Source organism: Paenarthrobacter sp. UW852 (assembly GCF_024608385.1).
Classification (GTDB): domain Bacteria; phylum Actinomycetota; class Actinomycetes; order Actinomycetales; family Micrococcaceae; genus Arthrobacter.
The window spans coordinates 282,388-338,411 of record NZ_JAMSGY010000004.1 but is presented as its reverse complement, the minus strand read 5'-3'; the positions used below and the strand labels follow the sequence as shown (position 1 = coordinate 338,411).

The window sequence follows — 56,024 nt, the reverse complement described above, 5'->3', positions numbered from 1 at the left end:
TGGCCGACGAGCTCTCGGTTCAGGTTGGTCCGCGAACTGCCGTGCATCTTGTCAACGGCCACGGCGGACAGCAGCGATTCGATGCTCGCGATCAGCGCCACAGTGATGACGGCCATCGCTGCGGCGCGCCAGTTGCCGTCGGGCAGGCTGGGCAGCGCGACGGCGTCCAGGATTGAACCGCTGAAGCTGATGCGCTCAACGCTCGGGGCCACTGCTACTGACAGCGCTGTCACGGCGACGACGGCGGCCAGCGGCCCGGGAACTTTCCGCACCATCGCGGGAAGGTACTTCCAGGCCAGGAGAATCACGACGACGGCCAGGCCCAGCAGCGCCGAATGCAGCTCGACGTTGGTGATGGCCGCGGGCAGGCCCGCCAGGTTTTCGACGGCGGACCCCGCGGCTTGGCCACCCAGCAGCACATGGAGTTGTTGCAGGATGATCGTGATGCCGATGCCCGCGAGCATGGCCTTGACCACTACCGGCGACACTGCCAGCGCTGCCCGGCCGATACGGCTCACACCCATCAGCAACTGCACGACGCCGGCCGCAGCGGTGATCGCACAGGTCACCTGCCAGCCGAACTCGGCTACCAGGCCGGCGACGACGACGGTCAGGCCGGCGGCTGGGCCACTCACCTGCAGTGGCGAACCACCCAGGCTGCCGGCGACGATTCCTCCGACCGCGGCTGCGATGAGCCCGGCCATGATGGGAGCCCCTGAGGCTGCGGCGATGCCGAGGGACAGGGGAAGGGCGACCAGGAACACCACCAGTGACGCGGGGAGATCCGCCCCCAGGTTGCTGAGGAAGCTTGGCTTGGTTCGTCCCGGCGGGCTGTGGGAATCGGTGGGGATGGTGGCGGATTCGTTGGACTGCGGCATGGTGTTCCTTTGGCTCGGGAGTACTGACTCCTCCAAGCTACGGAACCTGTCACGCTTAATGACAACAACATGTGACAAGCATGACAAAAGCTGTGAAGATGCGCTTCATCTTGGGACCAAGGGGAACTTTCGCGGGGGTTCAGCGCGTTGGAGGGGTCCGTGGTGCGACGTCCTCGAGGCGAGAACGCGACGGCGGGCAACTCACGCCGTCGTCGTCACTTGCCGGGCGCACCAAAACTAAGGTTCCTTAGAATAGGCTGGGTCCATGAGCAATACAGAAGTGCAGCCCGTACGCATCAGCTCCGCGCCCGTACAGCTGCAAGCACTGGATCCCATACTGGGAAAGGTGAGCGCAGCCGTCGGCGACGTTCCAGCCCTTTTGGCTATCGCCGAGGACATCGGACAGACAGCTCCTACGCCCGGGAGCGGGAACACGGTCAAGCTCTGGGAACTCCTGGCCTCGGTCACGTCCGTGGATGTCGCGGCGGGGCGCGTGCTCGAACCGCACCTTGACGCCGTCGGAATCCTGGCCCAGGCGGAACAGCCTCAACCCGAGGGAGCATGGGGAGTTTTCGCAGCCGAAGGTCCGCGCCTGAAGCTCGAGGCCAAGCAGGAAGCTGACGGCAGCTACGTGCTCAGTGGCTCAAAGCCGTGGTGTTCCCTCGCTGCACAACTGGACGGGGCTGTCGTCACCGCCCATGTCGCTGGGGACAACACCCGGGGCGCCTTCGCGGTGAACCTTAAGCACTCCGGCGTTAAAGCCGAAACACCCGAGTGGACCAGCCGCGGACTCAAGGAAATCCCGAGCGGAACGGTGCACTTCGACCACGTCCCAGCCACAGCCGTCGGCGGCGCGGGCTGGTATTTCGAGCGCCCCGGCTTCGCCTGGGGTGGCATGGGAGTCGCCGCCTGCTGGCTTGGAGGCGCAGTAGCCGTGGCCCGCGACTTCTGCGACTCCCTGGCCAGGGCATCGGACAACGGCCGGGAACCGGACCAGATCGCCCTTGCTTCATTGGGCGAGGTGGACCGGATCATCGCGTCCGTCACCGGATACCTGGCTCAAACGGCTGAGCGCATCGACGCCGGCGACCTCGCAGAACCAGGCGAACCGGGCGAAAGCCCCTGGCCCGAAGCCTTGCGCGTCCGCGGAACTGTTGCCTCCGCCGTCGAACGCGTCCAGACCCTGGTGACGCAAAATCTGGGCCCCGGGCCGTTGGCGTTCAACGAACAGTACGGCAAGCGGATGGCGGATTTGTCCCTCTATGTCCGCCAGCATCACGCCATGCGGGACGACGCCCAGCTGGGGGCGCTGGCGTTGAAGGGGGACCGCCGGTGGTAGCTTTTTCGCACACAGACATAGGCACGACCGAGGCGGAATGGCTGTCCAGCGGCGTGGCTGCGCTGCCCGAGCTCCCTTTGGGCCAGGACGAACTCGCGGACATGGCTTTCGTCGTCCTGGCCGCACACCCGGACGATGAAACCTTGGGCGCGGGCGGGTTCGTGGCCAAACTGCATTCAGCCGGAGCTGCGGTGGAACTCCTGCTGTGTACGGCCGGTGAAGCATCGCACCCGGAATCACCAACCACGACGCCGGAACAGCTTGCCGCCGTCCGGCTCGCTGAGTTCGACGCGGCTGTGTCCGGGCTGGCTCCCAGCGCGACCTGGAAGTTCCTGGGACTGCCCGACGGCAAGTTGGCCGCCAACGCGGGCCGCATTGCCGAGGCCATACGCGACGCCATTTCCGCGCACAACCGGCCACCGGAGAACATCGTCATCGTTGCCCCGTACCGCGAGGACGGCCACACCGACCACGATGTTCTCGGCGCAACAGCAGCCAAGGTTGCTGAAGAGGACGGCCACGGCCTCTTGGAATACCCCATCTGGTACTGGTTGTGGGCGGGCTTGCACGACCCAGCATGGCAATCCTGGGTGCGGGTGCCTTTGTCCGGGCGTGAGCTGGAAACGAAGGGAAAGGCCATGGGCGCCCACACGTCCCAGATCGAACCGTTGTCGGAGGAACCCGGCGACGGAACACTCTTGTCGGGGACGTTCCTGGAGCACTTCGAGAGGCCGTGGGAAACCTTCGCCTGGCAACCGTCGAAGGCAGGCAACAACACCGCGGCCGACGCTGAACGGATCTTTGACGAAGTCCACGCCAAGGGAGACGACCCCTGGGCCTATACAACCAGCTGGTACGAGCGCCGAAAACGCGCACTGACCTTGGCTGCCCTCCCGGAGGAATCGTACGAATCCGGGCTGGAACTCGGTTGCTCCATCGGCACCCTCAGCGAGGAACTCGCTCAACGTTGCCAGGCGTTCCTCGGTGTTGAAGCCAGCGGTATTGCGGCCAAAAAGGCGGCCGAGCGGCTTTCCGCGTACCCCTCCGCCGAAGCGCGGCACCTCACCATCCCCCATGAGTGGCCCGAGGGCTCCTTTGACCTGGTAGTGCTCTCCGAGATGGGCTATTACCTGGCACCGGAAGAGCTGGCTGACGTTTTCGGGCACATCAAGGCCGCCATGAAACCGGGCGGCACGCTGCTCCTGTGCCACTGGCGCCACCCCATCTCAGGCTGGCAGTTGGACGCGGAAGCCGTTCACTCGATGGCCCGGCAGCAACTTGCCTGGCCAACGTTGGGGGTCTACCGCGAGAAGGATTTCGTGCTGGAAACCCTGGTCGCACCGGCCCCGGCCGTCAGTGACGGACCGACATGACCGGGGGCACCAGGCAGCGGATCCAACGCATCGCGGTCACCATGCCCGCCCACGACGAGGAACAGCACATCGGCAGGGCGTTGGCAGCACTGGGTACAGCGTTGGACACCCTGGAGCGGGAGCATCCGGGTATGCCTGCCACTGTCACTGTGGTCCTGGACAGCTGCACCGACAGTTCGGCCGGGATCACCGCCGCCCACGTCGCGGCGGACCCGCGTTTCACCTCCGTCAGCGTGCAACTGCGGAGCGCGGGAGCTTGCCGGGACTACGGCATCCGGACGGCCCTGCTCCCCCATCCGGCGGAAGCAACAGGGAGCTTGTGGCTCGCCAACACCGATGCCGACTCGGTGGTCCCGCCGAACTGGCTGGTACGCCAAGTCGGGTTGGCCAACGGCGGCGCTGACGTCATTCTGGGGTCGGTGGAACCGGATGCCTACGATGTGGACCCGGCCGTGCTTCGTCGATGGCTGGAACTACACCCCTTTCGCGAAAACCATCAGCACATCTACGGCGCCAACCTGGGTATCAGGGCCTCGGCGTACCTCGCCGCAGGGGGTTTCCCGCATCTCCGGGCCCATGAGGACAGGCGCCTGGTGGAGCGCACCCGTCACCAAGGATTCAGGGTGGCTGCCACGGATTCCATCAGGGTTCTCACCTCCGGCCGGACTGAGGCCCGGGCACCCGAGGGATTCGCAGCGTATCTGCTGGCACTGGGCGCGGACGTTCCTGCCGCGACAGGGAGCTAGGCTCCTACGGCCTTATTCGCCAAGGCCCCTTCGATGGCGGCAATCGCGGCCTCAGTAATCGCTTCCCTCTCGCCGGATCCATTCACCGTCAGCAATATCCCACGGTTTGAGTAGGCCTCCAGAACCGGCCTTGTATGCTCACGGTAGAGTTCCAAACGGCGACGAATAACCGCCGCAGTGTCATCGCTGCGTCCCTGTTCCTGGGCGCGGCGGAGCATCCGGTCCAGCAACTCATGATCGTCGACCGTCAACGCGAGGGCTGCGTCAAGCGCCTGTCCCCGATCGGTGAGCATCTCGTCCAGGGCAGCAACCTGGATGACCGTTCGCGGATAGCCGTCCAGGAGGAACCCCTCTCCGGCATCATCTTCGTCCAGGCGTTGCTTCAACATGGCAGTGGTGACATGGTCCGGCACGAACTCGCCGTGATCCATGTACGCACTGGCCTCGGCCCCCAACTCCGTCTTTTGGCGAACGTGGGTGCGGAACAAGTCTCCAGTGGAAATGGCAGGGATCCGGAAGTGCCTGGCGATGTGCTCCGCCTGTGTGCCTTTGCCGGAACCGGGAGGGCCCATGATGATCAGTCGCGCCATGAGTCTGGTCCGTTTCGAGAGGCGGCCGGGACTTAAACCATACGCCCGCGGCAGGTCGGAGCGCCCGGGTCACGCGAATTTGTTGGTTCATCGATCCCAGTATCCAACCAGCCCCTTGCAGCCATTCGCACGCGCGGGTAAGTTATTGAAACGTCTCAAAGAAAGCGTTTTCCCAGACTTTAGGTGGAATGAACATGACTCAGCTCAGGTGGATCGATGCCGAACCGCCCGCCAGGCTCAGCAGTGGCACGACCTGGGGCATGCCGTTCCAGCGCGGCACCGCAGCGGGCGCGGACCACCTCCAGGTGCGCGACATGAATGGAGTTGCCGTCAATGCCCAGGCCTGGCCGCTCGCCACGTGGCCCGACGGTTCCCTCAAATGGGCCGGCATCGCCATTGGAGCAACGGATCAGCCCTCCGACGCCTACCAGGTCACCCACTCAACCGATAGGCACGACGGCGGCCCGGCAGCCGCCGTCGAACACTCACCCGGGGTGACGGTCGCCGAAACGGACGACGCCGTCACCGTCTCCACGGGCGTGCTCGACATGGTCATCCCAAGGCGCGGGGAAACCCTGTTCAGCGAACTCCGTCGCGCCGGCGAGGCCGTAGCCAAGGATGCCCGGCTGGTGAGCCTCCTGCAGAACAACCTGGCCGAGGGAGCAGGCAGCGCTCCACGCGAGGCCTACACCAGCCAGGTTTCAGGCGTCACAGTGGAACAGCGTGGCCCGGTCCGGGCGGTAGTTCGGATCGAGGGGCGGCACAGTGCCAAGGATGGCAGCAGGGAATGGCTCCCCTTCACTGTCCGCTTGTACTTCTACGCGGGCGCCAGCAGCATACGGATGATGCACTCGTTCATTTGGGACGGCAATGCGGAGGAGGACTTCCTTGCGGGTCTCGGTGTTGAATTCACGGTACCGCTTGCCAGTGAATTGCATGACCGCCACGTACGCATCGCCGGTGCTGACGGCGGATTCCTGGTCGAAGCGGTCCGGGGCCTGACTGGTTTGCGCCGGGATCCGGGAGAAGCTGTCCGCGCCGCGCAGATTGCCGGTGAGGCCACCCCGCCGCTCAGTGAGTGGAGCCCGCTGGTTTCGGAGCGCCTCCGCCTCATACCCAGCTGGAACGACTACACCCTCACCCAACTGTCTGCTGACGGCTTCGAGCTGCGCAAACGGACGGCGCCCGGCCACGGCTGGGTGGGCATTTCCGGCGGAACCCGGTCAGCTGGTTGCTGTTCGCTGAGCGATCTACGCGGCGGTTTCGGTATCGGAGTGAGGAACTTTTGGCAGTCGCACCCGGGGCAGCTGGATATCCGCGGCGCCGCAACAAGCAACGCGACAGTGACCGCTTGGCTCTATTCCCCCGAAGCCCAGCCGATGGATCTCCGCTTCTACCACGACGGCCTGGGCCAGGACACGTTCGAGGACCAGCTTGAGGGCCTTGAAATCACCTACGAGGACTACGAGCCGGGCTTCGGAAACCCCACCGGGATCGCCCGGACGCACGAACTCACGCTGTACGCCTACGACTCAACGCCCAGCACGGAGAGCCTCGCCGCCGACGCACGGGCAGCCTCCACTCCCCCGCTGCTGCAGCCCTCCCCGGAGTACCTTCACCAAGCCGGCGTCTTCGGTGACTGGGCTCCCGTGGACCGCAGCACCCCTGTCCGGGCAGAGCTGGAAGACAAGCTGGACTTCCTGTTCGATTTCTACCAGGGCCAGACGGAGCAGCGCCGCTGGTACGGGTTCTGGAACTACGGCGACGTCATGCACACCTACGACACTGACCGGCATGTCTGGCGCTACGACGTGGGCGGCTATGCGTGGGACAACTCCGAGCTCTCACCCGACCTCTGGCTTTGGTACATGTACCTCCGCACGGGCCGCGCAGACGTCTTCCGCTACGCCGAGGCCATGACCCGCCACACCGGTGAGGTGGATGTCTACCACCTTGGCCCCTGGCGGGGCCTGGGATCGCGGCACAACGTCCAGCACTGGGGTTGCAGCGCCAAGCAGCTGCGCATCAGCACCCCGGCCTACCGGCGCTTCTACTACTACCTGACCGCCGACGACCGCACCGGCGACCTCCTCACCGAACTGGTGGACAGCGACCAGAACTTCCTGGGGCTGGACCCTGTCCGCAAAGTAAGGCCCGACGCCGATACGTACCGCCCGGACCGCGGCGCCTTGGGCGTCGGGCTGGGGACCGATTGGGGTTCACTTGCCGCCACGTGGCTCACCGACTGGGAGCGCACGGGCAATCCCCGCTCCCGTGATCGCCTGCTGGGAACCATGGCCGATATCGGCGCACTAAAGTACGGTTTCCTGACCGGCGAAGCGCTTTACGACTTGGACACGGGAAGGTTCGACGCCGGCAGGGAAGTCATCAGTGTCTCCCACCTGAGTGCCGTGTTCGGTTTGGTGGAAATCTGCAGCGAACTGATCCGCCTGGTGCCTGATGCCGCCTTCGAAAGGGCCTGGATGCAGTATTGCCGCCTGTTCCTGGCGACCCCGGAGGAACAGGCCGCTGAAGTCGGCCAACCCCTGGCTGGCATCTACCTCACCCAAGCCCACAGCCGCCTCACGGCATACGCGGCCGCGAAGCTGGCGTCTCCGGAACTGGCCGTCTTGGCGTGGGACAGCTTTGCCGAAGGCGGAGAAAACCTGAACCACGCCGAGGCCTTTACGCTCAGGAAGATCCTGCCGCCGCACGTGCTTCAGCCTGTCGATGAAGCGCCGACGGTATCCACCAATGACACCGCGCAATTTGGGCTCGCGGTCATCCAGAACCTGGCCCTGATCGGCGACCGGCTGCCGGGGTCCACCGAGGCGCCGGAGGAGGAACCGGCGTCGTAAAGTCATGCTGCTTCGGGAGGCGGGCCTAGGACGTTGACCGCGGATGCATGATCCGCATCTGGTCCCAAGTCCGCTCCGACGCGGCGATGTTGAGGTTTGACCGTTCGCGGTCCAGGGATGCCAGCTCGACGGCGATCGCCTGGACCGCGGTCACCGCACCTGTCAGGGAGGGAAAGAACCCGGCACCCTCGGTGGGCACCACGATCCTGTGGTCCGCGTGCACCGCCACCGGTGATCCCGCGCTATCAGTAATGGAAACTATGGGCGTGCCCAGGTTGTGGGCGATGTCGACGGCCCTCATGGTGCTGTCGTAGACCCGCCAAAGGCTGATCGCGATGACCAGATCTTCGGCGCCGAGCCGGGCTATGGCGTTGGTGAGGGCGGCGACGTCGGCATCCAGGAGCCGAACGTTGTAGCCGGCAATGATGGCGTTGTGCTCCAGGGCCTTGCCGGGAATGGCGTAGCTGCCTGCCGCGATGATGAAGGTCTGCCGCGCCCCCGCGATCAACTTCGCAATTTCATGAACAGTGTTGGCATCCAGCGTGCGCTCGAAGTGCGCCAAATTGGCCCGGTCCGTGGAGACCGCAGCCTGTGCAGGACTACTGATGTGGCCGTTGTGTTCGGCCGCGACTTCCACGGCACTAAGTGATGCCAGGAACCGCGACCTGAGCTCGAATTGGAAATCCACCCAACCCTTGAATCCCAATGATTGCGCGGTTCTGGTCACCGTGGAGGCGTTGGAAGCAGCAACCGCGGCGATGTCGCTGACGGAGCCATAAGAGGCGAGCCGCGGCTGGGACCGGAGGATGCCGATGACCTGCATCTGCCGGGCCGCGAGCTTCCGCCCCTGGACACGATCGTCCAGCCACTCGGTCAATGTTGACGAGTCGAAATCTTCTTCCACCTATTGACCTACCTCACACTTTGGCCGTAACTTCGATACATCACTTCTGCACAGATCCGTGCATAATCCTAAAAATGTACAACTTGGCCCACTTTGGCAGGAATCACCATGTCTCTCACAGCACGCCTGGATCGTCTGGCTCTCAGTCGACCACACTACAAGCTTCTCCTCATCGGAGGCCTCGGCTACTCGTTCGACGGCATGGACGGGGCAGTGGTTGCTTTCCTGCTCCCGCGCATCCAGGAACTGTGGGGCCTCAGCACCGCCAGCCTCGGACTGGTAGGTTCGGCAGCCCCCTTCGGCTTCTTCTTCGGCGCGATCCTGTCCGGCTGGATGGGCGACCGCTTCGGCCGCAAGAAGGTCATGTTGTGGGCATTGGCCTTCTACTGCCTCATGTCGATCATTGCGGCGATGGCCCCGAACTTCGAAATCTTCCTGATTGCACGGATCTTTGCAGGACTCGGCGCAGGCGCGGAAAGCGTGATCATCGCACCGTTCCTCTCCGAGTTCATTCCCCCCAAGCGCCGCGGCTGGTTCATTGGAACCCTTGCCGGATTCTTCTCCTTCGGCTTTGTCGCCGCAGCATTGATTGGCCGGTTCGTGGTTCCCATGGGCGAGGACGGCTGGCGCTGGGCCCAGGTCCTTACCGCAATCCCCATCCTCCTCCTGCTCTGGTGGCGCCGGGGACTGCCCGAATCACCCCGCTTCCTGATCAGCCGGGGGCGCGTCGCGGAGGCAACGGCCGTAGTGGAACGCTTCGAGCAGAGCGTTGTGAAAGCCACAGGCAAGGAACTCACACCCTTGGTACCCGGTACCGAAGAGATCACCAAACACGAGCAGAAGATCAGCGTCTGGAATGCCCTGAAATTCATGTGGTCAAAGGCGATGCGTCGCCGGACAGCGGTGATTTGGCTGATCTGGTTCGTGATCACGTTCTCCTACTACGGCTTCTTCTCCTGGATTCCCACCTTGTTGGTCGGCCGCGGGATCACGGTCACCAAGAGCTTCGAGTTCTCCATCCTGATCTACCTTGCGCAGATCCCCGGGTACTTCTCCGCCGCCTGGTTGTGCGACCGGATTGACCGCAAAAACACCATCGCCCTTTATCTGGCAGGATCGGCCATCAGTGCCTTCTGGCTGAGCCAGTCCAACGATTCCGGCATGATCCTGCTGGCCGCCGCAACGTTGTCCTTCTTCCTCAACGGCACCTACGCCGGCGTCTACGCCTACACCCCGGAGCTCTTCCCCACCTGGATGCGCGCTACCGGCGTTGGCCTGGCCAGTGCCGTTGGCCGCATAGGCAGCATCCTGGCACCATCCATCATCGGCATCTTCGCAGCCTCACTCGGCTTCGGCGGCGTGTTCACCATGACCACGGTGGTGCTGACCATCGGCGTCCTGGGCGTCGTGATCTTCGGAGCTTCCACGGCCGGTAAGTCCTTGGAGGACATCAACGCCCGCGCCGAGCATGACGCAGCGCCAGACAACCACGCAGGAACGGTCACCAAATGAGCTTCATGGAATCGGACACTACTTTCCAACAGGCCTTCGATGCGCTGCAGCAGGACCCAGGCGTCGTCCTTTTTACGGCCCTTCAATGGATCCCCCAGCGCTCCAGCCTGAAGCGCCTCTTCACAAGCCACCCCGCAGAGTATCCGGTGGGCGGCGAAAAGACAGTTGAGATCTCCCCCGGGTGGCTCGGAACCGTCATTGAGGACAAGAAGCCGTTCCTCGCGGCAGACCTGGACGCGCTGAAGGAAGTCTTTGCCGACTCCGGGCTCATCCAACAACTCGGCTGCGGTGCCGTGATCAACGTGCCGGTCCTCGATCCGGAAAGCAACGTGGTGGGCGTCCTTGCCCTCCTCGACGCAGAAGGCAAGTACACGCAGCAAAGCGTGGACACCGCCGTCGGCCTCGTCAACGCAAACCAGGCACAACTTATACAGGCCTTCGAAGCCCATCCCACTGAAGTCGAAGTCCCCGAATCCACTGAAGCACCTGCGAAGGACACCGTTTAACATGAGCACCACACCCCTCGTTATACGCAACGCCAGCGTCCTGGACGTCGACGCAGGCACGTACTCCACCGCCGACGTCGTCAGCGTTGACGGAAAGATCAGCAGCGTCGGGCCGAACGCCGACGCTCCTGAAGGTGCGCGGGTCATCGATGGCACCGGCAAGTTCGTGATCCCCGGCCTGATTGATGCCCACGTCCACGTCGTTGCTTCCAGCGCCGACTTCCGCTCCCTCACCTACACACCGGCGTCGTATGTCTATGCGCAAACCGCCCGGATCATGGGCGAGATGCTCCGCCGCGGCTTCACCACTGTCCGCGACCTCTCAGGTGCCGACTTTGGCCTGGCGATGGCCCAGGAAGAAGGGCTCCTGGAGGGTCCGAAGATCCACTTCTGCGGCCACGCGCTGAGCCAGACCGGCGGCCACGGCGACATGCGCCTCCCCGGCGAAGACCATGACCCCAACGGCCGCGACTGCTGCGGAATAGGTCGCGTGGCCGACGGCGTGGATGCCGTCCGCGCGGCCGCCAGGGACGAGATCCGCAAGGGCGCCCACCACATCAAGATCATGGCATCCGGCGGGGTCTCGTCACCTACTGACCGCATCGACTCCACCCAGTACTCCATGGAGGAAATGCGTGCAGCAGTGGAAGAAGCCCAGGCCGCAAACCGCTACGTCGCCGCCCACGCCTACACTGCACGCGCCATCAACCGCGCACTGGAAGCTGGTGTCCGCTCGATCGAACACGGCAACCTGCTGGACGACGAAAGCCTGAAGCTGTTCCTCGAAAAGGACGCCTTCCTGGTTCCCACCCTGGTCACCTACTGGGCGCTCAAGGAAGAGGGCAAGGAGTTTGGGCTCACGGAAGAAATGTGGGCCAAGGTGGACTCGGTGCTCACCAGCGGCCTTGAAGCAATCGCCCGCGCCCACGAGGCCGGAGTGAAAATGGCCTTCGGTTCCGACCTCCTGGGTGGCATGCACCGCCACCAGAACGAACAGTTCAGGCTGCTGGGCAAGGTCCAGCCGGCTATCGCCGCCATCCGCGCAGCAACCACGACGGCGGCCCAGCTGCTTGAGCGCGAAGGTGAACTTGGCGTGATCGCACCTGGCGCGGACGCGGACATGCTGATCCTGGGCGCGGATCCGGTGGCCGACATCTCCGTACTTGCCGACATCTCCGAGCATTTGGAACACCTGATCCAGAACGGCCGCGTGATCTCTTAGGTCCTACGTCACCAAGACTAAAAGACCTGTCTTTACCCTCCAAAAAGCCCGATAATGTAAGTATGCTGATCAATATCGAGTCAAGGAGGAAGACACCATGACCACGAAAGTGAACAAGACAATCATGGTCAACGTTCCGATCAGTACGGCCTACAGGCAGTGGACCCAGTTCGAAGAATTCCCGCATTTCATGGGCGGAGTCGAACGGGTGACGCGGCTTGGCGACGACCGCCTGGAATGGGTCGCCGAAATCGCGGGCGTCCACCGCAAGTGGGAAGCAAAGATCGTCCAGCAGGATGTCAACCGGGCCGTGGCATGGGCCGCCGTCGAGGGCGTCAAGAACGCAGGGTGGGTGGAGTTCAAGGAAGCCGGGCCCAGCCAGACGTCCCTGCACCTGTCGTTGGAATACGAACCCCACGGCGTCCTGGAGTTCCTGGGCGACAAGCTGCACGTTATTGAAAGGCAGGCGGAGTCGGACTTGAAGAAGTTCAAGGAGTACATCGAAAAGCAGGCACCGGAAACCGCGTCTACTGCCGGGACCACCACTGCCGCTCCGGCGACCGGCACCCCGACTCCGGCGACCGCCACCGGAACCGCGGCCACCGCCGTCGGGCATGACACCAGCGCAACGGACACGACGCCGATCGTAGATCCTGTCACCCATCCCTTCGACCAGACGAACGGGTTGGCCGACGACGACGGCGACTCGGACGGAACCGCGGAAAGCGATACCCGCAGCGCCGCGGAACGTGGGGACGACGACGCAGACCGCGGTCCCGGATTCATACCGCCGCAGAGCGGATGGCTGCCGGGACAGCACTAGGTCCGCCGACGCCAAAAGCCGCCCGGGTCAACACGACCCGGGCGGCATTGTTTGTGTGGGCTACTTCTTGCCGGTGTAGACGACGGCGGGCATCGCCGGTGCCTGCATGCCCTCACCAATGAAGAAACTCGGGTGCGGCGGCTGGTTGTACGCCACGTTTTCCCGGGCCACCGCCGTGCGGTACACGGTGTCGTGCATCAGGGTCCGGAGACGGACCTCGGTGGGAGCCGTGGTGGTGTAGATCCGCAGCTCGGAGCTGTCCGTGGAGGGCCACGCGATCTCTTCGCGCCAGTCGCCCAGGATGTCAGCCTGTATGGACGGGTTCCCCTTTGTGGTGTTGTTGCTGCGGGCACCCTCAGCGGTCAGGAGCCGGTCACTGGTTTCCGTTTCCCAGTTCCACTTGGAAATGGTGGGAACGCCGCGGGACACGGTGGCGTCGTAATCGTGGTCCACGATCTCACGGAGCAGGTCGCCGTCCCACCAAGCCAGGAAGTTCGCGGCCGGGATGTTCTCCGCGATCAGCTCACCCTTTGCGGACATCAGCTGACCCACTGGCGAATCCCAGGCAGCGGAACCGCCCACGGCCCAGCCCTCGGCCCCGGCGTAACGCGGATCGATGTCACCTGCAGCGCCGCGGCCTGTGTCCTTAATGGCCGGGATGCTCCACAACACCTCGCCTGTCGCAGCGTCACGGAAAGTTGCCCCGCGATTGCCGCTGGCACCCATGTTCTCGTGGACGGCGAAGGTCTCCAAGCCGGGCCTGGACGGATCAAGGTCGCCGGTGTGGATCGCATCGCCATGGCCGAGCTTGGTGTTGTAGAGCGGCTTGCCATCGTCGTCAATGGTCATGGAACCGAAGACGAATTCGTCCTTGCCGTCCTGGTCAACGTCTGCCACAGACAAGTTGTGGTTGCCTTGACCCTTATATTCGTCACCCGCCTGATTGGAGTCGAACGTCCACCGTTTCTGGAGCTTGCCGTTGACCAGGTCGTAGGTCACCAGCACTGTGCGCGTGTAGTAACCACGGCTGAACATCATGGATGGGTGCTGGCCATCGAGGTACGCCACGGCTGCCAGGAAGCGGTCCACGCGGTTGCCGTAATTGTCGCCCCAGCTGGCCACCGACCCGCGCTCAGGCTCGTAAGCCACAGTGTCCATGATGGTCCCGGTTTCACCCTTAAAGACCGTGAGGAATTCCGGACCATTCAGGACGTAACCCGCACTGTTGCGGAAGTCGGCGTCGGCGTTTCCAATCACGGTGCCGGCCGCATCGCGGGTGCCGTCGGCCGTCTTGAACGAAACCTCCGCCTTACCGTCGCCGTCGAAGTCGTAGGCCAGAACCTGAGTGTAGTGCGCGCCGGCGCGGATGTTGCGGCCGAGGTCGATGCGCCAGAGCTTGGTGCCATCCAGCTTGTACGCATCAACGTAGACGTTGCCCGTGTAGCCGGACTGGGAGTTGTCCTTGGCGTTGGAAGGGGACCAGGTCTGGATGACTTCGTACTTACCGTCTCCGTCCAGGTCCGCCACCGTCGCGTCATTGGCCGAGTAGGTGTACGGCTTGCCATCCGGGGTAACGCCGTCGGCAGGCTTGTCCAGCTTGATGGCCAGGTAGTTCTGCGCCATTGGCGTCACGGCTTCGGTCAGCTTGTCCTGGCCCTGTCCGTTTCCGACGGTCTTGATGACATAGCTGGACTGTGCCGTGCCTGCGGGGTCCACGAACATGGTGGCGTTGCGGATGGGCTCTGGAGTGATGTTGACACCATCGCGCAGCACCTGGAAGCCGATGCTGTCCTTGTCCAGGCCCAGCATGCGCCAACTCACGGTGACACCCTGGTCCGTCAGGACGGCCACGGGCGCGCGGTCGAGGTTTTCCACTTGCCGCTTGAGTGCCGCCGGGTCCTTCGCGTCGTTGACGACGGCGGATTGGTTGCCTTGTACAGTCCGGGACGCCTCGGGTGGCGCTGCTTGGGCGAGCGGAACTCCGGTGAAGGCCAAGGCAGCTGCCGCCAGTGTCGCTGTGACCGTCAGGGGCAAGAGGGCCGGTCGTCGGGAGCTCGGGGAACATTTTGAGGGGTAAGCCATGCAACATCTCCTTTGATGCCGGGGCGCAGTGGGTCTGCACCCTCGCAGTTTGGAACGTTTCACTATTTGGACCGACAAGTCCCTCCTTTGCGAGTGACGGGGGTTTGCGGTAAGTGAAAACGCTTTCCGACATCAAGGTTTATCAGCGTTTCAACTGGGCGGTCAAGGGTGTGACAGAAAATAACTGTGAGTTTCCGTTTCTTGATGTTCACTTTTGTGCCGCCCCAACCCTCACTCACATCCCACCCCCTTCAACCCAACCCTCGCTCACATCCCACCCCCTTCAACCCAACCCCCACTCACATCCCACCCCCTTCAACCCAACCCCCACTCACATCCCACCCGGCCTCCCATGTGACGGTGGATTGCGCCCCGTTGAGCAACATTGACTCCAGTTGAGCGCGGTGACGGCGCAGCTTGGGCGCAGACACGGGCCTCCGTAGTGTCGTGCCATGCCGAAGCCCTCAGTCACTCCCCTGTCCGTCCTAGACCTCAGCCCGGTGTCCGCCGGGCAGACACCCGGCGAGGCGTTGCGCAGCGCGCTGGGCCTTGCCGCTGCTGCCGAGGCTTCCGGTTATTCGCGGTACTGGCTGGCCGAGCATCATCTCAACACTGGGGTTGCAGGCTCGGCCCCACACGTCTTGGCCGGATTGGTAGCGTCAGCCACTAAGACCATCAGGGTGGGGACTGCAGCCACCCTGCTGGGGAATTACCGGCCACTCCAAATTGCCGAGAGCATCGGGACGCTCGCCGCAGTGTTCCCCGACCGCCTGGATCTCGGTTTCGGACGCTCCGGCCCGCCAAAGTCCTCAAGCGACCCCGCTCCGGGCGTGGTGCCGCCTGTCGCCTCGACCGAGGCGACAGACCGAGTAGTGGACGGGCTGTTGATCCCTGCGGCCCGCCCGATCTTCGGCGCCGTTTTGCCGCGGAAATTCCGGCTTCAGAGTGAACTGCTGGGCCGATTCCCTGGCGACACGGACAACTTCGAAAACGACATCCAGGACATCATCGGGTTCTTCAGCGGGGAATACCGGACGCAGCACGGGGAGGAGGTCACCGCGACGCCGGCTCTGGGTGAGTCACCCCAGTTCTGGATTCACGGTTCCACCGCCGGCCCCAGTGCCCGGCTGGCCGGAAAGCTCGGGCTTCCCTTCGGCGCCAACTACCACGTGGCACCTGCCGGCGTGCTGGACTCCATCGCCGAGTACCGAGCCCATTTTGAGCCATCCGTGACTTTGCAGGAACCCCATGTGATCGTCTCAGCGGACGTACTGGTAGCCGCCGACGAACGTCAGGCACAGCGGCTCGCCCGCGGTTTTGGGCAATGGGTTCATGGAATCCGGAGCGGCCAGGGTGCTATCCCCTACCCTTCGCCGGAAGACGCATTGGAACGGGGTTTGGACGCCGAAGCCCTGGCCTTGGTCAAAGACCGATTGGACACCAGGTTCGTCGGGGATCCGCATCAGGTCAGGGAGCATCTCCTGACGCTGCAGCGTGTCACGGGCGCTCAGGAACTGCTGATCACCACCATCGCCCACGACCCCGCAGACCGGGTGAACTCCTACCAGTTGCTCGCCGAGGCCTGGGGCCTTTAGCTTTTTCGATTTCCACTCACCAACAAAGGAGCACATATGTCCATCGAAACCACAGCCACGGAAACCACAGTCCAGGAAGACGCGCAGCTGGTCACGGCTGCCGAAGCGGCCAAGCTCATTGAGCAGGGTGCCCTGCTGATCGATGTCCGCAGTGAGGGCGGTCGTGCCAGCACCGGCGCCGTCCCCGGAGCCGTAGTTGTCAACCGCGAGCACGTGGAGGAGGACTTCAACCCGGAGTCCACCCATCGCCTTCGCCAGGTGACCGGGACCGAGCAGAAGATTGTGGTTTTCTGCGGTTCCGTGAACGGCTCACGTCCGGTCGCGGAAAAGCTCAAGGTGCTGGGCTACGACCATGCCGTGCACGTCGACGGCGGTTTCCCCGCCCTGCGCGACGCCGGCGTACCCACCACCGGCCCCACCGCACCGCCGGCTGAAACTGCTTAGGCGTCCACCGACTCGGTGACTTCCGGGCGCTGGCTGCCACCCGCCGTCGTGCCTGGCGTTACCGGACCGGCTATGGCCGGTTCCGTTGCCGTCGTCGTGCTTTCCTTACTGGGAATCACGACGACGGCACTTTCGTTTGCGGGCCGCCGCACCTCGCGGAGCCAGTCCAGTCCGCCGGCCAGAAGCGCGACGCCCTGTAGGATGCAGCATCCCATCCCCCGGGTAACCGAACTCCTGGGACCTGTGACAACGGAACGTGAGGGAGCGTTGGCCCCAAACCGGTGGGACGTGCGAGAGGGACGGCCCCAAACCGGTGGGACGTGCGAGAGGGACGGCCCCAAACAGGCGGAACGTGAGAGAGCGACCGCCCCAAACAGGCGGAACGTGAGAGAGCGACCGCCCCAAACAGGCGGAACGTGAGGGAGCGTTGGCCCCAAACAGGTGGAACGTGAGCGAGGGTCAGTGGCGGAGGAGGCGGGCGCGGGCGTCGGCGTGGGCCGCGCGGAGGGCTTCGGGAGCAACCGTACGCTCCCGGTGCGCCACTTCCTGCTTCAACTGCGGGATCACGTGTTGTCCGAACTCGATGGCGTCGGGGACAAAGTCGTAACCCCGGAGTCCGAAGATCTCGAATCCGAGGTCGTGGTAGTCCAGGATCGCTTGGGTGACGGTGTCGTAGGAGCCAACCAACGCCGTCGCGCTTCCTCCCCCGCCACCTGCCGCTTTGGCGAGGGCCGTCCACAGCGCGCGGTCGTGGAGATCCCCGCGCTCGGCTGCAGCGAGGAGTCGCTGGGTGCCGGCGGCCTCGGGCTTCTGGTTGTAGTGGCGGACAGGATCAATCACCTCGCCGGCCGACCGTCGCGCCTCGAAGGTGCCCAGGATGGCGTGTGCTTTCTCCCACGCGAGCTCATCAGTTGGCCCAACAATGGGCCTGAAGGCGATTTGCCAGCGTAGGGGATGAGTGCGTCCGAGGGCAGCGGCCCGAGCAAGGATCTGCTCCTGCTGCCCGGCAGCATCCGCCAACGGCTCCCCGAAGAGCGCATAGATATCGGCCTCCGCGGCACCCACGGACCAGGCAGCCTCGGAGGATCCGCCAAAGGAAATACCCGGGCGTTTCCCCGCAAAGGGCGCCAGACCAGAAGCGAAGTCTTCAAACCGGTAGTGCTCACTGTCCCAACTGAACGAATCACCGGACCATGCCCGCCGGACGATCTGCATGTATTCCTGCGTCCGGCCGTACCGGGCATCCTTGGCAAGGAAATCACCTTCGCGGGCTTGGTCCGCCTGGCTGCCGCCGGTGATGAAGTGCACGGTCAGTCGGCCTTGGGCGATGTGGTCGAGCGTCAGGAAGGAGCGCGCCGCGAACGTCGGGTGGGAAACGTTGGGCCGGTGCGCCAGCCGCAACTGAATCCGCTCGGTATGAGCGGCGACCCACGCTGCGTGGACTGAAGGGTCTTGGGTAGTGGAGTTGTAAGCGAACAGGACGTGGTCCCAGTTGTTGTCCTCATGGATCCTCGCGATACGGGCAGCGTACTGGGGATCGAAGAAGGACGTCGTGGCTGGCGACGTCTCGGTGGAATCGTTGCCGGCACCCATGCCGAGGAATTCGATAGGCATTGTGGTTCTCCCTTAAAACGAGTTAGCGGCGGAGGATGCGCTGGGCCAGGAAGTTGCCCAGCAACTGCGCGGCCTGCACCATGACGATGATGATGAGGACGGTCACCAGGGTGACTTCCCAGTTGAACTGCTGGTAGCCGTACATGATGGCGAAGTTGCCCAAGCCACCGCCGCCGATGTACCCGGCCATGGCGGACATATCCACGATGGCGATGATCATGAACGTGTAGCCCAGGATCAGCGGCGCCAGCGACTCGGGAATCACCACGGACCACAGGATGTGCAGGCGGCTGTCACCCATGGCCCGGGCGGCTTCCACAACACCGGGATCGGATGCGACCAGGTTTTGTTCCACCACACGCCCAATGACGACGCCGGCCATGAGCGCCATGGGCAGGATCGCGGCCGTGGTGCCGATGGTGGTTCCCATGACAATCAGCGTCAGCGGGGCGATGGCCGTGATGAAGATGATGAACGGGATGGGCCGGATGATGTTGACCAGGAAGTTCAGGAAGGAGAACACGGCCTTGTTGGCGAACAGGTTGCCCGGCCGGGTGGCGTAGAGCGTGACCCCCAACGCGAGCCCGGCAAGACCGCTGAGCAGGACCGTGATGACCACCATGTAGATGGTCTGTTGGAAGGATTCGCCCAGGACGGGCAGGAGGGTTGTCCAGTCGGTCATGGCTATTCTCCGGCGTTCGCGGGGACGGGCAGGTGCGGTACGGCACTATCGGCGGCGGCTGTCTGGCGTTCGACGGCGGTGACCTCGCCCAGTTCGGCGAGGGCGGCGTCAATGGATGCGCCACTTCCGGTGAGCTCGTACGTGAGTGTGCCGAGGATCTTGTTTTGGATTTCGGTGACGCCGCCGAACACCACGCTGGAGCCGACACCGTGGCGCTCGAAGGTGGCCGCAACCAGAGGTGCGGGGGCGGCTTCGGAGATGCCGACGGACACCAGCAGCCCGGGGTGCGCAGCGGAGAGGCGGCTGACGGTGTCGGGTTCCGGCGTTCCGTGCACGGCCGTGGCCACGAAGCGCTGGGTAGAGCTGCTCTGGGGATCGGCGAAAACGGAATAGGTGGGCCCGGACTCCACCACACGGCCCGATTCCATCATCACCACGGTGTCGCAGATTTCCCGGACCACGTGCATTTCGTGGGTGATCACAACCACGGTGGTTCCGAGTTCTTTGTTGATGCGGCGGAGCAGCCGGAGTACGTCGCGGGTGGTTTCGGGATCCAGTGCGCTGGTGGCCTCGTCGGCGAGCAGGATATCCGGGGCGTTGGCGAGTGCCCGGGCGATGCCCACGCGTTGCTGCTGCCCGCCGGACAGCCGCCGGGGGTAGGAGCCTGCTTTGTCGGCGATGCCCACGAATTCGAGCAGCTCATTCACGCGGGGCTTGATCTTGTCCTTGGGCCAGCCAGCCACTTTCAACGGATATGCGACGTTTCCGTAGACGGTGCGGGACTTGAGCAGGTTGAACTGCTGGAAGATCATACCGATGCCGCTGCGGACGGTGCGCAGCCGGCTTTCGGGGAGGGACGAGATTTCCTGTCCCTTGACGAAGACCTGGCCTTCGGTGGGACGTTCCAGGCCATTGAGCAGGCGCACCAAAGTGGATTTTCCGGCTCCGGAGTACCCGACGATGCCTACCACCGTGCCCTCTTCGATGTCCAAGGTGACGCTATCAACGGCACGCACTGGTTCGGCGCGGTGGCTGCGTTTGCTTCCTTGGACAGGGAACAGCTTGCTGACTCCGCGCAGGGAAACGATCGCGCTCACCGGAGCCTCCTTCTGGGTTGTTTGAATGCCCATTCCAGCAGCGTCTTGAGGCGCTCATCGAACCCAGTGACCCCCCGTGACCTGCGGTTTCTTTCCTTAACGGCGCGCGTCGGAGTGTTGCGAAAGCGTTCGATTCCCACCGGTCACCCTGCCTAGCGTGAGGCAGGGGGAACACCCCGTACCTTTCCATTCGCATCAGACCCTTTGTACGGAGAAGCATCATGAAGAACCGCTTGTTAGTCGCCGCCGTCGGCCTCATCGCCGCTCTATCGCTCTCGGCCTGCGGAGGTGCGTCAAGCGGTTCCACGACCTCTGCGAACACCAAGGTGGTTATCGGCGTCGACGACGGCGCCGAACAACACTGGACCATCCTGAAGAACAAGCTCAAGGACCAGGGCATCGACCTTGAGGTTAAGAACTTCACCGACGGCGCCCAGATCAACACGGCAACCCAGCAGGGGCAGGTGGACATCAACCTGTTCCAGCACCTGAAGTACTTGTCGCAGTTCAACGTGAACAGCAACGGCACACTGGTCCCAGTCGGAGCTACTGCCGTCTACCCGCTGGCGTTGTACTCGGAGAAGTTCAAGTCCGTGCAGGAGCTTCCGGCCGATGCCGAGGTTGCCATCCCCAACAACCCCACCAACCAGGCGCGCGCCCTGCTCAACCTTCAGACGGCAGGCTTGCTGCAGCTCAAGGATGGCGGCAACTCGCTCTCCACGCCCGCCGAAATTACGTCAAGCAAGATCAAGGTCGTCCCGGTGGACAGCAACCAGACAGTCAATGCGCTCAAGGGCACCACTGAAGCAGCGGTTGTTAACAACACCCAGGCGCAGAAGGGCGGACTTGGCGATGACAAGATCATCTTCAAGGAAGACCTCAACTCTGAGTCCCTGGCGCCATACATCAACGGCTTCGTGGTGAAGGCTGACCGCAAGGATGATCCCACCTGGAAGAAGATTGTGGACGCCTATCACACGCCCGAAGTCGAAGCTGCGGTCACCAAGCTCAACGACGGCAACCTGCAGTTCAAGGCTGACTGGACCGCTGCCAAGCTGCAGGAAGTCCTGACCGCCGAAGAAGACGCCATCAAGAAGACCAAGTAGCCGCACAAGGGTGCCCGCCACGCGGCGGGCACCCCTCACGGCATCCAGGAACAGGCCATGAACCAGACACTCACCCGTGAACGCCAGCAGATCCATTTCTTCGCCTACCTCGTGGGCACCGGCATCCATTTGGCTTCCTGGCGGCACGAAACGGCCTTTCCCCAGGCCAGCATCGACTTTGAGCACCAGGTAAGCCTCGCCCGGACAGCCGAGGACGCGAAATTCGACGCCATCTTCCTGGGCGATTCCCTGGCGATCGATGAGACGTCCAACCCGGGCATCCTCAACCGCTTTGACCCCATTGGCCTGGTCACGGCCCTTGGGGCGGTCACCACAAACATCGGCCTCATCGCGACATCGTCCACGTCCTATGACGAGCCCTTCAATTTCGCCCGGGCTGCCCTCACCGCGGACCATATCAGCGGCGGCCGCGTCGGTTGGAACATTGTCACAACCCGAGACCTCACCAACAGCACTGCGGGCAACTTCAGCGCCGATGAACACTTCGACCACAGTCTCCGGTACCGCCGCGCTGAGGAGTTCGTTGAGGTGACCCAAGGACTCTGGAACTCCTGGGACACGGACGCCTTCCTCTATGACAAGGACAGCGGCCGATTCTTCGACCGCCACAAACTTCGCCGCCTGGACTACAAGGGCGAGTTCTTCAAGGTTGCAGGTCCGCTCAACATCGGCCCCTCCCCGCAGCGCTCTCCGTTGCTGGCCCAGGCGGGCACTTCGGTGCCAGGACAGCAGTTGGGCGCCCGGTTCGCCAACGCCCTCTTCGCCAGCCATCCCGACATTCCGCAGGCGAGGCAATACCGCGATTCCGTGAGGGCCCAAGCAAAGGCCTTCGGCCGGAATCCCGACGAAATCTACGTCTACCAAGCGATCTCGCCGATAGTCGCAGACACCCGGGACGAGGCCTTGGAACGGATCCGTGAACTGGACAGCCTCATCACGGATCAGCAGGTCCTGGATTTCCTGCAGGAGTATTTCGCAGGCCAGTTGGACTTCACAGGCCTCGGAGCGGACGCCACGGTGAACCAGTCCGGGATCCCCACCATCGCACAACCCCGGACCGATTTCCGTTCCGCCGGCGAACAGATCAGTGGGCGTGAAGACGAGGTCACGCTCAAGGACCTCTACTCAATCCTCACGGGCGACAAACGGAACCACGACTTCATCGGCACCCCGCAGCACGTGGCTGACTCCCTGGAGCGATGGCACGCTGAGGGCACAGCCGACGGCTTCAACCTCATGTTTTCGCTCCTCCCCCAGGACCTGGAGCGCTTCGCCACGGGCGTCATTCCGCTGCTCCAGGAACGCGGGCTCGCGCGCACTGAGTACGCCGGCACCACCTTGAAATCGCATCTGGGACTCGATCCGCAGCCGAAAGGACAACCATGACCACCACACCGACCGTCACAACCGGCACCCACGCGATCCGCCAAGCCCGCCCCGAAGAGTACGACGCCGTGGGGCGGCTGACGTACGAAGGCTTCGGCCATCACCTCCCTGGCGCCCGCCAACCGGACGAACAACGGCTGGAGCTTTTGCTCGACGCCTCTGCACGGGCCCGCGAAGGACTCCTGCTGGTCGCCGAGGACCTGGAAACCAAGCGACTGGTGGGCACCGCCAGCCTCCTCCCCTTTGGTTCACGCCTCAGCCGTCAGGCGGAGGAAGGCGAGGTGGAACTGCGGTTGCTGGCTGTGCACCCGGACGCGCGCAGGACAGGCCTTGGCCAGAAAATCCTGGACGAATCCGCCCGCTTGGCCGCCGCACAGTGTGCCGTGCGCGTGGTGCTGGACACCGCCGTCGACAATGTAGCGTCCCAACGCCTTTACCGACGCCTTGGCTATATTCGACGTCCCGAGCGTGAGAAGGAGCGCCCCGCGCCAAAGGTGCAGCTGGTGGTCTACACGCTGGAACTCCCGCCGGCATAAGGGAGGCCCCACCGCACATGCCCGATGGCTGCAGAGTTCGAACTTCTGCGGTCTCTGGCAATCATCAGGGGTTTTGGTTCGACATCGACCGTGGCATGGCTACCTGAAAACCGTTTCAGAAGACAAGGTCACAACCCCTGTTGCAGGATCTACGTCGAACCGGCTTAGCTTACCGGCACCCAGTTCGTCTGCCGCACGCTCGGCCAGAATCAAGGCGTTGGCCGCGCACGAAGATTGCCATGAGTGATTTTCGTAGTAACCCTGAATGACCTTTTCGGCAACGAACCTCCCACCGAGGTCAAGATCACGTTGCCTCCCGTGCCACCTTCGTGTTCTGAAGCGCCATCGTCTCTCTTGCCTCCGACTTTCCCGCACCAGGCGGACCAGCCGTGACTACCACCGCATGGCCGCCCGTTGACACATCGTCCTGAAGACGCATGTATGCCTTAGCGGTGCGCGCTATAGCTAAGTCATCGAAGTACAGGGCCAGTTCTGAAGGTGGCGTTTCCAGTGCACCACCTGGAGAAAAGAGTTGGGTAAGAGCGGAATGGACGTCGTCCCGGTCAACGGCCAATTGCCGCCCTTACCTCCTGGAACTCGGTTTCGCTGAGGAGACCCTGGGCCACGGCCACCACTATTTGGTCCCACGTCCCGGGCACACGACCTTCGTTCGGGTATGGTGCATCTTCGCCGAAGGAGTAAGCGAACGCTTTCAGATCAGCCACAAGTTTGTCGCGGGACGTGTCATAGGCGAAGGCGCGGAGGATCACTTCCTCCGGATCGGGGCTCAGGTCTCCGCCTCTGCGTTCGATGGCCTTTAGCAACCGGTGCACTTTGGCCTGGCTTGTCACAAGGATCTCGGCGATATCACGCTGATTGAAGTTCCGATTCGCGACGTTCCGAACCGCCCGAAGCTCATCAAGCAAATCGACCCGCTGTCGAGCCTGACGCTGCAGCGCCTCATGATGCATTGCAGCAAGACTGCTGTCCATGGTGAACATTCGACACCTCCTCTTCTGCTGTCAACCTACCTTCCTGATTCACCATGAATCAAGAAGGTAGGCTGCTGTAATCGTCACCGATTTCATGACGCATAGGGAGGCACCGGCAGTACCCGGAAGGCCGGGCACTCCCGCATTCCCAGGAGTAGCGTTCCAATGGAATGGTCCCCTAGGAAAAGGAACATCATGACTACCTGGCTCATCACAGGCTGCTCCACCGGACTCGGCAGGGCCCTCGCCCAAGCGGTCCTCGCAAAAGGCGATAACGCCGTCGTCACTGCCCGCAACACGGATTCGCTGCAGGACCTGGCCGCGGAATTCCCGACGACGGCCCTCGCCGTGTCGCTCGACGTCACCGATCAGTCCCAGGTGGACGCGGCGGTTCAGCAGGCAACGGAGCGTTTCGGCGGCGTGGACGTCCTGGTCAACAACGCCGGCTACGGTTACCGTGCAGCCATTGAAGAGGGCGACGATGCCGACGTCCGCACACTGTTCGACACCAACGTGTTCGGCCCCGTCGCCATGATCAAAGCTGTCCTCCCGGGCATGCGCTCCACGCGCTCGGGCGCGATCGTGAATATCTCCTCCATTGGTGCCCGGATCTGCCCGCCCGGATCGGGGTACTACTCTGCGTCCAAGGCCGCCCTGGAGGGAATCTCGGGTTCGCTGCACAAGGAACTCCAGCCGTTGGGGATCTCCGTCACGGCCGTGGAACCGGGTGGATTCCGAACCGACTTCGCCGGGCGTTCGCTCACCCAGTCGGCCGAGGCAATCGCGGACTACGCTGACACGGCCGGGAAACGCCGCAAGGAAAACGACACTGTCCACGGCACCCAGCCGGGCGATCCGGACAAGGCTGCGCAAGTGATCATCAGCGCAGTCGAAGCCGAGCAGACCCCGGCTTTCCTGTTGCTTGGAGCGGATGCCGTTTATGCCTACGACGCCGTGGAGGAAGCGATGCGCGCTGAGGTTGACCGTTGGCGCGAGCACAGTGCCAGCACCGGTTACACGGAGTAATGAGCAACGTGTAATCGGTCACACTTGGCCGGATTCGCTTGTCAATCGCGGTGCGCAACATGAACCATGAATGAGGGAATTCGTTCCCTTACAAGCTGAATCAGCAATCCTCACCGACGAGGATGCGGCCCCGGGCGAAGAGGCTTGGGGCTGATAACGGCCTGAGTGAAAGTACTGACAATGACGACACATACTGACTCCATCACGCTGAAAATCTGGGACAAGTCGGCCATCGACCACACCATCGATGCCGCCATCCAGTCCCTCTCACACCGCGCCGCCGCCGAAAACTGCGGCATCGCAGTAACCCTTAGCGGACCGAAAACCTTTACGGTCGCCTTGAGCCGCTAAGCAGCCCAAACCAAAACACAAGAGGACGACGCCGGTACTTGCCGGCGTCGTCCTCTTGCGTTTAAGTCCGTCTGGAAGTCCTGAGCAAACCTTGAGTTTTCCTTGACGCTTTGCCTGCGTATTTCTTGCGTTGGCGTTGGAACTCTAAGTGAGTCAACGCTTCAACAAACGAACGGAGGGATCACAATGCTCACGGAAATCACGGTTCGTGCAGACGCACCGGACACGGATGCCTCACCGCGCGGATCCCACCGTGCCGCCGGCGGAGTAGTAACAGTCCTGGTCCCGGCCCACAACGAATCGGCCGGAATCACCGAGACGCTGGTATCTCTGAAGAACCAAACCCGCCGCCCGGACCGCATCATCGTGGTCGCCGATAACTGCACCGATGACACCGAGACTTTGGCGCTTGCCCAGGGCGTTGAGGTCCTGCCAACCGTCGGTAACAAGGACAAGAAGGCCGGTGCCCTGAACTTCGCACTCAGCCAATTGCTTCCGGACGCCGATCCCGAAGACTTGGTGCTGGTCCAGGACGCCGACTCCCAGCTGGCCCTGGACTTCATCGAGAACGCCACCGCCAACCTGCTCAAGGACGATCTGCTCGGCGCCGTTGGTGGCGTGTTCAGCGGTGGTCCCGGCGGCGGTTTTGTGGGCCACCTGCAGCGCAACGAGTACGCCCGCTACGCAAGGGACGTCAAGCGCCTCCACGGCAAATGCCTGGTGGTGACCGGAACGGCCGCACTGTTCAGGGTCAAGACGTTGCGCGATGTGGTCGCAGCCCGTTTGGCGGGCACCTTGCCTCCCGGAAACGGCAAGGGCGGCGTCTACGACACCTCCGTCCTCACCGAAGACAACGAGCTTTCCTTCGCCCTGCTGACCCTCGGGTACCGCATCGCTTCGCCCTCCAATTGCACCCTGGTCACCGAGGTCATGCCCACCTGGCGTGAACTCTGGGCGCAACGGCTCCGCTGGAAGCGGGGCGCTGTGGAGAACTGCGTGCAGTACGGCTGGACCAAGGTAACGCGCGCTTACTGGGGCCGGCAGTTCCTGTCCATGATCGGCGTCGTAGTAACCATCGCCTACTTCGGCTCCATCATTTTTGCTTTGACCACCGGAATGGGCCTGAACCTCCAGCCATTCTGGATCGCAGTCACCGGCATCTTCGTCCTGGAACGCATCGTCACACTGCGTTTCCGCGGCTGGAGGTACATGCTGCTGGCCGCCACCATGTACGAAACCGTCATCGATATCTTCCTCCAGGCCGTTCACGCCAAGGCCTACCTGGATGCAGCCCTCAACCGCAAGAAAGTTTGGTAATCACAGATGTACAACAACCCAGCAGGACCCGCAGCAGGCGCATTCGTAGGTGCCACAGGCTCAGGAACGCTCGCCATGACAGGCGCAGGCGATCTGTTCTGGTTCGCCCTGGCTGCCTTCGCAATGCTCGCTCTGGGCCTCGCCATCAAGAGGATCGTCCCAGTCCGTGCCGAGAAGAAGGCCTAGCCGCTTCTCCCCAAAGCCCAACAGGCCCGCAGGTGTGTCGCTTTCCCCCCAGCGCGACACAACTGCGGGCCCGTTGTTTTAAGACTCAGGCCACAACCGCTGTGCTGGCGGATGTTTTGGCCGCCGTGGTGTAACCAGGGTTGGTGCCTGTGACCTTCACACTCATCGTGTCGGCCTGGTCAGCGCTCACCAGCGTGTAGGTTTTAGCCGTTGCCCCCGAAATCGCCACCCCTGACCGATACCACTGGTACGTCAGGGTGGTTCCTGAGGTCCAGGTGCCCGTATTGGCTGTCAGTGTGGAGCCCACGGTCAACGTGCCAGTGATGGTGGGAACCGGTGCCACCAGGGTGCCTGCGACAACTGTTGCCGTTGGCGCGGACTCCTTGGTTGTTGTTGCGTACCCGGCTTTGGTTCCGGTGACGCGGACAGTCAATTTGGTGCCTTGGTCTGCCGCAGCCAAGACGCGGGTTGCGTTGGTGGCGCCTGCAATCGCCACTCCATTCCTGTACCACTGATACGTCAATGCGGTGCCTGTGGTCCACGTTCCCGGCGCGGCCGTCAACGTTGAACCCACCGCTGCCGTACCGGTCACCGTGGGAGTCGGGGCTGTCAGCGGGATGCCCGGGACAAAGGAGAAATCGCGGATGGTGACGGATTCCGGGGCAACAGCTGCGGCGTTTCCACCGCCACCCCCGGTCACCCAAAGGTTGAAATGGATCTGTTCCTTGGCGGGAACCGGAACCGTGGATCCCTGGAGGACAGTCCTCTTCAGAAGCGGTCCGGTATAGCCCTCGCCCGCGAATGTCTCAAAAGTGATCTTGCCCGGTTCCCACACCATCCTGTGCGTGAGAATCGGGGCATTGGTGACATCGAAGGTGACAGTGTTGTTCCCCTGCCCCGGCGGCTTGGTGGCATCGAACCAGTAGCCGTGCCCCTGTGTTACCGGCCAGTTTTCGCCGTAAGCGGCCCCGCCACCCCATGCCGATGCTTCGCAAAGATCGATTTCCGTGTATCCGGGCTCCGCTGCGGGGTCGTACGTGAACAGGCAACCCCATACAACTTCCTTCTGCAGGGCGCTGACGTCCTTTTCCACCGTGGTGCTGTAGGTGCCATAGCCAAATCCTTCACGGGTGGACTGGAACTCCGCCCCCTTGGGAGCGGACCCGGTGGGATTGGTGATGGAGAGTTTGACGTACCCGTTGGCGTCAGGATTGCTCACATTGTTGGCGTCCCAGCTGGCGTTGTACATGGGCGCCCCACCCCAAAAACGCTTTTGCCAGTTGAATCCCTTCCACGCAAAACTGCCCACCGGCCCGGGATCATCAGCCATCGGCGTGGTATCCGCGGCACTTGAGGGGCTCATACCCGTGAACATCGATAAACCTACCGCCGCAATGACGGCCAATCCCATTGCTTTTCTTCCCCCATGTGGAAGGAGCTTCACTGACAATGCCATAGCTGTGTCCTCCTGCTGATGCGCCCAGAAATGCCTCCGGCAATTGCCCGAGGCCGCCGTGACGTTCCACCCCCGAGGAACGTGCAACTCCTCGATTATCGAATAGGAAGGGTCCTGTCGGAAGCGAAATGGGCCAGCAAACTTGTCGTTTCAACATCAATTGGATAACGGCGCAACTTCGCATCACCTCCTGCCGCTGCATTTCAGGGATGCCCCACCGCGTCACGATCACTCGTTTGCCTGCACTAACCAAGTGACAGGACACATGCCTTGTTGCAGAAAGACATGGACATTCGATCGGAGACTCATCCAATGACAAGCCGCAGCGGCACCGCTGAGCCCGGACCGGTTTTGCCCAACGCAGCCCCGGGTGAGCTGTCCTCCGCCGAAGCCAAGACACCGCACATCGGGAACACCCAAGCCCCTACATGCTGACCTCGAGCACAATAACTCCCGGGCATCCCACGAACGCACAGGACCAATCCGGGACACCCATGCTGCGGGTCCGGATCCGGAAGGAGTCCTGGAGCTCGAAGCTCGCCCGGCATCCTGTGTGGTTTGCCGGGCTGGTGGGTCTGCTTGCCCTGGTATTCCGAGTGACAGGAGTCGAGCGGGCCAACGACGTCTTCATCGACGAGGTGACATACGCCGATCTGGCCAGGCAACTTGCGGCTGGACAGGTACCTTCAACTTCCGGCTCTCCCTTTTTCCTTCATCCGCCCGGCTCCTACGCACTCAATGCCTTGGTTATCCGGATCATGGGCCTCGATGGGCATCCCATGGACCTGGCACTTCAACTGCGCTGGTTCAACGCCTTCCTGGGCGTGGCCACCGCTGTTGTCTGCTTCATGCTGGTCCGCCGTCTGGTAGGGCTGGGGCCCGCCACCGTGGCCGGCATCATCCTGGCCAGCGACCCCTTCGTGCTCCGCATGGACGGGCGTTTGATGATGGAGACGCCCACTGGCCTGGCGGTCCTGTCCGGTTGGCTCCTGGTCCTGCTGCTGCTCAAGCGGGAACGCCGACACACCAGGCTCTGGCTCGAAATAGCAGCAGGACTGGTTTTTGGTTTGGCGATCGTCATGAAAGACATGACGGCGATTTTCACGGTGGTCCCACTGCTGGCCGGTGTGCTCTGGCGGCGAACGGTTCCTCCGCTGACTGCACTGCGGATTGTGGGTTGTTCCGTGGTTCCGTACCTCATCTATCTGAGCTTGATCACCGCGGGTGGTTTGCTCCCCCAGTTCCTGGAACAAAAGTCCGTGGGTGTCCTGAGAATGGCCGGCGTGGTGCAAATGACCGGCTTCAATGCCGTCCCTGGTGTCGGCCTGCTGGATCGGCTGATGGTTCTGTTGGGGCGCTTCGGCACAAGCTACGTGCTTCTTGGACTTTCCATCGTGGCCGGCGTGCTGGCCGCCGCCTCGCCGCTGGTGGAACGACGCATCATTGGCTTGTTCTCATTAATCACCGGCCTGGTGGGCGTCTACTCCGTGTTTTTCGGTGCGGCTGAGGAGCAGTTCGGCTATTGCGTGGTGCTGGCGGCCTTGGTTTCAACGCCTGTAGCCACGGTCATGGTGGTGACGTGGCGACCCCGCCTGCGGGGTGCCGTAACCGCCGTCGTCATCCTCATGACAGGCCTGGGCCTGTTTTTGGGTGTTCAGGCAAGGTCGGTGGTTGACGACGGGCTGGTCCGTGCGCGGGCCTTCATGAACACGGAGCTGCCTGCGTCCGCGATAGTAGGGCTGACGTCCGTCACGGGTGAGTTCGCACTTTTGCCGCACGAGGGCTGGGAGGTTTTGCCGTCCTTGCAGTCACTGCATGACCGGAACGCGGAGTATGTCCTGACGCAAGGCAGGCAACTGGGCGAAGGGTACGGCTACGCATCACCTGCATTCCTGGACTGGCTAGAGAAGAATGCCCAGCCCGTCTTCACCTTCTCCGGGCCAACGTCCGGGAACACGGTGGTGTGGAAACTGGATCGCGACAAGCTGGACGCCGCTGTGGCGGGCGGAATGACGCTGCCACCGGTGACCGGGGGTTACCCATGAGGCGCGTTAGCCTCTTGACCTTCCTGGCGTTGATGATCCTGGGCTCAACTGTTGGCTGTTCGGCCGGAACCGGGCGCGTTAGCCCTGCCCCGATGGCTTTCGGCGTCCTGGGCTCCAGCTGTTCCCCGGACCGTCTGGCCGCGCTTCGGACGGTTGGAGTTACCGTAGTGGAGCTGCCACTGGCTTGGGATCGCTACGAGCCAGTGGAAGGCCGGGTGGATTCACGCTACGTCGCTGAGGTGCAGGCACGGTTGGACGCGTGCCGCCAGGCCGGAATGGGAGTGATCCTGTCACCGGGCCTTCACTATGCGCCGAACTGGGTCCGGCGGTTGACCGGCGGTGTCCTGAAGGGCAGCTCCGGAGGCGTAGCCCGCCACGGCGGAGCGGAGCTGATCTTCAGCGCTGCAACCCGGGATGCCGCCCAAAAATATCTGGCCCGCGTCGCATCGGATCTCGGGCTGGAGCACTTCACGGCCATAAGGGTTGGTACGGATGCCAGCGGTGAGCTGGGATATCCGGGACCCGAGGATGGCGGAAATGAACGCGAGTATTGGGCCTTTGGTGACGCTCCCCAACGCGGGATCGGACTGGCCGAAGGCGCGGCACGGTCGCCCATGCCAGGTTGGGTTCCGGGCTCCCGATCGTGGAACGGACGATTGGTAACGCCTGAGCAGGTCCGGAACTGGTGGGACTGGTACACGGGATCAGCTGTGAATGCGGTGGTGTGGCAGTTGGGCGAGTTGCGGAAGCTCGGCTACAAAGGGCTGGTTCACGTTCCGGTGGCCGGCCGCGGAGCCTTGCCTGCCGACGTGGTGGAAGCGGTGGAGGGACGCCTCGATGGCCGCGCCAACCCGGATGGCGCCTTGGAGCGCGGCCTTGACTACGTTGCCCAGTTCGCGGTTTTGGCCTCCTTGCCCGGTCTGGCTATTGACTTCACTGGTTTGGACGACGTCTCTGATGTGGTGGCGGGGGCCGCCGATCCCCCGCAGGACCGTTGCCGCCCGGATGATCAAACCAGGTTGGTCCAGGATGACGTCTCTGAATGGTCGTCCCACAGATACACCAGTGCATTGGCGAGGCGCTCCGGGCTCGGGTTGGTCGGCGAAAATCCCGGCCCTCCAGATGCGCCCTTCACTGGGGGTTCCCCGCTCTCCCACAGCCTTGCCGATCAGTTGCGGCTGGCGCCCGAGTACGCCGCGGAGTGCGGGATGAGCATGTTCCTGTTCGGTTTCGAAGAGGACCTCTTCAAGGCGAAAAACCGCGCCGGAAGCGGTGTGGGCGTAGCGGACTACGGCAGGGCGATCCAGCAGCTCCGGGCAGATGGGCGTTGATGCAGCAATCCTCTAAGGCAACGCATCCGGTAGGCTCGGTTCCTGACCTTGGACGTCCTGGATGGTTCGAAGGAAAAAATGGCAATTCGCAGCGCAGGCATACTTCTTTACCGGCAGCCTCCATCTGCTCCGTTGGAACTATGGATAGCCCACATGGGCGGCCCATTCTGGTCACGGAAAGACCAGCACGCGTGGTCCATTCCCAAGGGCGAATTCACTGACGATGAAGACGCCCTGGACGCAGCGAAACGGGAATTTCTGGAGGAAATTGGCTCCCCTCCCCCATCCGTGGACTACGAATTATTGGGGGTTTTCCGGCAGCCCTCCGGCAAACTCATCACCGCTTTCGCCGCCGAAGCCAGGGAATTTCAGCCGGACACAATTGTCAGCAACACCTTCCCCATGGAGTGGCCAAAAGGCTCAGGGGCCATCAAGGAATTCCCCGAAATTGATGACGCACGGTGGTTTGATGAAGCCACGGCCCGGACCAAGCTGGTCAAAGGGCAGCTGCCCATCGTTGATGCGTTGGTCAGTCGGCTAGCGTTAAGGGATGGCCACTGAATACAGGTACGACGTCGAGGTTCTGCACCTATTGGTGTCGCCGGCGCATGCCTACTTTGGTCGTGCCCGGGAGGGGGCTGCGGATGTCCCCACCACGGATGCCCACCACGCGGAACTGGTCACCGGCAAGGGAATTGTTGGGGACAGGTTCTTCGGCAAGGCCGCCCACATGGACGCAGCAGTCACGCTCTTCTCAGTAGAGGCGTTGGAGGCAATCGCGGACGAACTCGACGCCGGTCCTTTTGACCCGTTGCTGACGCGCCGCAATGTTGTGCTCAGGGGTGCCGAGCTGGCGCCCTTGCTCGGACACGAATTCACCCTGGAGTCCGGGGACGATGCGGTGCGGTTGAAGGCGGGCCGCCCAGCCCACCCGTGCGCATGGATGGACCAAATGTTGGCACCCGGCGCCCACAAAGCGATGCGGGGCCGCGGCGGCGTGCGATGCCAGGTCATCTCGGGTGGCCTGCTTCATCGAGGGCTGGCGGTACTGGTGAGCCCCGTCCCCTTGGACCCAGCCAAGGCCGGCGAAGCGAACGTGCTCCGCCCCTCACGCCTGCCCTAGGAATCAATCCCCCCAATCATAAGGTTGCTGTCTTTCCGGGTGTGTCCCGCATAGGGTGATCAGATGGGTACATTGAGCAGCAGGGCGCAAGGAATGGCCGGGGCCACCTTTGCCGGTCTCTTCCGGGCCATCAAGGTCGCCCGTCCGTACCGTCCCATCCATCCGAAGGGCATCCACCTGGTGGGAACGCTCACGAGGGATCCGGGGCAGCGCAGGCCCTCTGGCATCCCGTGGCTGGATGATTCAGGGACCAACCCGGTGAATGCGCGGCTTTCGCGCTCGATCGGATTGCCCGACGCCCTGCCGGACATCATTGGCCTGGCCATACGCTTCACGGAACCGGGCAAGCAGGCCGACATGTTGCTGGCTACCACCGGTCCCACAGGAATCGGCAGGTTCATCCTCCGGCTCCGACGCAACGCCGCATCCGCCGTGTTCTCCAGCATGATGCCCTACAAATCGGACTCCGGACCCGTTCTTATAGCAGCACGCACCATTGAAGGACCTGGGCAATTGCCCGTGGAACCCAGGGCGTTCCGTGCCGCTCTTGGACGTGGGCCGTGGACACTGGAGCTCCATCACGCCAGCCCGTTGGGTCCTTGGTGCCGCTTTGGGACGTTGACGCTCACCGTGGCCGATCACGGCCATGATTCGGACGAGCGTTTCGATCCCGTCCTCAACCCCCTCCCCGGCGCAGGGACGTACGACTGGACACGGCGCCTCCGCGAACCGTCCTACGCGCTGGCCCGACAACGCGGCTGATCCGCTGCCCTCAGGGCCCCTAAACTTCGGCGGCCGGTGCTGCGAACTGTGCCTCGTACAGCCTGGAGTACGCTCCCCCTGCGGCCAACAGCTCCGAGTGCGTCCCCTGTTCCACAATCTGCCCGGCCTCCATGACCAGAATGAGGTCGGCGTCCCGGATGGTGGAGAGCCGGTGCGCGATCACGAAGCTGGTCCGGTCCGAGCGAAGCGCGTTCATGGCTTTCTGCACCAACACCTCGGTCCGCGTATCAACGGAGCTGGTCGCTTCATCCAGGATCAGCACGGACGGACGGGAAAGGAAAGCACGCGCGATGGTCAGCAACTGCTTCTCACCTGCCGACACATTGCCGCCCTCGTCGTCGAGCAGGGTGTCGTAACCCTCCGGGAGCGACCGCACGAAGCGGTCGACATAGGTTGCCTGTGCGGCTTCAACAATCTCGGATTCGGAAGCTGTGGGCCGCCCGTAGGCGATGTTGTCCCGGATGGTCCCGCCAAACAGCCACGTATCCTGCAGCACCATGCCCATCCGCGAGCGCAGTTCCTGCCGTGACAGGGACGCGATGTCCACGCCGTCCAAGGTGATCCGGCCGCCGTCGAGGTCGTAGAACCGCATCATGAGGTTCACCAGCGTTGTCTTGCCGGCACCTGTGGGCCCAACGATCGCAATGCTCTGCCCCGGCTCGGCGACCAGGCTGAGGTCCGTGATCAGCGGCTTGTCCGGCGAGTAGCGGAAGGACACGTTCTCGAACACGAGCCGGCCGCGGGAGGGACCGGTTGCGCTGGCCATCGGCTCTTCGGACTCTTCCTCCTCATCGAGCAGGTTGAAGACGCGTTCGGCGGATGCGACCCCGGATTGGAGCATGTTGGCCATGGATCCGAGCTGGGCCAGCGGCATGGTGAACTGCCGCGAGTACTGGATGAACGCCTGCACATCGCCCAGTTGCATAGCGCCGGAGGCGACCTGCAGGCCTCCCACCACGGCGATACCCACATAGACGAGGTTGCCGATGAATGTCATGGCCGGCATGATCAGCCCACTCACGAACTGCGCCCCGAAGCTGGCCTGGTACAGCTCCGCGTTCTTCGCGCGGAATTTCTCCTGCACCTCGTTCTGCCGCCCGAACACCTTCACCAACGCGTGGCCGGTGTAGGTTTCCTCGATCTGGCCGTTGAGTTCGCCGGTGTTTTTCCACTGGGCCACGAACATTTTCTGGGACCGTTTGGCGATCAGCATGGTGATGCCCAGGGTCAGGGGGATGGTCACCAGGGCGATCAGTGCCAGCAGTGGCGAGAGGATGAACATCATCACCAGCACGCCCAACACGGTGAGCAGGGACGATACTACCTGGCTGATGGATTGCTGCAGGCTTTGGGAGATGTTGTCCACATCATTGGTCACCCGGCTGAGCAGCTCGCCGCGCTGGATGGAGTCGAAGTAGCGGAGCGGCAGCCGGTGGATTTTCGCTTCGATCCGCTCACGCAGCCGGTAGACGGTGCGCTGGACGACGCCGTTGAGGACGTACGCCTGCATCCAACCGAACGCTGAGGCCAGGACATACAGGGCCAGCGCCCAGAGCAGTACTGAGGACAGCGCGCCGAAGTCGATTCCGACGCCGGGAGTGAGGGTCATGGCGCTGAGCATGTCGGCTTTACTGCCCTCGCCTGAGGCGCGGAGCCTGTCGATTACCTCGGCTTTGGTGACTCCTGCGGGCAGCTGTTTGGAGACGACGCCGGCAAAGATCAGGTTAGTGCCTTCGCCAAGCAGCCGGGGCCCGATCACGGACAGCGCGACGCTGACCACGGCGAACACCAGGACCATGGTCAGCCAGAACCGCTCTGGATGGAGGGTGCCCAGCAGGCGCCGGGCGGAGGCACCGAAGTTGGATGCTTTCTCGGCCGGGACGTTCATCCCGGCGAAGGGTCCGCCGCGTCCTGGACCCATGGCGGGCCGTTGGGGTCCCCGGGTGGCCGTGCTCATGCTGCTTCCTCCGATGCCAGCTGGGACGACACGATTTCGCGGTAGGTTTCGGAGGACTCCAGCAACTCATCGTGCGTTCCCTGCCCCACGATCCTGCCGTCGTCGAGCACCAGGATCTGGTCCGCGTCGGCGATGCTGGACACGCGCTGGGCGATGATCACCAGGGTGGCTCCGTTGGTGTGCCGTTTGAGTGCCTGCCGCAGCCGGGCGTCCGTTGCGGTGTCCAGCGAGGAGAACGAATCATCAAAAATGTACAGTTCCGGCTGCTTCACCAATGCCCGCGCAATCGCGAGCCGCTGGCGCTGCCCGCCCGAGACGTTTGTGCCGCCCTGGGAGATGGCCGCGTCGAGGCCACCTTCCATTTCTTCGACGAAGTCCCGCGCCTGGGCCACGGACAGTGCCTGCCACATCTCTTCCTCGGTAGCGTCGGGTTTGCCGTATTGGAGGTTGCTGCGGACCGTTCCGGAGAACAGGTATGGCCGTTGCGGCACCAGGCCGATGTGGCCCCACAATTTGTCGGGGAGCAGGTCGCGGACGTCCACGCCATCCATTCGCACGGATCCGCTGGTGGCATCGAAAAGGCGCGGCATGAGGTTCACCAGAGTGGTTTTACCGGCACCGGTGCTGCCGATGATCGCGGTGGTCTGCCCTGCGGCGGCGGTGAAAGTGACCCCGCTCAGTACAGGTTGCTCGGCACCCGGGTAGGCGAATCCGACGTCGTGCATGGCCAGTACGCCCCGGCGGATACCGGCGGCTACCGGGTTCGACGGCGGCTGGACGCTTGAGGGGGTATCGAGCACCTCACCGATCCGGTCGGCGGAGACGGACGCCCGGGGAATCATCACTGCCATGAACGTGGCCATCATGACGGACATGAGGATCTGCATCAGGTAGCTCAGGAACGCGATCAGGGTGCCCACTTGCATGGACCCGTCCTCGATCCTGAAGGACCCGAACCAGATCACCGCCACACTGGAGACGTTCATGACCAGCATGACCACAGGGAACATGAGCGACATCAAACGGCCCGCCCGCAGCGCTACGTCAGTGACGTCGTCGTTCGCTTTACCGAAACGGGCTGTCTCCATGTCTTCGCGCACGAACGCCCGGACCACCCGAATACCGGTGAGCTGCTCGCGCAAGACCCGGTTGACGGCGTCGATCCTCACCTGCATCTTGCGGAACAGCGGCACCATCCGGGTCACGATCAGGCCGACCGCCACCAGCAGCACCGGGACGCAGACCGCAATCAGCCAGGACAGTTGCGCGTCCTGTCGCACGGCCATGATCACCCCGCCGATGCTGAGCATGGGCGCCGCGACCATCAGCGTGCAGGACATGAGGACCAGTTGCTGGATCTGCTGGACATCGTTGGTGGAGCGTGTGATCAGGGACGGCGCACCGAACCTGGTGACCTCCTGCTCGGAAAACTCGCCGACGCGGCTGAAGATCGCGTCGCGGACGTCGCGCCCCATCCCCATGGCCGCTTTCGCGCCGAAGTACACAGCCACGACGGCACACGCTATCTGCAGCAGGGTAATCAGCAGCATGAGGCCGCCCATGCGCAGGATGTAGTCGGTATCGCCGGTGGCCACACCGTTATCGATGATGTCCGCGTTGAGCGTGGGCAGGTAGAGGGAGGCGATGGACTGCGCCAGCTGGAAGACGACGACGGCAATCAACAGCCGCTGATGCGGCCGCAGGAACCGGACAAGGACCTTCCAAAGCATGAGATCTCCAAGCAGACGCTGTATGAACCGAAGGCCAGTTTACGTCTGGTTGCCGCGGGCAACTAGGGGCAATGCTGTGTCAGGGCTTGAGTCGTAGTTTTCGCGCTTTCTTGCCACTCTGCAGGTACTGGAGCTCTGTCGCATCTGCGGCACTGCGCTCCTGCGCGTGAAGCACCCCGTAGGTGAACGCCGCGTTCCCGACGTCCGACGCCGAGCCCAGTTTCAGCAGCTCTTCGCGGGCCATGGCACTGTCCTGGTGCTCGCCCAGGATCGATTGCACCTTGTGGGCTGCGTCCTCAATCCTGCTGGCGCGCTTGCCGTGCACGCTTCCTACAGCCGCGGCGGCGAAACGCAGCTTTTTGGCTGCCTTCCGGACCTCATGGAAAGCCTTGTCGCGTTGAGGCCCGACGGCGGCACCCACCGCGGCGTCATGGCGTTTGCCGAGCCGTTGGGCGGCCTTGTTGACGAGCTTGGCGGTCGTTTTGCCGGCCGGACGGCTCCCCTTGAGGATGGTGGGTGGGGCTTGGGTGAACTCCTCGAGCTGTTCCAGCAGCTTGTAGTAACGGGCACTGTCCAATCGCTCCCGGATGGCCGACAACGCCGTGTCCAACCTGACCTGCATGCGCTGGTCGAGTTCGTCATGCAGCGGACCCAGCACCAGCTTCGCCGGCAGCTCGTCCAGGGACGCGCGAAGCCGTTCGTGCAGGACCTCCGCATCCCGGTAGCGGCCCAGCGTTTCGGCCAAGGACTTCAGTTCAGATTCAAGCCCTTCCACCGCCGCGGGATCAAAGAGCTTTCGGTAGGTGTGCAGCACCGAACGAATCCGCCGGATCAGGGAGCGCATTTGATGCACGGCGTCATCCCGGTCCTGCCGGACGTGCGCGTCCTGGAGAAGCAGGTCAGCGATTTGCGACTCCAGGTACTCCAGCACCGGAGTAACGGCCGGGGCCTTGCCACTGGAAGAATGCCCAGCTGCTTTCCGGGGCGGCGGCCATGAATCGCCCAGGGCCGTGGCCAACTTGGAGGCACGCTTGCTGGGCACGGCTCCGGCGTCGGCCAGCTGTCCGGCGAGAGCCTCCAGCAATGCATCGTCTTGCCCGTCCTTCGCCGCCAGTTCGAGCTCCCACTCGCGCCAGCGGGACTCACGCGGCCCATCGATGGTTACGAGGGCACGCACCCGGTCGTCGACGAAGTCGGCAAGGCGTCCGCCGTCGTCTCCGTAGAGGGCGAAGCTGGTGCGTTCGGTATTCAGCGTGGCAACCGGCGCCAGCGGCCGACCACGGGTGTAGGCAAGGACGCGTTCCAGGAGTTCGTCGGGAATGGAATCCACGGAGCCCAGTGGGGCCTGGACTTCCGTCCTGTTGCCCGGGCTATGCGGAAGTTTGAGGTGCCAGCCGGCATCGGTACCACCGGTGCGGCGGTGCAGCGTGATCCCGCGGGCGGCCAGGGCCAGGCGGCTGGTGTCGAAGTAGACGGCCTCCAGGTGATGGACCGCGGGCTCACCGACTCTCCCGACGCCCTCGATGGACTCCAGGTCTGGGAGCGGCGTGGACTCATCGGCGTCGAATTTCCGCTCAGTCTCGATGTTGCTGGCCGTTGCCATGTACTCCGTGCTCCTCTGCCGTATCAGCTCCCGGATATGCCGCGAGGGCCGGCCCGTATCAGTGGCCGGCCCTCGTTGGAGCTATCTATTTGGTGCTGTTACCAGTGTGAACGAGTCCGCAGCGCCGCGCTAGATGTCTACCGAGCGGGGGCGGGTGGGATCCAGCGTTCCTTCGCCTGTGTCATCCACGTCGCCGCCAGACACCGTCCCACGCCAGGCACCGGTTTCGTGCCCCTGGGCCTCAATGAACTTCTTGAACTTGTCCAGGTCCGCGCCAACACGCAGGCTGTCCACCCCAAGGGCCGAACCAGCCTTTTCAGTGAGGCTTTCCGGCTCCCACACGATCTCGACCGAGACCCGGGTCCTGGCAGGTTCGAGCGACTCGAAGCTCACCGTGCCGCCGTTGCGGGGGCCGTCCACGCTGGCCCAGCTGACCAAGGTGTCCGGGACCTGTTCCACGATCTGCGCGTTGTACTCGCGCTTTACCCCGCCCACGTTGGTTGAGAAGTGGAGGCCCGTTTCGTCGATCTGCTCAACAGCGTCCACCCCGTTCATGAACTCGGGGAACGTCTCGAACTGTGTCCATTGGTTGTAGGCGACGGATACGGGGACGTCTACTTCAATTGACTTGTTTACGGTGGCCATAGGTTTTGCTCCTTCGATCGTGTCTCGGGTGCTTTATTGCGGGTGGTGCCAGTGGCACGCCAGCCGGCTGGCTGCTTAACCGGAGGCGCGCCTGCTTAAGCGCGCCAGCTGGAGTTTTTAGCCGGCGTCGAAATCTTCTTCGTCATCGTCATTCGGAGACTCCTCTTGGGGGAGGTCGTTGCCGCTGCCGTCCGGCAAGTCATCGTCGTTGCCGTCCGGCTGCAAGGACTGCTCGGCGTGCGACTGTTCTTCAGTCCCGCCGAAGCGACCAGCGCCCGGCTCCCCTGAGCTGTCCGAGTCTTCGGGGTCCAAGTGGCTGAGGTTCGGCGCACCGGTGGCGAACGTTTCGCCGTCGGGGCTGTCCTGGCTGAGTCCGGCTTCGGAGAGGTCTTCCTCCACCCGGGGCTGCGCTTGGCCGCCGCCGGCTTCCTGCTCCGCGGTGGGAGTGCCGTAGCCGCCCACTTCCTCTTCCGGTGTGGCGTTCTGCTTGTCCATGCGACCTGTCCTTTCCAAAAGCGGTGAACGTGTATATGGAACTCTTCGAACCCCTAAGGGCGTTCTATGGCATGTCCATGCCCTACTACCAAACTAATCAGCAAACTTAGCATTTGCAAACAGCGGCTACCTTGGCAATGTTGATTCGTACGCCGTGAACTCGGAGCGCAGCCTCACGCCGTCGGGACCCATCACCGCGATGTCCTCCCACAACACCAGGAACGATCCCCGATGCCGCCATCGCAGCAGTTGTGCCACGGGCCAAGGCTGAGACAAGTCCTGCCGCTCATACCCGAGGAACGACGTCGCCGTCCGGGGACTCACCACGATGCCCACCATCCGGGCACGGCTCAATAGCTGCGCCGGTGCAGCGTCCAGGGCGAACCTGACGTCCGACACCTCGCCCAACCGTCCGCCACTGCTGTCCATGACGTCCCTGCCCAGAATGTCATTCAGGATCATGCCGGCCTCCTGGAATTTTCGCGATGACCTGGTCCCGCATCCACCGCTCAACCCAGGAGGCATCGAGTGAATTGGCTCGGACTCCCAGCGAAACCACCGTATCCACGCCAGCCACCATGTCCCACGGAATCCTGATGAACCTGCTCGACGGCGGCCTGCCGCCGAAGATCCGCGTACCGAGAACCGCTCCGGTCAGCAGGGCCGTGATGTGGGGAGCCTCGGCTCCTTCGGGGATGGGTTCATCAGGTGCGGGGCCGCTCAACTCCACGTCGTCAACCGTGGTGACGGGTACGCCGTCGACGTCCAGTATTTGCCGGTCCAGCAAGTGCAGCTGGGCATCCAGCACCAAGCCGGCCGTACGCGGCGCGGGCTTGATGTCCTGAGCCGGAATCGGTTTCGCTTTTCTCATGCCCCTGCTCCCGTCGCAATCATGAGGGGGATGGCCGCCACTGAGGCCACCAGGATGATGACCAAGTAAACGAAGGCCACAATGTTCACAGCCCGGCCGTTGACGTGCTTGCCCATGTACTGGGGATCGTTCGCCACGATCAGGATGGGCAGGTAGGTCAGCGGCAGCGCTATCGCCGAAAACACCACGGAATATTCGGTGACCAGGATAGGGTCCACACCGGTGGCCAGGACAGCGACACCCGCCAGCAGGACCACGATCATGGCCACGTGGAAGCGGGCCGCCTCCGCCGGCCGCCGGAACTTACCCCAGGACCAACCGAAGAATTGGGCCAGCGTGTACCCGCTGGACAGGGTCGTTTCCAGCGCAGCACCGAACGTCGCGGCGACAACGCCGAGGATCAGGACAGCCAACGCCAGTTGCCCGCCCGCCTGGATGACTGGCAGCGCGACCTGCGACAGCGTCGTCACGCTGATGCCGGCCGGCAGGAGGACGACGGCGGCGCACGCCGCGATGGCGAGGGACAGGAAACCTCCCAGCGGGAAGCCCAACAGGACGTTGATCCGTGATTGCACCAGGTCCTTGACCTTCCAGCGTTCCTCCACGGCACCGGAGGAGAAGAAGAACACTTCGTAGGGCGTCATGGCCGCCCCAAACAGGGCGATCGCGTAGTACCAGTACACGCCGGAACCCTCCTCCGAGGGGATTGAGGGGTTCAGCGCCTGGGAGGCGAGCGAACCCCAGTCCGGCTTGAGGAGGAAGAGCGCTACGGCGAAGACCACCAGGGACAGGCCTACAAGCCCTGTCACATTTTCCATGATGCTGAACTTCACCCGCCATATCACCAGCCATACCGCGATCAGGGCGAACGGAACCCACAGCATGTAGGAAACGCCGCTGGCCAGCTGGAGGGCCAGGGCAATTCCGCCGATCTCCGCAGTGACAGTCATGAGGTTGATCAGGAAGGATGCGGTGAGATTGGCAAGGCCCGCCCGCGGTCCCATGCGTTCCCGGATCACTTCAAAGGTGGCCCGCCCAGAGACGGCGGCGACCCGTCCGGACATATTGGCGAACAGGCAGATACCCACCACACCCACAAGAACAACCCATGCGAGTGAGAGGCCGAATCGGGAGCCAACGACGGCGTTGGTCACAAGGTCCCCGATGTCGACAAAGCCCCCGATCGCTGTCAGGATGCCGAGTGCAACACCGAGGAGCCGTTTCACTGGATGCCGGCCTTGGTCATGAGGGCGTCAAGTTGTTCAGTGGCCGTTCGGAGTTCACCCTGGACCGCCGGGAGCTGGACACTTCCTGCGAGGTCCGTTCCGCCGTCAGGTGTTGATGTGGGTGCGGCTAGGGCGTCCCTGGCGTGGAGGAGAGACCGTGAAATGGCGGAGAAGCAGGCCAGCATGCTGTCCCGCAGCGACTGTTCATCCTGCGTTTTCGCGCCGAAATGTTCCAGCTGATCGGTGGCCGATTGCATGCCCTTGAGCATGTCGTCCGCAGTGGTAGTCGCCGCTGCCGCCGTCGCGCGTTCCTGGAGCCTGAGGTCCACCGCCAGGGAAGCGGCGCGAACAGCGGAGGCGGCTTCCTTGGCAGGGCCTTTAAGGGAGTCCGCTGAAGGGCTTTGGGCGCACCCGGAAAGCAGTCCGCCCACGAAGACCAAGGCGGCCAGGGTTGCTGCCAGAAGCTTCCAGCTTCGGGTCATGACGGCTTCGGAATCTCACACCCGCCTTGGGGATTCAGGCCGGTGTAATTCAGTGGACCCGCGACGATGTTGAGCGCAATGGTTGCAAACTGCGAGCATTGCGCGGGCGGGTCGCTGTAGTAACCCCGCTGGCCGGCAGCCACCGCTCCAATAACCAGCCACACCACTACCAGAAGCCCGATGATTGAACCGAACCGCATATCAACCTCAATCGCTGAGTTGGCTGCACCCCGCCGCAGTCACTGATTACGAGTGCGGCCGCAGCCGGAATTTCTTCCGCCCGCGGCCGCAAAAGCCCACTGTCAGTCCGTGGGATTGGTTTCGGTGGTCAAACCGCGATTATCCGCGGTTTTCTCATCCTTTTCCTCTGCCGGTCCCGGCGGATTTGCTGATTCGCTGGGTCCGGCATCAACGGCATCCTCTGGAGCTTCCTCGGGACCGTCGCTGACCGGCACCTGCCCACCGGTTCCGGGCACGTCCGGGTCCCTGGGAAGGGGGCGCCCGGGCGTAGTTGTTCCGTCGCGAACCTGGGCGTAGCCGGCAACTTCGCTTGGATCAGTTGTCATACGCGAGACCGGCCCCGGCCCAGCACCCATCCAATGAGGGCCAGTACCAGCAGGATAATTCCTACCCACAGCAGGAAACTGAGGGCTTGGTTAAATCCACCGACGAGAAGCAAGATGATCGCAATTACGCCAGCGATTATCAGGAGTGTGTTCATTGAGCTACGCATCCCTTCAATAAATGTTTGTCTATTCAGGAAGGCGTCCGCTGGTACCCCCGGAGGAGCGCCACCCATGCCAACGGGCACCGATCGGAGAAATTCATCTCCTTATCGCTTACGTACCCTCCCGGAAAAGAGTTCAAACGAACAATTGCCCGGCAGAAGCACGTTCACAGCATCATGATAGGCGTGCAATGACTTCCAGCGCAGTAGTTGGTCAGGAAACTTAGTAACCTTTTGATGAAGAAGCTCCCAGAGCACGACTGATCTCCCGGGCGGTTCCTGCTGCAGCCTCGCCGTACTCCTGGTACTTGGTGGGAACAATCCTGCTTGAGGGCCCCGAAATGGAGATCGATCCCGCCGCCACGCCGCCGGGCCCCAGAAGCGGAACACCGATCGAGGTGATGCCAGTGCTGAGCCCCTGCTCGTTGATGGAATACCCTCGGGCCCGCGTGTCTCCGATCATCGCCCGGAGCTTGGCCGGGTCCACGACCGTTTGCGGTGTCAGTGCTTCAAGCGGACCAGCCAGGTATTCCTCGACGAAAGCTTCATCGGCGGCTGACAGGTACGCCATGCCGGTCGAGGAGGCGTGCATGGGCAGACGCGAGCCCAGCGGCAGGAAAGCCCGGAGGACGTGCGGCGTGTCCAGGCGCTCGATGATGAGCATATAGCGGCGGTCCGGCACCGCCAGGTGGACTGTTTCGGTGGTGTCCAGTTGCAGCGCGTTGAGTGGGCCCATGGCGGCGTCGCGGATGACAGATCCGCTGCTTCCACGGCTGGCAACAGCGAACGCGTGATTGGTCAGGACCCATTTGCCGGCCTGGGCTTCGGACTGCGAAACCCAGCCCAGCTCCCCCAGTGTCCTCAGAACCCGGAGAACCGTGGCCTTGGGAACATCCACTTCCCGGCTGAGTTCGGACAAACCCGCCGGCTGGTTGTCGGAGACCGCTTCAAGCACCCGGATTGCCGTGACCACACTCTGCGTACTCATCCACTCTCCCGCTTGACGGCCTTTTCCCTGTCCTCTACATTACAGGCGACTTCCCAAAATGAACCGTTGGTTCATCCAGTGAACCGAAGAAGTTTGATTGGAGAACGGGCTATGGAATTACAAATTGCGGCTCTCGCCATCTTTGTGGGCGTGTTCGTCCTGGCTACCCTGCGCAAAGTGCACATCGGAGTGCTCATGTTCGCAGCGGCAGCAGGCGTCGGCGTGTGGATGGCGGGGATGACCATCGACAAGGTAGTAGCGGGATTCCCCATCGGAATCCTGGTCCTGCTGGTAGGCGTCACCTATTTCTTCGCGATCGCCCAAGCGAACGGGACCATCGACGTGATCATTGAGCGGGCCATTGCCAAAGTCGGTGACCGGGCATTCTTCCTGCCGCTGGCCTTCTTCGCGCTGACCATAGGCATTTCGGCCATGGGTTCGCCCTTGGCCGGACTGGTCATGGCGCCCATTGGGATGCCGCTGGCCAAACGGTACGGCATCGACCGCATGCTCATGGGGATCGCCATCGGCTCGGGCCTCAGCGCTGGAGGATTCGCCCCCACCAGTTTGTTCGGCATCGTTACCTATGGCACGGCGCGGGCAGCGGGGATCGACCTCGATCCGTTGGTTCTCTTCACCGTGGCACTTGGCACCAACCTGGCTCTCGTAGCTGCCGCCTACGTCCTCTTCGGCGGCTTCAAGCTGCTCAACACCCGCACCACGGACGGTTTTGGCACAGCCGTGCCACGCTTCAGCAAAGAACGCCCGACGCCGTCACACCCCTTTGAGCGCGACGGCAACATCGCGCGGGGCAAGCAAGCGGCGCAACAAACCATCCAGGTCCTGGATGGACCGCGCACGGAGGCACCGGCGTCGGGCCCTCAACTCAACCGCAACCAGGTCATCACAGTGCTCTGCATGGCGGGTTTGGTCCTCACCGTCATCCTGATGTCCGCGCTCGGCGCCAGCCCGGACATCGGCGTTCTGTGTTTCGCTTTCGCCTCGGTCCTCACCTTGTGCGATCCGCAATCCGGCAAGTCGGCCGTGGCCAAGATCGACTGGTCCACGGTCCTGCTGGTGGGCGGGATCATCACGTTCGTCGGAGTGCTTCAGACCATGGGAGCGGTTACCCTGCTCGGCGAAGCAGCCGGCGCCGTCGGAACCCCGCTCCTGGCCGCGCTGGTGATCTGCGCGATCGGCGGGCTCGTGTCCGCGTTCGCTTCCACCACCGGCATGCTCGCGGCCCTTGTGCCGCTTGCCTTGCCACTGGTGGCCTCCGGTGACATCGCCGGGTGGGCGGTCATCGCGGCGCTGGGTGTGTGTTCATCCATCGTGGACGTTTCACCGTTCTCCACTGTCGGCGCCACGTTCGTAGCCACAGTCGACGCCGACGAACGTCCCCGCATCACCACCCTCCTCACCCGGTGGGGCCTGTCCATGGTGGTGGTCGGCCCGCTCCTTCTGGTGGGTGCCCTGGTGTTGCCCTCCAGCCTCTGAATCCGCTCCAACGTTAGGTACACAACCATGCTCAAACCACTCCGCGGGATCACCGTGATCGACCTCAGCCGGGCACTCGCCGGGCCCTATTGCACGGCACTCCTGGCTGACATGGGCGCCAGGATCATCAAGGTGGAAAGCGTCAACGGCGGTGACACCGCCCGGCAATGGCCGCCATTCCAGGACGGCCACAGCCTCTATTTCGACTCCGTCAATCGCAACAAGGCATCTGTGTGCCTGGACTTCTATTCTGCCGAGGGTCGCGACATCCTCGCCGGCTTGATCGCCGATGCCGATGTCCTGGTGGAGAACTTCAAACCCGGGACCCTGGACAAGATGGGCTTCACTGCCGCGCGACTCGAGGAACTCAACCCGGACCTCGTGCTGGGGTCCGTCAGCGGGTTCGGGAACACCGGGCCCCTCAAGGACGACGCGGGGCTGGACCAGGTCATCCAGGGAATGTCGGGGCTGATGTCCGTCACAGGGCCCGGTCCCGGGGAACCATATCGTGTGGGTCTTCCGATCGTGGACATCACTTCCGGGATGGTTTGTGCGTTCGGCATCGTCTCCGCGCTGCTCGGCGCCCGGAACGGCGAACGGCCCGGCCGGGTGTCCACCTCACTGCTGGAAACCGCACTGAACCTGTCCGCGTTCCAAGGACAGAAAGCCCTAAGCCTCGGCGAAGCAGCCACCCCGCAAGGTAACAACCACCCCGTCATCGCGCCTTACGGCACGTTTGCCACCGCCACGGAATCCATCAACATCGCCGTGGGAAGCGACAAGCAATGGCGGGCGTTCTGCATGCTGATCGGCGTTCCCTCCGCGCTGGAGGATCCCCGGTTCGCCACCGGAGCGGATCGTTCGGCCAACCGCGATCAGCTGACAGAACTCATTGAGTCCTCGCTTGCCACCAGGCCCGCTTCCGAGTGGGTTCCGCTGATCAGCCAAGCCGGTATCCCTTGCGGGCCCATCTTCAACTACACGCAGGCGCTGGCTACTGAGCAAGTGGCCGCGTTGAAGCTCGTTCAGCGCCGCCAGCGACGGGACGGTTCCGAACTCCCCCTCCTGCGCGGGCCGCTGAGCCTGGACGGCGAGGCGAGCGAAATCCATACGCCGCCGCCGCTTCTTGGCGAGCACACAGCGGAGGTTCTGTTGGAACGTGGAATGACGCACGACGACGTGTCCCGGCTTGAGCGAGAAGGTCGCGTTGTGTGCGGGCCGGCATTCCGGACTTCCGCGGACGCGGGAGCACGCTCATGAGCATCGCTTCCGAGGTGCGCACCGGCCGCCTTTCCGTTTCAGTTGCCGGCGGTGTGGCGACAGTGGAGATCTCCAACCTTGCCCAACGCAACGCCCTGACCAAAGCCATGTGCCTGGAGTTCCAGGAACTCATGCCCCGTTTGGACGCCGATCCTGATGTTTCAGTAGTGGTGTTGCGCGGTGCCGGGGACACGTTTTGCGCCGGTGCGTCCATCAGCGAACTCTCCTCCGTCCTCACCGACCCACAACCCGATGGCTCCACGGTGGACCATCTCAGCCGGGCCGATTCCGCCATTGCTTCCGTAGCGAAGCCGACAGCGGCCTTGGTGGACGGCGCGTGCATGGGTGGCGGCTGGCAGATTGCAGCAGCGTGCGACTTCGTCATCGCCAACGAACGCGCCGTCATTGGGCTGACCCCGGCGAAGATCGGCATCATCTATCCCCGTCCCGGCTTGGAACGGTTGGTGCGGCTGGTGGGTCACGCCAACGCAAAGTACATCCTCCTCACGGGACGGACGTTCAGCGCTACTGAAGCCAAGGCGCTTGGCCTGGTGGCCGACGTCGTTCCCTCGGAGTCCTTTGAAGAGAAGTGCGCAGCACTGATCAACACGCTGCGCAGCCGGTCCCGTTTCTCCATGCACGCGATGAAGCGGCTGGTGGATTGTGAGGGGTCAGCGGGTGAACCGGTGGTGGACCAGGAATGGGCCGATGCCTGGGCTGCGATGCCTGCCAGCCCGGACATGGAGATCGGCATCAGCGCTTTTCTGAACCGCAAGCAACCCCGGTTCCAGTGGCGGCCCATGGGGTGATCTGCGCCGCATCGCGGGACAATCCCTCCCCTCGTTTCGTTGGACAGGAAACGAGGGGAGGCCTCATGCTCATTGTTCTGACGGGAATTGACGGTTCAGGAAAGACGACGGCGGCCCGCGCCTTGGTCGACTCGGCCCGCGCCGCCGGACGCGACGCCGTGCTACTCAGCAACCACGCCGGCCGCAGGCATTTGTCGCTTCTTTCCGAAAGATTCGGCTGGCATCTGCAGCCTTGGTTTGCCGATTTTGTTGAGACCTTCATTCGAGTTTTCAACGTGCTGGTAAATCACGCCCGCGCCTCGTCTGCCGCTCGAAAGTTCGACGGGCTGGTGGTGATGGACCGCCACCTCCACTGCCAACTCGCGTTGCGCCAGGCCAACGGATTGGGTCGCGGCCGTTTGATTCCGTGGCTGCTGGGGAAGCTTCCCGCTCCGGACCTCATGTTCCACTTCGACGTCGATCCGCGGGTTGCCCACGAGCGGGTCCTGGCGCGCGGCACCGACAAGGAATCCCTCGCCGACCTGGAGGCTTTCCGGGCGGCATACCGATCGCTCTCGGAATTCAATGACTTCGTAGTGGTGGACGCGAACGGTATGCCCGAGGACGCACTGGTCCAGGTCACCCGGGCGATGGCCGCAGTCGAGCCGGCTTGGCTATCATGATTCCCGCGGGCGCATCAGGGGTGGATTGAGAACCGCGCGGGTGGGTTGGCCCGCCGTCGGGCGCGCCGCGGGGGCGAGCCGGAAAAGCGCAGCCGGCCTGCCGGCGTCGCCCGCTGTCATTCGGCCGGTTTCCTCGAGGAATCCGGGCGTCCCTGTCGCCTTCCGGTGAAAATTCCGCGGGTCCAGGCGAGTGCCCCAGACCGCCTCATAGACGGCGCGAAGCTGTGCGATGGTGAACTCCTCGCCGCAGAAGGCCGCCCCGAGGGGTGAATATTCCAGCTTGGACTTGGCCCGCTCCAACGCGTCGTTGAGGATTTGCGCATGGTCGAACGCCAGCTCAAGCGTGCCATCCTGGATTTCCCGAACCGGGTACCAAGCCGCTTTCTCGGCGTCGCTGCCTGCCGCCAATACGGGAAAGTCCGGCGCCAGCAGCAGATGTGCGACCGTCAGGATATCGCCACGCGGATCGCGGCCTTTCGGCCCATAGCTCCCCAATTGTTCGAGGTGCCCGGGCAGACGCTCGACGCCGGTCTCCTCCGCGAGCTCCCGGGCCGCCGCTTCCAGCAAGTCCTCCCCCGCCAGAACGAAGCCACCGGGAAGCGCCAGTTTGCCACGAAATGGCTCGATGAGTCGGGTGATCAGCAGGGCGTTCAGCACGCCATCGCGCACGGTGAGGGCGACGACGTCGACGGTCACCGGGAAGCGCTGGGGCGCCGGGTGGGATTCAGGCATGCATCAATCGTAGGTAATTATCGTCATGTTGACAATAATGCTGTGCCGGCCCTACAGTCGAGTTATCGTCAAATTGACGAGAAGAAATGAAGGAGCAAACATCATGGCAACCATCAAGCGCTACCCCTGGATCAGCCACTTCCTCGGCAGCCCCACCGGCTACGTCGTGCACCTGCAGACGGGTGCAGTCAAGCACCAAGGAGTGGGCCAGGCGTTCTTCTTCCGGCCCGCCAACTCAGTACTCAGCGAGGTGCCCGTGGACGACCAGGAGCTCCCCACTCTTTTCCACGCCATCACCCGCGACCACCAGGACGTCAGTGTCCAGGCGAATGTGACCTACCGCTTCATCGACCCCGTGGCTGTTTCCACCCGCCTGGACTTTGGCTTGCAGACCGCCGGCAAGGCGCCGGCCACCGGACGCGAGCAAGTGTCCACCATCATCGGCCAGCTCTGCCAAAGCCACGCGATCGACCAGATCGCCACCACAACGCTCGCCGAAGCGCTTGAACGCGGAGTCAGCCAACTCCGACTGGTGCTCACCGACGCATTGCGGGCCGATGCACGTCTCCAGTCCACCGGTATTGAGATCCTCGGTGTCCAGGTCCTCGCCGTTCGCCCCGAGTCCGATGTGGAGCGCGCCTTGCAGACCCCGGTGCGCGAACAACTCCAGGCCGAAGCGGACCGGGCGGTTTACGAAAGGCGAGCGGTCGCCGTCGAACGTGAACGCACCATTTCCGAGAACGAGATGGCCAGCCAGATCGAACTGGCCGTCCGCCGCGAGAACCTCGTGGCCCAAGAGGGCGCCAACGCACGCCGTGCCGCCGAGGAAAAAGCCGCCGCAGGGCTCATCGAAGCCCAGGCATCAGCGGAGCGAAATGGCATCGGCGCGGCTGCGGAAGCAAACCAGATCCGCCTGGTTGGCGAAGCTGCCGCGGCCCGTGAATCCGCCACAATGGAGGTGTACCGCGGCATGGAACAAGCCACCCTGCTGGCCCTCGCGCTCAAGGACGCCGCCGGCAGCCTCCCGAACATCGGGAATCTCACCATCACCCCGGACCTGCTCAGCGGAGCACTCGCCGGGCTGTTCAAGGAACCCGCAGCCACCTCCGAAATCACCAAGTAAGGACCCACCATGGCAACCCCGCGCATCGTCATTGTCCACCGGAGGACGGAGCTCCAGGAACTGCTGGACCGGCACGCCACCCGCGGCCAGGCCGAGTTCTTCCTCAGCACCCGGGGCCGCAGCATCCAGGACGTGCAGGACCGGCACGACCGTCTAGCCAACGCCCTGGCAACTATCAGGGCTTCCGTACCGTCGGATTGGCGCCAAGCCGAAGTGGAACGCGCCGACCTCAGCCGCTTTCTGCTGACCGCCGAGGACATCATCGCCGTGGTGGGGCAGGACGGATTGGTGGCGAACGTGGCCAAATACCTGAATGGCCAGCCGGTCATCGGCGTCGATCCCGAACCCGGCGCCAACCCCGGCGTCCTGGTCCGCCACACACCGGCGGCCGCCGCCGCGCTGCTGGGCACCGGGAACGTTGAGCGGCTGCGCTGCCAGGACCTCACCACCGTGACAGCAATGCTCGACGACGGTCAGCAGCTTTCGGCGCTCAACGAGGTTTTCGTCGGGCACGCCTCGCATCAATCAGCGAAATACACCCTCTCTGTACCCAGTTTCACCCAAGCAGGAGGACAGACGGAGCGGCAGTCGTCGTCGGGCCTTATTGTCTCCACCGGCACGGGCGCCACGGGCTGGTGCGCATCGATCGCTTTGGAGCGCGGCGGACGTGCCTTGCCGGCGCCCACTGATCCACGGCTTGCCTGGTTCGTGCGGGAAGCGTGGCCGTCCCCGGTTACGGGTGCTTCGCTCACCGAAGGGGTACTGGAAGCCGGCGAGGTCCTCCGGATCACCGTGGCATCCGACCAGTTGGTGGTGTTCGGGGACGGGATGGAAGACGACCGGTTGACGGCGTCCTGGGGGCAGGAGATCACGGTTCAGCTGGGACAGCGGCCGCTGCGGCTGGTTGTTTGAGCAGCAGCGTTGTCTCAAAGGTTTGGGGCGACCAGGCGGCACAGGATCCTGGCAGCACAAGCGGGCGATTTTCCACTGATCGTCGCAACAGGAGTGCTGTGAACTTTCATGGTCCACGGGCCGCGTGAAGATCCCCCGCTACTTGCAAGGCGGACGTGTAGCGTTTAGGGCAGTTTTGCGGGCGGGTCTTACGGAAATCGGGAAGCCCTGAACGCAGGGAGTGCCGACGCGCGCCGAGTGAGCCTGAACGGCGGCCGGTGGAGGACCGGCTTACGGACACGACCAAATGCGCCTTTTCCTTGGACGACTGATGTATTTTCAGCCAAGGATCGACACCCGAGACTCTCATCAGGCGACCAGAGGATTGAGACGCCATGCGTATGCCAGCACCAAACGACCTCGCCCAAGCGCCGCTATGGGAGATCTACATCATCGCCCAGACTGTGGCGGCCATGCGCGGTCTGATCCCGAAACATGCCCTCGCGGTCGGTGTGGAGATCCACGGCGTCAAGGTCAAGCTGCGGTTCCAGCTCTCGAAGGTCACTGAAGAAGACAAAACTGATATGGACGACATCCTTAGCGAGATGGAGGCCTACGTCGGTCAAGACGTGGAAGTTGAGTCCGCCTACGAGATTCGAAAGGAACGTCGAGTCCTACCGGATGGAACAGACAACCTGTATTCAGTTTTCATCTCCCGGATTGACGAGACACCGTGTGAGTGACCCACAATGTCGCCTTCGGGAGCTGCGCCTATCTGGGCCGACTCAGCTCATCGGCAGAACATATTCGGCTGCCCGCTAGCCGATCCCTTAACGGGCAGTCGTGCGGGAGCTCCTGCTACCGCGCGTAGTCCGATAGCATAGCTCCCAACTAGCCGGCGATGGCGTTGGACTGGCTATCAAGAATCTCCGGAAGGCAGCGCTCAACGATGGTTGGAAAACCTGCACGCCCTGGGTGGTGGCGCCGCGGTGAGTTGAAACCCCGTTTGCTTTTGCTAGGCGTCATCCTGGGGGTGGCTGGATCGGCCGTCTATTTCTTCAGTTTGGGGTGGGGTAGGCCAATAAGGCTTGGGGAGCTCCTATGGGCTCTGTTCGCCTTGTTCTTCATCACGCTAGCCACAGCAGCTCTCGGACTTCTCGTTGCCGGAATCGTCGATGTCTTTGAGCGCTTAGTGCCAGAATCGTCATCCCGATCGAGGCGTGCGATGTTCACAGGTGTTGCAGCCCTGATATCTACATCCGTCGCGACCTTTACCTTCTTCAGTGTTCTTCCCTTGGTACTGCATGCGGATCGCTGGGTGACGGCTGCTGCCACCGGAATTCTCGGAGGCGCCGCATTTGCCGCGCTTTCCTACTGGCACTCCGAAGAGGCATGACCGCTGAAACAGCGCCCGGTTAAGGATCGCCATCCGGGCGGATCGCCTGCGGGGAAGAACAGGATCGGGTAGAAACTGTCACAATCACCTTCCCGACCAAACCGGTACGGTGGTGTGAAAGCACCTTGAGGTGGATTGGAATGAGATGGGGAAGCAGCCGGAATTCAAGGGAGGGCTCGCTCTCCCCGGAAAGTTCAGGGCAGGCACGCCTTGGATCCTTCTCGTGCCGACAAAGGAGCAGCTGGAGTTCCGGGCGCGGCATGGGTTAGGCAGGTTCTTCGGCCCATGGAGACAGGAACGGGATGACGTCCGTCTGGTTTACCGGACGATGAGGGGTCTAGATACTTTTCACGGTCTGGGATTCCTGCGGCGGGACGGAACCTGGTGGACATTCTCGACCTATCACCCCAACGAGGTACTGGATTGTCTTGAGCAGCTTGGCTACCCGATGGATCCCAGAACGCGTCAAGGGCAAGGCCGATTCTTTGCCAGGTGAGTCGCCCCCAATTACGCCCGGTAATGGATCGGCTTACGGGCGCGTTCGGCACGAACAACCTGGCCCTTAAAGCCCTGGGGGTCTTTGGGACTCCGGAGGCCCAAACTGTTGCCTCTACTCCGCTGCGCCACGTTTTGCGCTTCTAAGATCGTGGTTCCAGCCGTTCCGCCGTAGTCTTTGCGTTCTTGACTATCTGCAGGAACTCGTCCCGGGAAAGGTACGGTTCACCAGAACGCCGGATGACGCGCCCTAGATAAGGGTCCCGCTGTTCCAATTTTCTATTCCCGAATCTTTGCGTTGTATAGCCAGCTTGCTGCTCAGCTCGTTCCCGCCTTCCAACGCTACCGATGAGAACGATTAGCGGCAGCAACGTTAGACCGATTGCAACCATCAAAAGCGTCGTAAACCAAGACTGGGGTGCACCCGACACGCTGCACACAAACGTTATCGCGAGCACGGCCAGCGCTGCCGTTGTGCTTCGATATCGCCACAATAGAAGCTCGTAGGCCGTCACGCCAGACAGGAGCTGACGCTCTGGAAAATCGCTTACCAAGTTAGTGCTCCGTATCCATTTCCGAGGACGCTGCTGAGCGCCGCAGTGGTCATGGGGTCTGGGCGGTCACCGAAACTTGCCCAAGCCACAATTACTGCAACCACGATAATCACCAGCACTAGAGCAGCGATACGAGTTCCGCGAGGCTTCATACACGCAGACTAACCGGCATCGGACCCTATCGGGCGTGTCCGTTGGGCCACCGGCTTACGGGCACGGAATTTGACAATGGTCCCTTGACTCGGACCGCCGAGTCACCCAAAGGAACCCTGCTACTCCGAGAGGTCCTCTCCTTCGGCTTCATATTGCTGCGCAAGGGTCTCCCCTCGCGGTGCTAGACGCAGCCAAAAGCCTTCACCCATTGGTCGCCACTCTAGAGCGTCGAGTGCCATCTCCGACCGGATAACCCATGTTTCTGACGGGGGCGCCCAATCCTCAAACCCCGTCTCCCCGAGCTCTCCAGGCACCAGGAGTCCCTCCGAGTAAACGGAATGGAGAACCTCCAGAATTACCTGCTTCGTATCTGGGGCAATTGTGCCGCTAGTTCCCCACCACACGACGTTATGCAAGGAAACCCAATCGGCTAAACCTGATACGAGTAGCTTACGGATGACTTCGTCTTTGCTCGTCACTTCACTCATGGCGGACGCTCTACCTGTGACTCGGTAGTTGTGTTCGTCCAGTCTCGTAATGAAGGACGCTGTTGTTTTGCAGCGTGAACAGTTTGTCGGCGACGTCCTGGGACAAGGGTTCGCTGCAGGATATGGCCAAGAACCGCGGTGACATGACATCGACGATGCACCCGAGCCTGGCAAGATCAGTGGCCAACGGCTGCCAGGAATTGGGCTCATCCGAGTTCAGCAGGGCTCTGAAAGTGAAGTTAAGAGCGTCGTGGTTCAAGCCCGTGGCAACGAGGGCATTCTCTTCTGATCGCATCACGTTTACCCGGTCGCCAAAGTTGATGTTGTAGAGATAGGCAGGCACCGCGAGAACAGTCGCAGTACCGTCTGTTTCGACGCGTCCGCGCAATCCTTCCCACATTTGCTCAGCGCCTGGTTCCGGGGGTAGCGCAAACCATATCGTCTCTGGTGCTTCTAAGGCTTCGGGAAGAGGCTGCAGCGAGCCGTCAAGCCAGTGTGCCACCACGCTGGGGTGTTGCCGATAATCAGTCACCAGCTGAGACTACCGAACGAAGGTCTGCAAGAAGTCCTGTCGCGTTGATGCGTAGCTGGAAGGCGTCCGCTCAAGGATCCCCTATCGAACGCAGAAGCGTGTCCGTTGGGCCACCGGCTTACGGGCGGAGCTGAGACGATGGTGACCTTAGGCGGAGATCCGTCAGAATTTTCCGGTAGATTCTGCATTGCGGCTTATGTTGCCGCCCAAGCAGAGGTTGATATGGGAATTTTTCGGCGCAAGGGCAATCCGGCCCCAGCACATCCGATTAGCGCTTTCTGGGAATGGTGGGCCGCTGAGGGAAGAGACCGCTTCGGCACCGCCGTGCAGACCGGAGAGGGGGACGATCTTCCCAGCGTCATGACCCAGCAACTCGCCAATGTGCATCCTGACTTGGCCTGGGACACGGGTCGCGGTCATCGCTCGGACCATCTTCTGGTTGTCAGCGCTGAGGGTGATGCTGCGTTACGCAGAGTCGCCGAACAATGGCTGCGCGCCGCCCCTTCCGCTGACGAGGTTTGGGACTTCGCCTCCGCCCGTCAGCCCGTGCCCGGCGTTATCGAGAATGTCTTGGACATCAACGGCACTAAGTTCCCGCTCGGGGACATCCGGTTCGGCCTAAGCGTGGATGACCAGCGTGAAAGTATCGACGTCGAGGTTTACCACCCTCTGTTCGGTCAAATGCCAGGGGATGAACCACTGCGGGTCTCCTTCTTGTTTCTTGACTGGCTTCTGGGCGAAGACGGCGTCGAACGGTGGGTGGGAGCTATCAACACAACCACCA

The 56,024-nt window shown here is 63.0% G+C and carries 55 protein-coding genes (2 of these 55 only partly in view); 31 read left to right on the top strand and 24 right to left on the bottom strand.

Going from position 1 to position 56,024, the window contains the following annotated elements:
- Window positions 1-878 carry the start of a bifunctional SulP family inorganic anion transporter/carbonic anhydrase gene (locus NEK97_RS09800; protein ID WP_257369673.1) on the bottom strand. It extends 1,402 nt beyond the left edge of the window, so 878 of the gene's 2,280 nt are visible here — the first part of the coding sequence; its start codon is at window positions 876-878; its stop codon lies beyond the left edge, outside the window.
- 265 nt (window positions 879-1,143) lie between these two features.
- Between NEK97_RS09800 and NEK97_RS09795 the strand changes: the two genes are divergently transcribed.
- Genes NEK97_RS09795 through NEK97_RS09785 form a run of 3 tightly spaced genes read left to right on the top strand, consistent with a single transcriptional unit; the run spans window position 1,144 to window position 4,336 of the window.
- Complete coding sequence (locus NEK97_RS09795) at window positions 1,144-2,217, top strand: acyl-CoA dehydrogenase family protein (protein WP_257369672.1); 1,074 nt, start codon at window positions 1,144-1,146, stop codon at window positions 2,215-2,217.
- On the top strand, window positions 2,211-3,590 hold the full coding sequence (locus tag NEK97_RS09790; RefSeq protein WP_257369670.1) for a bifunctional PIG-L family deacetylase/class I SAM-dependent methyltransferase: 1,380 nt from the start codon (window positions 2,211-2,213) through the stop codon (window positions 3,588-3,590). Before NEK97_RS09795 ends, NEK97_RS09790 begins: the two co-directional genes overlap by 7 nt.
- Entirely contained in the window at window positions 3,587-4,336 is a 750-nt protein-coding gene (locus NEK97_RS09785) for a glycosyltransferase family 2 protein (protein WP_257369669.1), read from the top strand. The genes NEK97_RS09790 and NEK97_RS09785 overlap by 4 nt, the downstream gene beginning before the upstream one ends.
- Here NEK97_RS09785 and NEK97_RS09780 read toward each other — a convergent pair.
- Window positions 4,333-4,926, bottom strand: coding sequence for an adenylate kinase (locus tag NEK97_RS09780; RefSeq protein WP_257369668.1), 594 nt, complete (start codon window positions 4,924-4,926; stop codon window positions 4,333-4,335). The two genes, NEK97_RS09785 and NEK97_RS09780, sit on opposite strands and share 4 nt — an antisense overlap.
- 194 nt (window positions 4,927-5,120) lie before the next feature.
- Here NEK97_RS09780 and NEK97_RS09775 point away from each other — a divergent pair, with 194 nt between their 5' ends.
- On the top strand, window positions 5,121-7,784 hold the full coding sequence (locus NEK97_RS09775) for a Tat pathway signal sequence domain protein (protein WP_257369667.1): 2,664 nt from the start codon (window positions 5,121-5,123) through the stop codon (window positions 7,782-7,784).
- A 25-nt stretch (window positions 7,785-7,809) separates the two neighbouring features.
- Here NEK97_RS09775 and NEK97_RS09770 read toward each other — a convergent pair whose 3' ends face one another.
- On the bottom strand, window positions 7,810-8,688 hold the full coding sequence (locus NEK97_RS09770; RefSeq protein WP_257369666.1) for a MurR/RpiR family transcriptional regulator: 879 nt from the start codon (window positions 8,686-8,688) through the stop codon (window positions 7,810-7,812).
- Window positions 8,689-8,796: 108 nt separating this feature from the next.
- Here NEK97_RS09770 and NEK97_RS09765 point away from each other — a divergent pair, with 108 nt between their 5' ends.
- From NEK97_RS09765 to NEK97_RS09750, 4 genes are all read left to right on the top strand, one after another.
- Window positions 8,797-10,200, top strand: a complete 1,404-nt coding sequence (locus NEK97_RS09765; RefSeq protein WP_257369664.1) for an MFS transporter — start codon at window positions 8,797-8,799, stop codon at window positions 10,198-10,200.
- Window positions 10,197-10,706: a GAF domain-containing protein gene (locus NEK97_RS09760; protein WP_257369662.1), complete on the top strand. Its 510-nt coding sequence runs from the start codon at window positions 10,197-10,199 to the stop codon at window positions 10,704-10,706. Before NEK97_RS09765 ends, NEK97_RS09760 begins: the two co-directional genes overlap by 4 nt.
- Window position 10,707: 1 nt before the next feature.
- Window positions 10,708-11,928, top strand: a complete 1,221-nt coding sequence (locus tag NEK97_RS09755) for an amidohydrolase family protein (protein ID WP_257369660.1) — start codon at window positions 10,708-10,710, stop codon at window positions 11,926-11,928.
- Window positions 11,929-12,025: 97 nt separating this feature from the next.
- The gene (locus NEK97_RS09750; protein ID WP_257369658.1) at window positions 12,026-12,751 is read left to right on the top strand and encodes an SRPBCC family protein; all 726 of its coding nucleotides are present in this window, start codon (window positions 12,026-12,028) and stop codon (window positions 12,749-12,751) included.
- A gap of 60 nt (window positions 12,752-12,811) precedes the next feature.
- Here the strand turns inward: NEK97_RS09750 and NEK97_RS09745 are convergent, their stop codons facing one another.
- Window positions 12,812-14,833 (bottom strand): rhamnogalacturonan lyase, encoded by a 2,022-nt coding sequence (locus tag NEK97_RS09745; protein WP_257369657.1) that lies wholly within the window; start codon window positions 14,831-14,833, stop codon window positions 12,812-12,814.
- A 452-nt stretch (window positions 14,834-15,285) separates the two neighbouring features.
- Between NEK97_RS09745 and NEK97_RS09740 the strand changes: the two genes are divergently transcribed.
- Both NEK97_RS09740 and NEK97_RS09735 read left to right on the top strand, forming a co-directional pair.
- On the top strand, window positions 15,286-16,428 hold the full coding sequence (locus NEK97_RS09740) for an LLM class flavin-dependent oxidoreductase (protein WP_257369656.1): 1,143 nt from the start codon (window positions 15,286-15,288) through the stop codon (window positions 16,426-16,428).
- 36 nt (window positions 16,429-16,464) lie between these two features.
- On the top strand, window positions 16,465-16,872 hold the full coding sequence (locus tag NEK97_RS09735) for a rhodanese-like domain-containing protein (protein WP_257369655.1): 408 nt from the start codon (window positions 16,465-16,467) through the stop codon (window positions 16,870-16,872).
- Here NEK97_RS09735 and NEK97_RS09730 read toward each other — a convergent pair.
- The 4 genes from NEK97_RS09730 to NEK97_RS09715 form a co-directional block, all read right to left on the bottom strand.
- Window positions 16,869-17,087: a hypothetical protein gene (locus NEK97_RS09730; protein WP_257369653.1), complete on the bottom strand. Its 219-nt coding sequence runs from the start codon at window positions 17,085-17,087 to the stop codon at window positions 16,869-16,871. The genes NEK97_RS09735 and NEK97_RS09730 overlap by 4 nt on opposite strands.
- Before the next feature lie 244 nt (window positions 17,088-17,331).
- Window positions 17,332-18,486 (bottom strand): LLM class flavin-dependent oxidoreductase, encoded by a 1,155-nt coding sequence (locus NEK97_RS09725; protein ID WP_257369652.1) that lies wholly within the window; start codon window positions 18,484-18,486, stop codon window positions 17,332-17,334.
- 22 nt (window positions 18,487-18,508) lie between these two features.
- The gene (locus NEK97_RS09720) at window positions 18,509-19,168 is read right to left on the bottom strand and encodes a methionine ABC transporter permease (protein WP_144649471.1); all 660 of its coding nucleotides are present in this window, start codon (window positions 19,166-19,168) and stop codon (window positions 18,509-18,511) included.
- 2 nt (window positions 19,169-19,170) lie between these two features.
- The gene (locus NEK97_RS09715) at window positions 19,171-20,298 is read right to left on the bottom strand and encodes a methionine ABC transporter ATP-binding protein (protein WP_257369651.1); all 1,128 of its coding nucleotides are present in this window, start codon (window positions 20,296-20,298) and stop codon (window positions 19,171-19,173) included.
- Between the two features lie 188 nt (window positions 20,299-20,486).
- Here NEK97_RS09715 and NEK97_RS09710 point away from each other — a divergent pair, with 188 nt between their 5' ends.
- Genes NEK97_RS09710 through NEK97_RS09700 form a run of 3 tightly spaced genes read left to right on the top strand, consistent with a single transcriptional unit; the run spans window position 20,487 to window position 23,314 of the window.
- Entirely contained in the window at window positions 20,487-21,371 is an 885-nt protein-coding gene (locus tag NEK97_RS09710; protein ID WP_235517552.1) for a MetQ/NlpA family ABC transporter substrate-binding protein, read from the top strand.
- A 57-nt stretch (window positions 21,372-21,428) separates the two neighbouring features.
- Window positions 21,429-22,778: an LLM class flavin-dependent oxidoreductase gene (locus NEK97_RS09705; RefSeq protein WP_257369650.1), complete on the top strand. Its 1,350-nt coding sequence runs from the start codon at window positions 21,429-21,431 to the stop codon at window positions 22,776-22,778.
- A complete protein-coding gene (locus NEK97_RS09700; RefSeq protein WP_257369649.1) occupies window positions 22,775-23,314 on the top strand; it encodes a GNAT family N-acetyltransferase in 540 nt (179 codons plus the stop codon). Before NEK97_RS09705 ends, NEK97_RS09700 begins: the two co-directional genes overlap by 4 nt.
- A gap of 563 nt (window positions 23,315-23,877) precedes the next feature.
- On the opposite strand, the gene NEK97_RS09695 is transcribed toward NEK97_RS09700, so the two are convergent.
- Window positions 23,878-24,315, bottom strand: coding sequence for a hypothetical protein (locus tag NEK97_RS09695; protein WP_257369648.1), 438 nt, complete (start codon window positions 24,313-24,315; stop codon window positions 23,878-23,880).
- Window positions 24,316-24,501: 186 nt separating this feature from the next.
- On the opposite strand from NEK97_RS09695, the gene NEK97_RS09690 reads away from it, so the two are divergent.
- From NEK97_RS09690 to NEK97_RS09675, 4 genes are all read left to right on the top strand, one after another.
- A complete protein-coding gene (locus NEK97_RS09690; protein ID WP_257369647.1) occupies window positions 24,502-25,332 on the top strand; it encodes an oxidoreductase in 831 nt (276 codons plus the stop codon).
- 180 nt (window positions 25,333-25,512) lie between these two features.
- Complete coding sequence (locus NEK97_RS09685; protein ID WP_186313584.1) at window positions 25,513-25,683, top strand: hypothetical protein; 171 nt, start codon at window positions 25,513-25,515, stop codon at window positions 25,681-25,683.
- Window positions 25,684-25,869: 186 nt separating this feature from the next.
- Window positions 25,870-27,000, top strand: coding sequence for a glycosyltransferase family 2 protein (locus NEK97_RS09680; protein WP_235517567.1), 1,131 nt, complete (start codon window positions 25,870-25,872; stop codon window positions 26,998-27,000).
- 6 nt (window positions 27,001-27,006) lie between these two features.
- Entirely contained in the window at window positions 27,007-27,186 is a 180-nt protein-coding gene (locus NEK97_RS09675; protein ID WP_211713326.1) for a hypothetical protein, read from the top strand.
- A gap of 85 nt (window positions 27,187-27,271) precedes the next feature.
- On the opposite strand, the gene NEK97_RS09670 is transcribed toward NEK97_RS09675, so the two are convergent.
- Window positions 27,272-28,549, bottom strand: coding sequence for a hypothetical protein (locus tag NEK97_RS09670; protein WP_257369643.1), 1,278 nt, complete (start codon window positions 28,547-28,549; stop codon window positions 27,272-27,274).
- Between the two features lie 405 nt (window positions 28,550-28,954).
- On the opposite strand from NEK97_RS09670, the gene NEK97_RS09665 reads away from it, so the two are divergent.
- The 6 genes from NEK97_RS09665 (at window position 28,955) to NEK97_RS09640 (ending at window position 33,903) form a co-directional block, all read left to right on the top strand.
- Entirely contained in the window at window positions 28,955-29,077 is a 123-nt protein-coding gene (locus NEK97_RS09665) for a hypothetical protein (RefSeq protein ID WP_255773709.1), read from the top strand.
- Window positions 29,071-30,687: a glycosyltransferase family 39 protein gene (locus tag NEK97_RS09660; RefSeq protein WP_257369641.1), complete on the top strand. Its 1,617-nt coding sequence runs from the start codon at window positions 29,071-29,073 to the stop codon at window positions 30,685-30,687. Before NEK97_RS09665 ends, NEK97_RS09660 begins: the two co-directional genes overlap by 7 nt.
- Window positions 30,684-32,018 (top strand): glycoside hydrolase family 5 protein, encoded by a 1,335-nt coding sequence (locus tag NEK97_RS09655; RefSeq protein ID WP_257369640.1) that lies wholly within the window; start codon window positions 30,684-30,686, stop codon window positions 32,016-32,018. The genes NEK97_RS09660 and NEK97_RS09655 overlap by 4 nt, the downstream gene beginning before the upstream one ends.
- 78 nt (window positions 32,019-32,096) lie before the next feature.
- On the top strand, window positions 32,097-32,579 hold the full coding sequence (locus NEK97_RS09650) for an NUDIX domain-containing protein (protein WP_257369639.1): 483 nt from the start codon (window positions 32,097-32,099) through the stop codon (window positions 32,577-32,579).
- Window positions 32,569-33,141, top strand: a complete 573-nt coding sequence (locus NEK97_RS09645) for an MOSC domain-containing protein (protein ID WP_257369638.1) — start codon at window positions 32,569-32,571, stop codon at window positions 33,139-33,141. Before NEK97_RS09650 ends, NEK97_RS09645 begins: the two co-directional genes overlap by 11 nt.
- A gap of 63 nt (window positions 33,142-33,204) precedes the next feature.
- Window positions 33,205-33,903, top strand: a complete 699-nt coding sequence (locus NEK97_RS09640) for a hypothetical protein (RefSeq protein ID WP_257369636.1) — start codon at window positions 33,205-33,207, stop codon at window positions 33,901-33,903.
- A 19-nt stretch (window positions 33,904-33,922) separates the two neighbouring features.
- Here NEK97_RS09640 and NEK97_RS09635 read toward each other — a convergent pair whose 3' ends face one another.
- The 12 genes from NEK97_RS09635 to NEK97_RS09580 form a co-directional block, all read right to left on the bottom strand.
- Complete coding sequence (locus NEK97_RS09635) at window positions 33,923-35,881, bottom strand: ABC transporter ATP-binding protein (RefSeq protein ID WP_306672934.1); 1,959 nt, start codon at window positions 35,879-35,881, stop codon at window positions 33,923-33,925.
- Window positions 35,878-37,611: an ABC transporter ATP-binding protein gene (locus NEK97_RS09630; RefSeq protein ID WP_257369634.1), complete on the bottom strand. Its 1,734-nt coding sequence runs from the start codon at window positions 37,609-37,611 to the stop codon at window positions 35,878-35,880. Before NEK97_RS09630 ends, NEK97_RS09635 begins: the two co-directional genes overlap by 4 nt.
- Window positions 37,612-37,690: 79 nt before the next feature.
- Complete coding sequence (locus NEK97_RS09625; RefSeq protein WP_257369633.1) at window positions 37,691-39,214, bottom strand: CYTH and CHAD domain-containing protein; 1,524 nt, start codon at window positions 39,212-39,214, stop codon at window positions 37,691-37,693.
- A 129-nt stretch (window positions 39,215-39,343) separates the two neighbouring features.
- The gene (locus tag NEK97_RS09620) at window positions 39,344-39,859 is read right to left on the bottom strand and encodes an SRPBCC family protein (RefSeq protein ID WP_257369631.1); all 516 of its coding nucleotides are present in this window, start codon (window positions 39,857-39,859) and stop codon (window positions 39,344-39,346) included.
- Between the two features lie 117 nt (window positions 39,860-39,976).
- Window positions 39,977-40,354: a hypothetical protein gene (locus tag NEK97_RS09615; protein ID WP_257369629.1), complete on the bottom strand. Its 378-nt coding sequence runs from the start codon at window positions 40,352-40,354 to the stop codon at window positions 39,977-39,979.
- Window positions 40,355-40,480: 126 nt separating this feature from the next.
- Window positions 40,481-40,816, bottom strand: a complete 336-nt coding sequence (locus NEK97_RS09610; RefSeq protein WP_257369628.1) for a PRC-barrel domain-containing protein — start codon at window positions 40,814-40,816, stop codon at window positions 40,481-40,483.
- Window positions 40,803-41,225, bottom strand: coding sequence for a hypothetical protein (locus tag NEK97_RS09605; protein WP_257369627.1), 423 nt, complete (start codon window positions 41,223-41,225; stop codon window positions 40,803-40,805). The genes NEK97_RS09610 and NEK97_RS09605 overlap by 14 nt, the downstream gene beginning before the upstream one ends.
- The gene (locus NEK97_RS09600; protein ID WP_257369626.1) at window positions 41,222-42,451 is read right to left on the bottom strand and encodes an Nramp family divalent metal transporter; all 1,230 of its coding nucleotides are present in this window, start codon (window positions 42,449-42,451) and stop codon (window positions 41,222-41,224) included. Before NEK97_RS09600 ends, NEK97_RS09605 begins: the two co-directional genes overlap by 4 nt.
- Complete coding sequence (locus NEK97_RS09595; protein ID WP_257369625.1) at window positions 42,448-42,933, bottom strand: hypothetical protein; 486 nt, start codon at window positions 42,931-42,933, stop codon at window positions 42,448-42,450. The genes NEK97_RS09600 and NEK97_RS09595 overlap by 4 nt, the downstream gene beginning before the upstream one ends.
- Window positions 42,930-43,133: a hypothetical protein gene (locus tag NEK97_RS09590; protein WP_235517602.1), complete on the bottom strand. Its 204-nt coding sequence runs from the start codon at window positions 43,131-43,133 to the stop codon at window positions 42,930-42,932. Before NEK97_RS09590 ends, NEK97_RS09595 begins: the two co-directional genes overlap by 4 nt.
- 102 nt (window positions 43,134-43,235) lie before the next feature.
- The gene (locus tag NEK97_RS09585; protein ID WP_235517603.1) at window positions 43,236-43,499 is read right to left on the bottom strand and encodes a hypothetical protein; all 264 of its coding nucleotides are present in this window, start codon (window positions 43,497-43,499) and stop codon (window positions 43,236-43,238) included.
- Window positions 43,500-43,883: 384 nt separating this feature from the next.
- Window positions 43,884-44,648, bottom strand: coding sequence for an IclR family transcriptional regulator (locus NEK97_RS09580; RefSeq protein ID WP_257369624.1), 765 nt, complete (start codon window positions 44,646-44,648; stop codon window positions 43,884-43,886).
- Between the two features lie 111 nt (window positions 44,649-44,759).
- On the opposite strand from NEK97_RS09580, the gene NEK97_RS09575 reads away from it, so the two are divergent.
- The 4 genes from NEK97_RS09575 (at window position 44,760) to NEK97_RS09560 (ending at window position 48,876) form a co-directional block, all read left to right on the top strand.
- Window positions 44,760-46,145 carry an SLC13 family permease gene (locus NEK97_RS09575; protein WP_257369622.1) on the top strand — a complete coding sequence of 462 codons (1,386 nt, stop codon included), beginning with the start codon at window positions 44,760-44,762 and terminating at the stop codon, window positions 46,143-46,145.
- A 27-nt stretch (window positions 46,146-46,172) separates the two neighbouring features.
- On the top strand, window positions 46,173-47,405 hold the full coding sequence (locus tag NEK97_RS09570) for a CaiB/BaiF CoA-transferase family protein (protein ID WP_257369621.1): 1,233 nt from the start codon (window positions 46,173-46,175) through the stop codon (window positions 47,403-47,405).
- Entirely contained in the window at window positions 47,402-48,214 is an 813-nt protein-coding gene (locus NEK97_RS09565; protein ID WP_257369620.1) for an enoyl-CoA hydratase/isomerase family protein, read from the top strand. The genes NEK97_RS09570 and NEK97_RS09565 overlap by 4 nt, the downstream gene beginning before the upstream one ends.
- A 65-nt stretch (window positions 48,215-48,279) precedes the next feature.
- Window positions 48,280-48,876: an AAA family ATPase gene (locus NEK97_RS09560; RefSeq protein WP_257369618.1), complete on the top strand. Its 597-nt coding sequence runs from the start codon at window positions 48,280-48,282 to the stop codon at window positions 48,874-48,876.
- Here the strand turns inward: NEK97_RS09560 and NEK97_RS09555 are convergent.
- The gene (locus NEK97_RS09555; protein WP_257369617.1) at window positions 48,871-49,608 is read right to left on the bottom strand and encodes an NUDIX domain-containing protein; all 738 of its coding nucleotides are present in this window, start codon (window positions 49,606-49,608) and stop codon (window positions 48,871-48,873) included. The two genes, NEK97_RS09560 and NEK97_RS09555, sit on opposite strands and share 6 nt — an antisense overlap.
- A gap of 103 nt (window positions 49,609-49,711) precedes the next feature.
- On the opposite strand from NEK97_RS09555, the gene NEK97_RS09550 reads away from it, so the two are divergent.
- The 3 genes from NEK97_RS09550 to NEK97_RS09540 all read left to right on the top strand — a co-directional run bounded on the left by NEK97_RS09550 (window position 49,712) and on the right by NEK97_RS09540 (window position 52,365).
- Window positions 49,712-50,731 carry an SPFH domain-containing protein gene (locus NEK97_RS09550; protein ID WP_257369615.1) on the top strand — a complete coding sequence of 340 codons (1,020 nt, stop codon included), beginning with the start codon at window positions 49,712-49,714 and terminating at the stop codon, window positions 50,729-50,731.
- Between the two features lie 9 nt (window positions 50,732-50,740).
- Complete coding sequence (locus NEK97_RS09545; RefSeq protein WP_257369614.1) at window positions 50,741-51,643, top strand: hypothetical protein; 903 nt, start codon at window positions 50,741-50,743, stop codon at window positions 51,641-51,643.
- A 374-nt stretch (window positions 51,644-52,017) separates the two neighbouring features.
- On the top strand, window positions 52,018-52,365 hold the full coding sequence (locus tag NEK97_RS09540; protein WP_257369613.1) for a hypothetical protein: 348 nt from the start codon (window positions 52,018-52,020) through the stop codon (window positions 52,363-52,365).
- Between the two features lie 2,353 nt (window positions 52,366-54,718).
- Here the strand turns inward: NEK97_RS09540 and NEK97_RS09535 are convergent.
- Window positions 54,719-55,240 carry a DUF4265 domain-containing protein gene (locus NEK97_RS09535; RefSeq protein ID WP_257369612.1) on the bottom strand — a complete coding sequence of 174 codons (522 nt, stop codon included), beginning with the start codon at window positions 55,238-55,240 and terminating at the stop codon, window positions 54,719-54,721.
- Between the two features lie 138 nt (window positions 55,241-55,378).
- Between NEK97_RS09535 and NEK97_RS09530 the strand changes: the two genes are divergently transcribed.
- Window positions 55,379-56,024, top strand: partial view of a DUF695 domain-containing protein gene (locus NEK97_RS09530; protein ID WP_257369610.1) — the 5' portion only. Its footprint extends 464 nt past the window's final position; only the first 646 of its 1,110 coding nucleotides appear in the window; it begins with the start codon at window positions 55,379-55,381; its stop codon lies off the right edge, out of view.

Bases quoted from the DNA above. Each gene is read 5' to 3' on its own strand.
- NEK97_RS09795 (WP_257369672.1), top strand. From the start codon at position 1,144: ATGAGCAATACAGAAGTGCAGCCCGTACGCATCAGCTCCGCGCCCGTA.
- NEK97_RS09785 (WP_257369669.1), top strand. From the start codon at position 3,587: ATGACCGGGGGCACCAGGCAGCGGATCCAACGCATCGCGGTCACCATG.
- NEK97_RS09780 (WP_257369668.1), bottom strand. From the start codon at position 4,926: ATGGCGCGACTGATCATCATGGGCCCTCCCGGTTCCGGCAAAGGCACA.
- NEK97_RS09775 (WP_257369667.1), top strand. From the start codon at position 5,121: ATGACTCAGCTCAGGTGGATCGATGCCGAACCGCCCGCCAGGCTCAGC.
- NEK97_RS09765 (WP_257369664.1), top strand. From the start codon at position 8,797: ATGTCTCTCACAGCACGCCTGGATCGTCTGGCTCTCAGTCGACCACAC.
- NEK97_RS09760 (WP_257369662.1), top strand. From the start codon at position 10,197: ATGAGCTTCATGGAATCGGACACTACTTTCCAACAGGCCTTCGATGCG.
- NEK97_RS09755 (WP_257369660.1), top strand. From the start codon at position 10,708: ATGAGCACCACACCCCTCGTTATACGCAACGCCAGCGTCCTGGACGTC.
- NEK97_RS09750 (WP_257369658.1), top strand. From the start codon at position 12,026: ATGACCACGAAAGTGAACAAGACAATCATGGTCAACGTTCCGATCAGT.
- NEK97_RS09745 (WP_257369657.1), bottom strand. From the start codon at position 14,833: ATGGCTTACCCCTCAAAATGTTCCCCGAGCTCCCGACGACCGGCCCTC.
- NEK97_RS09740 (WP_257369656.1), top strand. From the start codon at position 15,286: ATGCCGAAGCCCTCAGTCACTCCCCTGTCCGTCCTAGACCTCAGCCCG.
- NEK97_RS09735 (WP_257369655.1), top strand. From the start codon at position 16,465: ATGTCCATCGAAACCACAGCCACGGAAACCACAGTCCAGGAAGACGCG.
- NEK97_RS09730 (WP_257369653.1), bottom strand. From the start codon at position 17,087: ATGGGATGCTGCATCCTACAGGGCGTCGCGCTTCTGGCCGGCGGACTG.
- NEK97_RS09725 (WP_257369652.1), bottom strand. From the start codon at position 18,486: ATGCCTATCGAATTCCTCGGCATGGGTGCCGGCAACGATTCCACCGAG.
- NEK97_RS09720 (WP_144649471.1), bottom strand. From the start codon at position 19,168: ATGACCGACTGGACAACCCTCCTGCCCGTCCTGGGCGAATCCTTCCAA.
- NEK97_RS09715 (WP_257369651.1), bottom strand. From the start codon at position 20,298: ATGGGCATTCAAACAACCCAGAAGGAGGCTCCGGTGAGCGCGATCGTT.
- NEK97_RS09710 (WP_235517552.1), top strand. From the start codon at position 20,487: ATGAAGAACCGCTTGTTAGTCGCCGCCGTCGGCCTCATCGCCGCTCTA.
- NEK97_RS09705 (WP_257369650.1), top strand. From the start codon at position 21,429: ATGAACCAGACACTCACCCGTGAACGCCAGCAGATCCATTTCTTCGCC.
- NEK97_RS09700 (WP_257369649.1), top strand. From the start codon at position 22,775: ATGACCACCACACCGACCGTCACAACCGGCACCCACGCGATCCGCCAA.
- NEK97_RS09695 (WP_257369648.1), bottom strand. From the start codon at position 24,315: ATGTTCACCATGGACAGCAGTCTTGCTGCAATGCATCATGAGGCGCTG.
- NEK97_RS09690 (WP_257369647.1), top strand. From the start codon at position 24,502: ATGACTACCTGGCTCATCACAGGCTGCTCCACCGGACTCGGCAGGGCC.
- NEK97_RS09685 (WP_186313584.1), top strand. From the start codon at position 25,513: ATGACGACACATACTGACTCCATCACGCTGAAAATCTGGGACAAGTCG.
- NEK97_RS09680 (WP_235517567.1), top strand. From the start codon at position 25,870: ATGCTCACGGAAATCACGGTTCGTGCAGACGCACCGGACACGGATGCC.
- NEK97_RS09675 (WP_211713326.1), top strand. From the start codon at position 27,007: ATGTACAACAACCCAGCAGGACCCGCAGCAGGCGCATTCGTAGGTGCC.
- NEK97_RS09670 (WP_257369643.1), bottom strand. From the start codon at position 28,549: ATGAGCCCCTCAAGTGCCGCGGATACCACGCCGATGGCTGATGATCCC.
- NEK97_RS09665 (WP_255773709.1), top strand. From the start codon at position 28,955: ATGACAAGCCGCAGCGGCACCGCTGAGCCCGGACCGGTTTTGCCCAAC.
- NEK97_RS09660 (WP_257369641.1), top strand. From the start codon at position 29,071: ATGCTGACCTCGAGCACAATAACTCCCGGGCATCCCACGAACGCACAG.
- NEK97_RS09655 (WP_257369640.1), top strand. From the start codon at position 30,684: ATGAGGCGCGTTAGCCTCTTGACCTTCCTGGCGTTGATGATCCTGGGC.
- NEK97_RS09650 (WP_257369639.1), top strand. From the start codon at position 32,097: ATGGCAATTCGCAGCGCAGGCATACTTCTTTACCGGCAGCCTCCATCT.
- NEK97_RS09645 (WP_257369638.1), top strand. From the start codon at position 32,569: ATGGCCACTGAATACAGGTACGACGTCGAGGTTCTGCACCTATTGGTG.
- NEK97_RS09640 (WP_257369636.1), top strand. From the start codon at position 33,205: ATGGGTACATTGAGCAGCAGGGCGCAAGGAATGGCCGGGGCCACCTTT.
- NEK97_RS09635 (WP_306672934.1), bottom strand. From the start codon at position 35,881: ATGAGCACGGCCACCCGGGGACCCCAACGGCCCGCCATGGGTCCAGGA.
- NEK97_RS09630 (WP_257369634.1), bottom strand. From the start codon at position 37,611: ATGCTTTGGAAGGTCCTTGTCCGGTTCCTGCGGCCGCATCAGCGGCTG.
- NEK97_RS09625 (WP_257369633.1), bottom strand. From the start codon at position 39,214: ATGGCAACGGCCAGCAACATCGAGACTGAGCGGAAATTCGACGCCGAT.
- NEK97_RS09620 (WP_257369631.1), bottom strand. From the start codon at position 39,859: ATGGCCACCGTAAACAAGTCAATTGAAGTAGACGTCCCCGTATCCGTC.
- NEK97_RS09615 (WP_257369629.1), bottom strand. From the start codon at position 40,354: ATGGACAAGCAGAACGCCACACCGGAAGAGGAAGTGGGCGGCTACGGC.
- NEK97_RS09610 (WP_257369628.1), bottom strand. From the start codon at position 40,816: ATGATCCTGAATGACATTCTGGGCAGGGACGTCATGGACAGCAGTGGC.
- NEK97_RS09605 (WP_257369627.1), bottom strand. From the start codon at position 41,225: ATGAGAAAAGCGAAACCGATTCCGGCTCAGGACATCAAGCCCGCGCCG.
- NEK97_RS09595 (WP_257369625.1), bottom strand. From the start codon at position 42,933: ATGACCCGAAGCTGGAAGCTTCTGGCAGCAACCCTGGCCGCCTTGGTC.
- NEK97_RS09590 (WP_235517602.1), bottom strand. From the start codon at position 43,133: ATGCGGTTCGGTTCAATCATCGGGCTTCTGGTAGTGGTGTGGCTGGTT.
- NEK97_RS09585 (WP_235517603.1), bottom strand. From the start codon at position 43,499: ATGACAACTGATCCAAGCGAAGTTGCCGGCTACGCCCAGGTTCGCGAC.
- NEK97_RS09580 (WP_257369624.1), bottom strand. From the start codon at position 44,648: ATGAGTACGCAGAGTGTGGTCACGGCAATCCGGGTGCTTGAAGCGGTC.
- NEK97_RS09575 (WP_257369622.1), top strand. From the start codon at position 44,760: ATGGAATTACAAATTGCGGCTCTCGCCATCTTTGTGGGCGTGTTCGTC.
- NEK97_RS09570 (WP_257369621.1), top strand. From the start codon at position 46,173: ATGCTCAAACCACTCCGCGGGATCACCGTGATCGACCTCAGCCGGGCA.
- NEK97_RS09565 (WP_257369620.1), top strand. From the start codon at position 47,402: ATGAGCATCGCTTCCGAGGTGCGCACCGGCCGCCTTTCCGTTTCAGTT.
- NEK97_RS09560 (WP_257369618.1), top strand. From the start codon at position 48,280: ATGCTCATTGTTCTGACGGGAATTGACGGTTCAGGAAAGACGACGGCG.
- NEK97_RS09555 (WP_257369617.1), bottom strand. From the start codon at position 49,608: ATGCCTGAATCCCACCCGGCGCCCCAGCGCTTCCCGGTGACCGTCGAC.
- NEK97_RS09550 (WP_257369615.1), top strand. From the start codon at position 49,712: ATGGCAACCATCAAGCGCTACCCCTGGATCAGCCACTTCCTCGGCAGC.
- NEK97_RS09545 (WP_257369614.1), top strand. From the start codon at position 50,741: ATGGCAACCCCGCGCATCGTCATTGTCCACCGGAGGACGGAGCTCCAG.
- NEK97_RS09540 (WP_257369613.1), top strand. From the start codon at position 52,018: ATGCGTATGCCAGCACCAAACGACCTCGCCCAAGCGCCGCTATGGGAG.